The sequence below is a fragment of the Asanoa sp. NPDC049573 genome (genome assembly GCF_040676615.1).
GTDB lineage: Bacteria > Actinomycetota > Actinomycetes > Mycobacteriales > Micromonosporaceae > Asanoa.
Genome location: NZ_JBFAPI010000004.1, coordinates 453,283 through 508,845 on the forward strand (window position 1 = coordinate 453,283; position 55,563 = coordinate 508,845).

At 72.1% G+C, this 55,563-nt stretch carries 55 protein-coding genes and 1 pseudogene (1 of these 56 only partly in view); 34 read left to right on the forward strand and 22 right to left on the reverse strand.

Annotated elements, in window-relative coordinates:
* On the forward strand, positions 1-1,987 hold the end of the coding sequence (locus AB0J74_RS12225) for a glycoside hydrolase family 38 C-terminal domain-containing protein (RefSeq protein ID WP_363447490.1). 2,096 nt of this gene lie to the left of the window's left edge; 1,987 of the gene's 4,083 nt are visible here — the last part of the coding sequence; its start codon lies beyond the left edge, outside the window; the stop codon is at positions 1,985-1,987.
* A 47-nt stretch (positions 1,988-2,034) separates the two neighbouring features.
* Positions 2,035-2,727 carry a hypothetical protein gene (locus AB0J74_RS12230; protein WP_363447491.1) on the forward strand — a complete coding sequence of 231 codons (693 nt, stop codon included), beginning with the start codon at positions 2,035-2,037 and terminating at the stop codon, positions 2,725-2,727.
* A 78-nt stretch (positions 2,728-2,805) separates the two neighbouring features.
* Here the strand turns inward: AB0J74_RS12230 and AB0J74_RS12235 are convergent, their stop codons facing one another.
* The 5 genes from AB0J74_RS12235 to AB0J74_RS12255 form a co-directional block, all read right to left on the reverse strand.
* The gene (locus tag AB0J74_RS12235) at positions 2,806-3,711 is read right to left on the reverse strand and encodes a carbohydrate ABC transporter permease (RefSeq protein ID WP_363447493.1); all 906 of its coding nucleotides are present in this window, start codon (positions 3,709-3,711) and stop codon (positions 2,806-2,808) included.
* 12 nt (positions 3,712-3,723) lie between these two features.
* Positions 3,724-4,656: a sugar ABC transporter permease gene (locus AB0J74_RS12240; RefSeq protein ID WP_363447495.1), complete on the reverse strand. Its 933-nt coding sequence runs from the start codon at positions 4,654-4,656 to the stop codon at positions 3,724-3,726.
* 67 nt (positions 4,657-4,723) lie between these two features.
* Complete coding sequence (locus AB0J74_RS12245) at positions 4,724-6,166, reverse strand: extracellular solute-binding protein (RefSeq protein ID WP_363447497.1); 1,443 nt, start codon at positions 6,164-6,166, stop codon at positions 4,724-4,726.
* A gap of 22 nt (positions 6,167-6,188) precedes the next feature.
* Positions 6,189-9,737: an endo-1,4-beta-xylanase gene (locus AB0J74_RS12250; protein WP_363447500.1), complete on the reverse strand. Its 3,549-nt coding sequence runs from the start codon at positions 9,735-9,737 to the stop codon at positions 6,189-6,191.
* 91 nt (positions 9,738-9,828) lie between these two features.
* Positions 9,829-10,932, reverse strand: a complete 1,104-nt coding sequence (locus AB0J74_RS12255; RefSeq protein ID WP_363447502.1) for a LacI family DNA-binding transcriptional regulator — start codon at positions 10,930-10,932, stop codon at positions 9,829-9,831.
* Positions 10,933-11,246: 314 nt separating this feature from the next.
* Between AB0J74_RS12255 and AB0J74_RS12260 the strand changes: the two genes are divergently transcribed.
* Positions 11,247-13,211 carry a hypothetical protein gene (locus tag AB0J74_RS12260; protein ID WP_363447505.1) on the forward strand — a complete coding sequence of 655 codons (1,965 nt, stop codon included), beginning with the start codon at positions 11,247-11,249 and terminating at the stop codon, positions 13,209-13,211.
* On the forward strand, positions 13,208-15,643 hold the full coding sequence (locus AB0J74_RS12265) for a glycoside hydrolase family 2 protein (protein WP_363447507.1): 2,436 nt from the start codon (positions 13,208-13,210) through the stop codon (positions 15,641-15,643). The genes AB0J74_RS12260 and AB0J74_RS12265 overlap by 4 nt, the downstream gene beginning before the upstream one ends.
* On the opposite strand, the gene AB0J74_RS12270 is transcribed toward AB0J74_RS12265, so the two are convergent.
* Together AB0J74_RS12270 and AB0J74_RS12275 are read right to left on the reverse strand one after the other, a co-directional pair.
* Positions 15,581-16,069 carry an SRPBCC family protein gene (locus AB0J74_RS12270; protein WP_363447509.1) on the reverse strand — a complete coding sequence of 163 codons (489 nt, stop codon included), beginning with the start codon at positions 16,067-16,069 and terminating at the stop codon, positions 15,581-15,583. The genes AB0J74_RS12265 and AB0J74_RS12270 overlap by 63 nt on opposite strands.
* Complete coding sequence (locus AB0J74_RS12275; protein WP_363447511.1) at positions 16,066-16,311, reverse strand: hypothetical protein; 246 nt, start codon at positions 16,309-16,311, stop codon at positions 16,066-16,068. The genes AB0J74_RS12270 and AB0J74_RS12275 overlap by 4 nt, the downstream gene beginning before the upstream one ends.
* Before the next feature lie 50 nt (positions 16,312-16,361).
* Here AB0J74_RS12275 and AB0J74_RS12280 point away from each other — a divergent pair, with 50 nt between their 5' ends.
* The 9 genes from AB0J74_RS12280 to AB0J74_RS12320 all read left to right on the forward strand — a co-directional run bounded on the left by AB0J74_RS12280 (position 16,362) and on the right by AB0J74_RS12320 (position 23,392).
* On the forward strand, positions 16,362-16,811 hold the full coding sequence (locus tag AB0J74_RS12280; RefSeq protein ID WP_363447513.1) for a group II truncated hemoglobin: 450 nt from the start codon (positions 16,362-16,364) through the stop codon (positions 16,809-16,811).
* A 79-nt stretch (positions 16,812-16,890) separates the two neighbouring features.
* Positions 16,891-17,100, forward strand: coding sequence for a hypothetical protein (locus AB0J74_RS12285; protein ID WP_363447515.1), 210 nt, complete (start codon positions 16,891-16,893; stop codon positions 17,098-17,100).
* A gap of 78 nt (positions 17,101-17,178) precedes the next feature.
* Positions 17,179-17,766 carry a dihydrofolate reductase family protein gene (locus tag AB0J74_RS12290; RefSeq protein ID WP_363447517.1) on the forward strand — a complete coding sequence of 196 codons (588 nt, stop codon included), beginning with the start codon at positions 17,179-17,181 and terminating at the stop codon, positions 17,764-17,766.
* A 4-nt stretch (positions 17,767-17,770) separates the two neighbouring features.
* Positions 17,771-18,673: an alkaline phosphatase family protein gene (locus AB0J74_RS12295; protein WP_363447519.1), complete on the forward strand. Its 903-nt coding sequence runs from the start codon at positions 17,771-17,773 to the stop codon at positions 18,671-18,673.
* Positions 18,674-18,815: 142 nt separating this feature from the next.
* A complete protein-coding gene (locus AB0J74_RS12300) occupies positions 18,816-19,721 on the forward strand; it encodes an RNA polymerase sigma-70 factor (protein WP_363447522.1) in 906 nt (301 codons plus the stop codon).
* Between the two features lie 67 nt (positions 19,722-19,788).
* Positions 19,789-21,129: an FAD-dependent oxidoreductase gene (locus tag AB0J74_RS12305; protein WP_363447524.1), complete on the forward strand. Its 1,341-nt coding sequence runs from the start codon at positions 19,789-19,791 to the stop codon at positions 21,127-21,129.
* The gene (locus tag AB0J74_RS12310; RefSeq protein WP_363447526.1) at positions 21,113-21,478 is read left to right on the forward strand and encodes a siderophore-interacting protein; all 366 of its coding nucleotides are present in this window, start codon (positions 21,113-21,115) and stop codon (positions 21,476-21,478) included. Before AB0J74_RS12305 ends, AB0J74_RS12310 begins: the two co-directional genes overlap by 17 nt.
* An 80-nt stretch (positions 21,479-21,558) precedes the next feature.
* On the forward strand, positions 21,559-22,530 hold the full coding sequence (locus tag AB0J74_RS12315) for an SDR family oxidoreductase (protein ID WP_363447528.1): 972 nt from the start codon (positions 21,559-21,561) through the stop codon (positions 22,528-22,530).
* Entirely contained in the window at positions 22,508-23,392 is an 885-nt protein-coding gene (locus AB0J74_RS12320; RefSeq protein WP_363447530.1) for a helix-turn-helix transcriptional regulator, read from the forward strand. The genes AB0J74_RS12315 and AB0J74_RS12320 overlap by 23 nt, the downstream gene beginning before the upstream one ends.
* Here the strand turns inward: AB0J74_RS12320 and AB0J74_RS12325 are convergent.
* Positions 23,389-24,123 (reverse strand): NAD(P)H-binding protein, encoded by a 735-nt coding sequence (locus AB0J74_RS12325; RefSeq protein ID WP_363447533.1) that lies wholly within the window; start codon positions 24,121-24,123, stop codon positions 23,389-23,391. The genes AB0J74_RS12320 and AB0J74_RS12325 overlap by 4 nt on opposite strands.
* 189 nt (positions 24,124-24,312) lie before the next feature.
* On the opposite strand from AB0J74_RS12325, the gene AB0J74_RS12330 reads away from it, so the two are divergent.
* Positions 24,313-25,728 (forward strand): peroxidase family protein, encoded by a 1,416-nt coding sequence (locus AB0J74_RS12330; protein ID WP_363447535.1) that lies wholly within the window; start codon positions 24,313-24,315, stop codon positions 25,726-25,728.
* Between the two features lie 51 nt (positions 25,729-25,779).
* A complete protein-coding gene (locus AB0J74_RS12335; protein WP_363447538.1) occupies positions 25,780-25,947 on the forward strand; it encodes a hypothetical protein in 168 nt (55 codons plus the stop codon).
* A gap of 15 nt (positions 25,948-25,962) precedes the next feature.
* Here the strand turns inward: AB0J74_RS12335 and AB0J74_RS12340 are convergent, their stop codons facing one another.
* Positions 25,963-26,901: an NAD(P)-dependent alcohol dehydrogenase gene (locus AB0J74_RS12340; RefSeq protein ID WP_363447541.1), complete on the reverse strand. Its 939-nt coding sequence runs from the start codon at positions 26,899-26,901 to the stop codon at positions 25,963-25,965.
* Positions 26,902-26,991: 90 nt separating this feature from the next.
* Positions 26,992-27,498 (reverse strand): cupin domain-containing protein, encoded by a 507-nt coding sequence (locus tag AB0J74_RS12345; protein ID WP_363447544.1) that lies wholly within the window; start codon positions 27,496-27,498, stop codon positions 26,992-26,994.
* A gap of 60 nt (positions 27,499-27,558) precedes the next feature.
* On the opposite strand from AB0J74_RS12345, the gene AB0J74_RS12350 reads away from it, so the two are divergent.
* Positions 27,559-29,904, forward strand: coding sequence for a hypothetical protein (locus tag AB0J74_RS12350; RefSeq protein WP_363447546.1), 2,346 nt, complete (start codon positions 27,559-27,561; stop codon positions 29,902-29,904).
* Here AB0J74_RS12350 and AB0J74_RS12355 read toward each other — a convergent pair.
* Both AB0J74_RS12355 and AB0J74_RS12360 read right to left on the reverse strand, forming a co-directional pair.
* Positions 29,876-30,244 carry a nuclear transport factor 2 family protein gene (locus AB0J74_RS12355; protein WP_363447548.1) on the reverse strand — a complete coding sequence of 123 codons (369 nt, stop codon included), beginning with the start codon at positions 30,242-30,244 and terminating at the stop codon, positions 29,876-29,878. The genes AB0J74_RS12350 and AB0J74_RS12355 overlap by 29 nt on opposite strands.
* Entirely contained in the window at positions 30,234-31,220 is a 987-nt protein-coding gene (locus tag AB0J74_RS12360; RefSeq protein WP_363447551.1) for an NADP-dependent oxidoreductase, read from the reverse strand. Before AB0J74_RS12360 ends, AB0J74_RS12355 begins: the two co-directional genes overlap by 11 nt.
* Before the next feature lie 81 nt (positions 31,221-31,301).
* Between AB0J74_RS12360 and AB0J74_RS12365 the strand changes: the two genes are divergently transcribed.
* Together AB0J74_RS12365 and AB0J74_RS12370 are read left to right on the forward strand one after the other, a co-directional pair.
* A complete protein-coding gene (locus tag AB0J74_RS12365) occupies positions 31,302-31,898 on the forward strand; it encodes a helix-turn-helix domain-containing protein (RefSeq protein ID WP_363447554.1) in 597 nt (198 codons plus the stop codon).
* 103 nt (positions 31,899-32,001) lie between these two features.
* Entirely contained in the window at positions 32,002-33,144 is a 1,143-nt protein-coding gene (locus AB0J74_RS12370) for a sialidase family protein (RefSeq protein ID WP_363447555.1), read from the forward strand.
* Positions 33,145-33,202: 58 nt separating this feature from the next.
* Here AB0J74_RS12370 and AB0J74_RS12375 read toward each other — a convergent pair whose 3' ends face one another.
* The 3 genes from AB0J74_RS12375 to AB0J74_RS12385 all read right to left on the reverse strand — a co-directional run bounded on the left by AB0J74_RS12375 (position 33,203) and on the right by AB0J74_RS12385 (position 34,323).
* Positions 33,203-33,421 carry a hypothetical protein gene (locus AB0J74_RS12375; protein WP_363447557.1) on the reverse strand — a complete coding sequence of 73 codons (219 nt, stop codon included), beginning with the start codon at positions 33,419-33,421 and terminating at the stop codon, positions 33,203-33,205.
* Complete coding sequence (locus AB0J74_RS12380) at positions 33,418-34,023, reverse strand: 50S ribosomal protein L11 methyltransferase (protein ID WP_363447560.1); 606 nt, start codon at positions 34,021-34,023, stop codon at positions 33,418-33,420. Before AB0J74_RS12380 ends, AB0J74_RS12375 begins: the two co-directional genes overlap by 4 nt.
* Before the next feature lie 96 nt (positions 34,024-34,119).
* Positions 34,120-34,323 (reverse strand): cold-shock protein, encoded by a 204-nt coding sequence (locus AB0J74_RS12385; RefSeq protein WP_116071191.1) that lies wholly within the window; start codon positions 34,321-34,323, stop codon positions 34,120-34,122.
* A 284-nt stretch (positions 34,324-34,607) separates the two neighbouring features.
* Between AB0J74_RS12385 and AB0J74_RS12390 the strand changes: the two genes are divergently transcribed.
* The 4 genes from AB0J74_RS12390 to AB0J74_RS12405 all read left to right on the forward strand — a co-directional run bounded on the left by AB0J74_RS12390 (position 34,608) and on the right by AB0J74_RS12405 (position 37,253).
* Positions 34,608-35,078: a hypothetical protein gene (locus AB0J74_RS12390; RefSeq protein WP_363447563.1), complete on the forward strand. Its 471-nt coding sequence runs from the start codon at positions 34,608-34,610 to the stop codon at positions 35,076-35,078.
* On the forward strand, positions 35,075-36,226 hold the full coding sequence (locus tag AB0J74_RS12395) for a sensor histidine kinase (protein ID WP_363447565.1): 1,152 nt from the start codon (positions 35,075-35,077) through the stop codon (positions 36,224-36,226). Before AB0J74_RS12390 ends, AB0J74_RS12395 begins: the two co-directional genes overlap by 4 nt.
* On the forward strand, positions 36,223-36,873 hold the full coding sequence (locus AB0J74_RS12400) for a response regulator transcription factor (protein ID WP_363447567.1): 651 nt from the start codon (positions 36,223-36,225) through the stop codon (positions 36,871-36,873). The genes AB0J74_RS12395 and AB0J74_RS12400 overlap by 4 nt, the downstream gene beginning before the upstream one ends.
* A gap of 62 nt (positions 36,874-36,935) precedes the next feature.
* Positions 36,936-37,253 carry a helix-turn-helix transcriptional regulator gene (locus AB0J74_RS12405; protein WP_363447569.1) on the forward strand — a complete coding sequence of 106 codons (318 nt, stop codon included), beginning with the start codon at positions 36,936-36,938 and terminating at the stop codon, positions 37,251-37,253.
* Here the strand turns inward: AB0J74_RS12405 and AB0J74_RS12410 are convergent, their stop codons facing one another.
* Positions 37,254-37,868 carry an ATP-dependent Clp protease proteolytic subunit gene (locus AB0J74_RS12410; RefSeq protein WP_363447571.1) on the reverse strand — a complete coding sequence of 205 codons (615 nt, stop codon included), beginning with the start codon at positions 37,866-37,868 and terminating at the stop codon, positions 37,254-37,256.
* Positions 37,869-37,870: 2 nt separating this feature from the next.
* The gene (locus tag AB0J74_RS12415; protein WP_363447573.1) at positions 37,871-38,476 is read right to left on the reverse strand and encodes an ATP-dependent Clp protease proteolytic subunit; all 606 of its coding nucleotides are present in this window, start codon (positions 38,474-38,476) and stop codon (positions 37,871-37,873) included.
* A 170-nt stretch (positions 38,477-38,646) separates the two neighbouring features.
* Between AB0J74_RS12415 and AB0J74_RS12420 the strand changes: the two genes are divergently transcribed.
* Positions 38,647-41,946 carry an AAA family ATPase gene (locus AB0J74_RS12420; protein ID WP_363447575.1) on the forward strand — a complete coding sequence of 1,100 codons (3,300 nt, stop codon included), beginning with the start codon at positions 38,647-38,649 and terminating at the stop codon, positions 41,944-41,946.
* Here the strand turns inward: AB0J74_RS12420 and AB0J74_RS12425 are convergent.
* Positions 41,883-43,988, reverse strand: coding sequence for an alpha/beta fold hydrolase (locus AB0J74_RS12425; protein ID WP_363447577.1), 2,106 nt, complete (start codon positions 43,986-43,988; stop codon positions 41,883-41,885). The two genes, AB0J74_RS12420 and AB0J74_RS12425, sit on opposite strands and share 64 nt — an antisense overlap.
* 94 nt (positions 43,989-44,082) lie before the next feature.
* Here AB0J74_RS12425 and AB0J74_RS12430 point away from each other — a divergent pair, with 94 nt between their 5' ends.
* Both AB0J74_RS12430 and AB0J74_RS12435 read left to right on the forward strand, forming a co-directional pair.
* Positions 44,083-45,138 (forward strand): class I SAM-dependent methyltransferase, encoded by a 1,056-nt coding sequence (locus AB0J74_RS12430; protein ID WP_363447579.1) that lies wholly within the window; start codon positions 44,083-44,085, stop codon positions 45,136-45,138.
* A 42-nt stretch (positions 45,139-45,180) separates the two neighbouring features.
* Positions 45,181-46,038: an AraC family transcriptional regulator gene (locus AB0J74_RS12435; RefSeq protein WP_363447581.1), complete on the forward strand. Its 858-nt coding sequence runs from the start codon at positions 45,181-45,183 to the stop codon at positions 46,036-46,038.
* Here the strand turns inward: AB0J74_RS12435 and AB0J74_RS12440 are convergent.
* Positions 46,016-47,209, reverse strand: coding sequence for an MFS transporter (locus tag AB0J74_RS12440; protein WP_363447584.1), 1,194 nt, complete (start codon positions 47,207-47,209; stop codon positions 46,016-46,018). The two genes, AB0J74_RS12435 and AB0J74_RS12440, sit on opposite strands and share 23 nt — an antisense overlap.
* Before the next feature lie 72 nt (positions 47,210-47,281).
* On the reverse strand, positions 47,282-47,893 hold the full coding sequence (locus tag AB0J74_RS12445) for a TetR family transcriptional regulator (protein ID WP_363447586.1): 612 nt from the start codon (positions 47,891-47,893) through the stop codon (positions 47,282-47,284).
* An 81-nt stretch (positions 47,894-47,974) separates the two neighbouring features.
* Here AB0J74_RS12445 and AB0J74_RS12450 point away from each other — a divergent pair, with 81 nt between their 5' ends.
* Positions 47,975-48,691 carry an SDR family oxidoreductase gene (locus AB0J74_RS12450; protein ID WP_363447588.1) on the forward strand — a complete coding sequence of 239 codons (717 nt, stop codon included), beginning with the start codon at positions 47,975-47,977 and terminating at the stop codon, positions 48,689-48,691.
* A gap of 20 nt (positions 48,692-48,711) precedes the next feature.
* Positions 48,712-48,951 (forward strand): 4-oxalocrotonate tautomerase family protein, encoded by a 240-nt coding sequence (locus tag AB0J74_RS12455; protein WP_363447589.1) that lies wholly within the window; start codon positions 48,712-48,714, stop codon positions 48,949-48,951.
* 48 nt (positions 48,952-48,999) lie between these two features.
* On the opposite strand, the gene rox is transcribed toward AB0J74_RS12455, so the two are convergent.
* Positions 49,000-50,418: a rifampin monooxygenase gene (gene rox, locus AB0J74_RS12460; protein ID WP_363447591.1), complete on the reverse strand. Its 1,419-nt coding sequence runs from the start codon at positions 50,416-50,418 to the stop codon at positions 49,000-49,002.
* Between the two features lie 98 nt (positions 50,419-50,516).
* Between rox and AB0J74_RS12465 the strand changes: the two are divergent.
* From AB0J74_RS12465 to AB0J74_RS12495, 7 genes and pseudogenes are all read left to right on the forward strand, one after another.
* Positions 50,517-50,690 (forward strand): annotated as a pseudogene (locus AB0J74_RS12465) (GntR family transcriptional regulator); the annotation flags it as partial.
* A 52-nt stretch (positions 50,691-50,742) separates the two neighbouring features.
* Positions 50,743-50,982 (forward strand): hypothetical protein, encoded by a 240-nt coding sequence (locus tag AB0J74_RS12470; protein ID WP_363447792.1) that lies wholly within the window; start codon positions 50,743-50,745, stop codon positions 50,980-50,982.
* Positions 50,983-51,074: 92 nt separating this feature from the next.
* Complete coding sequence (locus AB0J74_RS12475) at positions 51,075-51,878, forward strand: SAM-dependent methyltransferase (RefSeq protein ID WP_363447785.1); 804 nt, start codon at positions 51,075-51,077, stop codon at positions 51,876-51,878.
* A gap of 72 nt (positions 51,879-51,950) precedes the next feature.
* The gene (locus AB0J74_RS12480; RefSeq protein ID WP_363447593.1) at positions 51,951-52,544 is read left to right on the forward strand and encodes a hypothetical protein; all 594 of its coding nucleotides are present in this window, start codon (positions 51,951-51,953) and stop codon (positions 52,542-52,544) included.
* Positions 52,541-53,164, forward strand: coding sequence for a TenA family protein (locus tag AB0J74_RS12485; protein ID WP_363447596.1), 624 nt, complete (start codon positions 52,541-52,543; stop codon positions 53,162-53,164). The genes AB0J74_RS12480 and AB0J74_RS12485 overlap by 4 nt, the downstream gene beginning before the upstream one ends.
* Before the next feature lie 23 nt (positions 53,165-53,187).
* On the forward strand, positions 53,188-53,664 hold the full coding sequence (locus AB0J74_RS12490; RefSeq protein ID WP_363447598.1) for a cupin domain-containing protein: 477 nt from the start codon (positions 53,188-53,190) through the stop codon (positions 53,662-53,664).
* A gap of 10 nt (positions 53,665-53,674) precedes the next feature.
* The gene (locus AB0J74_RS12495) at positions 53,675-54,412 is read left to right on the forward strand and encodes a 3-oxoacyl-ACP reductase family protein (protein ID WP_363447601.1); all 738 of its coding nucleotides are present in this window, start codon (positions 53,675-53,677) and stop codon (positions 54,410-54,412) included.
* 24 nt (positions 54,413-54,436) lie between these two features.
* Here AB0J74_RS12495 and AB0J74_RS12500 read toward each other — a convergent pair whose 3' ends face one another.
* Positions 54,437-55,471 (reverse strand): cupin domain-containing protein, encoded by a 1,035-nt coding sequence (locus AB0J74_RS12500; protein WP_363447603.1) that lies wholly within the window; start codon positions 55,469-55,471, stop codon positions 54,437-54,439.
* Positions 55,472-55,563 lie beyond the last annotated feature (92 nt).

Here is a 55,563-nt window from a genome sequence, read left to right on the forward strand (position 1 = left end):
CGAGTTCACCGGCAGCGACCACCTGGTGCGGTTGCGGTGGCCGGTCGGTGTGCCGGGTGGGCTGCCGCTGTCCGAGGTGGCCAACGCCGTGGTCGCGCGGGGGTTCGCGCATCCCGACGTCGACAGCGCCCTTCACCCGTGGACGCTGGACAACCCGGCGTACCGCTGGTTCGGCTCGGGGACCACCGCCCGGGTCACCCTGGCCGACGGTGCCGCCGTCGGTCAGCGGGCGATCGGTGTGGCCGAGGTCGTCACCGCCGATCCCGCCGGTCTGGGGCGGCCGCTCGCGGTGGCGCTGGTGCGCGCCGGGGTCACCGCGACCTGCACCGAGCCCGACGCGCCGCGCTACGGCCGCTCGCAGATCGACTCGAACCTGCCCGACGTGCGGATCGCCGTCGGGGGTCCCACTCGCAACGCTTTCACCGCCCGGGCGCTCGCGGCCGCCGGCCCGGCCTACGAGGCCTCGTTCGCCCGGCAGCTGGCCACCACCGGCTCCGTGCGCATGTGGCTACCCGCTTCGTCGCCGTTGGACGAGGTCTGGCGGCCGGGCGCCGACCTCACCGGCGTGCGCGACCTGCCCGTCCTGCTGGTCGCGTCGGACGATGACGACGCCGCGGCACTGGCCGCCCTCGTCCGCGACCTGGCCGACGCCTCGATCGACGTGCCGCAGCCCGCGGCGCTGTGGTCGGCGGAGCCCTACGCGGACCGGACCGTCGCGGTGCTCAACCGGGGCATACCCGGCTTCGCGGTGACCGCCGACGGCGGGCTGCACCTGTCGCTGGTGCGGTCGTGCACCGGCTGGCCGACCGGCGTGTGGATCGACCCGCCGCGGCGGACCGCGCCGGACGGATCAGCCTTCGCCCTGCAGCATTGGAGCCACTCGTTCGACTATGCGCTCACCTCCTCGGACGGTGACTGGCGGGCGGCCGGGATCACCGGGCAGGCGCACGACTACAACCATCCACTCGTGGCCGTGGTCGCTTCGGCACACCCGGGTACGTTGCCGCCCGACTCGGCGCTGCTGACCGTGTCGCCCGGTGCGGTGCTCACCGCGCTGAAGGCCACCGGCGACCCGCTGGCGTCGGGCCGGCCGGCCGCTGCCCGGGCGGGTGTGACCGCCCGGGTCTACGAGCCGCACGGGCGCCCGGTCGCGGTGCGGCTCGACGGGCCGGGCCTGACCGTCACCGGCCGGGCCGACGTGCTGGAGCGCCCGCGGTCCGGTGACGTCGGCGCACTGGCGCCGTTCGAGATCGGCACGTGGTTGCTCGACGCGCCGGCCGGTGATTCGTCCGTCGAGATCGGGCCGCGGACCGAGCCGGTGCAGCCGGTGTTCGCGAGCTACTGGTTGCACAACAGGGGCCCCGCGCCGATGGGCAACCAACCGGTGAGCGTGCACCTGCACCGCGCCCACGACGGTGCGGTTTCGGTGACCGTGGCGAGCGACCTCACGGACGCCTCGTTCGACGGAACCGTGTGGGTCGAGGCACCGGCCGGCTGGTCGGTCGACCCGGCCGAGCGCCCGGTGCGCCTCTCCCCCGGCGGGTGGACCTCCTTCGCCGTCGACCTCGCCGCCGGCCCCGGCGCCGAGCCAACGGGGGTCGTCACGGCCCGGTTGGACCACGCCGGCACCACGGTCGAAGACGTCCTGCCGATCGGCGATCCCGGCCCCGCGCTCGCCGCCGACCTCGACGTCGACGAACTCCGGCTGCGTCCGGGCGGGCAGGCGACAATCACGCTGGCGCTGGCCAACCCGGCCGCCTACGCCGTGCACGGCGAGGTCCAGGTGATCAGCCCGTGGGGCACGTGGGAGATGCTCGGGCCGCACACGCAGGGCTTCGCGGTCGACGCGGGCGGCAAGGCGTCGGCCGGCATCGAGGTGACCGTGCCGGCCGACGCCGCGCCGGGCACCTGGTGGGCGTTGGCCAAGGTGATGTGGTTCGGCCGGGTCGCCTACACGGCACCGGTGCGGCTGGTGGTCGACCCGTGACGCCGGCCTGGATCCGTAATGGGCCCGGTGGTGCTCGGGCAGCGGCGGTGGCCTGGGTCGACGGCGAGCCGGTCGATGCGGCAGCGGTCGACGCCGAGCTGGGCCGGCTCTACCGCGGCCCGGGCGGGCACGCGTTCCCGCCCCCGGACACGGCCGAGGGCCGGCAACTGCGGCGTTGGGTGATCCAGGTGCTGGTGGTCCAGGCGGTTATCGGCGCCACGGCGGCCCGCCTCGAACTCGCGGCGTCGGGCCCGCTGCCGGACGCCGACCGGGTGTCGTTGGGCAGCATCGCGGCCGCCGCCCTGGCCCGCTCACCGCACGCGGCGGCCGTCTTCGACGCGGTCACGGTCGATGTGACGGTCACGGCGGCGGAGATCGCCGCCTACCGGGCGGCCAACCCGGACCTGGCCGCCGAAGAGGTCCGAGTGGTTCGGCACGTCCGCGCCGGCCGGCCGGTCAACGGGGGCCGGCCGTATCGGCTGCGTCGTGCCGAAGCACTCGGGCCGCTCGTCTTCGCGGCGCCGCCGGGCGGCGTCGTCACCGCCGGCGCCGACGTGCTCGAGGTCCTCGACACCGTCGACACCGGCGGCCCGGACCCGGCGGCGTCGCTGTCGGCGGCCGCGCGGGCGGCGGCGTTCGCGCGCTGGCTCGACGTCGAGATGCGCGACCGCGTCCGGCGCGCGCCCGGTGCCGAGCACCCGGCGGACCCGGCCCAGCCGGACCATAGCCACCGGCACTAGGGTCCGGCTTCCGGACGCGGCCGTGGCCCCACCGGTGCGGCCCACCCGCTCGGGTGCGGACGGGTGGGCCGCACGCGGTCAGCCCTTGATGGCGCCGGCCAGGCCGTTGACGAAGAAGCGTTGCAGCATCACGAAAAGGGCGATGATCGGGACCAACGTGATGATGGAACCGGCGCACAGCAATGTCCACTGTGTCGAGTTCTCGCCGATGAAGGCGTACATGCCGACCGACAGGGTGCGTTGCTCCGGGCGGGCCAGCGTGAAGACCAGCGGGATGAAATAGCTGTTCCACGCGTTGATGGCGGTGAACAGGCCGACCGTCGCCAGCATCGGGCCCGACAAGGGCAACATGATCCGCCAGAAGGTCTGGTGGAAGTTCGCACCGTCGACCTTGGCCGCGTCCTCCAGCTCGGCGTCGATGGTCTGGAAGTAGCCCATGAACAGGAACGTGCCGAAGACGACGCCGCCCGCGGCCTGGACGATGATGATCGAGAAGAGGGAGTTGAGCAGGCCCAGTTTCTCCATCAGGTCGAAGATCGGAATGATCGTGTAGCCGTGCGGCAGGAACAGCGTCGCCGAGATGAGGAACAGGAACAGACCCCGACCGGGGAACGGGGCCCTGGCCAGCACATAGCCGGCCATCGCGGTCACCAGCAAGGTGCCTACGCAGGTGCCGATGGTGATGAGCAACGTGTTGACGAAGTAGGTGCCGAACGACGCCTGTTCCCACGCCTGCTGGTAGTTGCTCCACAGCAGGTGCGCGGGCAGCGGGTTGAGGCCGCGGCCGAAGAACTCGTCGGTGTCCTTCAGTGAGCTGCCCAGCGTCCACAGGAAGGGATACATCCACGCGATGCCGCTGACCAGCAGCGCCACGTGGGTCATCACCACCGCGGCGCGGGGGCGGCGACGGCGCCGGGGTCGGGGCGGAAGCGGCGTGGCCGGCGGGGACGGAGCGGGCACCCGCTCGGTGGCGACGGACGACATGGCGAAGCCTTTCTATTTCGCGGCCCGGCGCCGCGCCAGCGAGCGCAGGACCACGACCTGGACGACGGAGAGCGCGATCAGCAGGATCCCGTAGAAGAAGGACGCCGCCGAGGCCAGACCGACGTCGGGGTCGACGTCGCCCGTACCGCCGAAAGCCAGGTGGTAGATGTATGTGTTGACGACCTCGGTGGCGAAGAACGGGCCGCCGTTGGTGAGCACCTGCACCATGTCGAAGACCTGGAACGAGCCGACCAGTGCGAGCAGCAGGATCACGATGCCGACCGAGCGCAGCATCGGCACGGTGATGAACCGGAACGACGCCCAGCGGCCGGCACCGTCGAGCCGCGCGGCCTCGTACAACTCCTCGGGGATGGTCTGCAGGCCGGCCAGGAAGTAGACCAGGTTGTAGCCCAGCGTGTGCCAGATGCCGACCACGATGATGATGCCCATCGCGAACCGCGGGTCGCCGAGCCAGTCGATGTAGTCGTCGATCAGGTGCAGGTCGCGCAGGACGTTGTTGATGACGTCGCCGAAGTTGGAGAACAGCAACTGGATGACCACGCCGATCACCGCGGCCGACGTGACGACCGGCAGGAAGAAGACCGTGCGGTAGAACGACGCGAAGCGCAGCTTCTTCTGGTTGAGCACCAGGGCCAGACCGAGAGCCAGGAAAAGCTGCACGGGTACGACGATCGCGACGTAGAGGAACGTGTGCCTGACCGCACCCCAGAAGATCGAGTCGCCGATGATCCGGCGGAAGTTGTCGAGCCCCACGAACTCACTCGGATCCCCGATGCCGTTCCACCTGTAGAGGGTGTAGCCGAGCGAGGCCGCGATCGGGTAGACGATGAAGACCAGCAGGAGCGCCAGCATCGGCAGCGCGTAGGCGTAGGACCAGCGGGCCGTCCACATCCGGCCGGCCAGCGACTCGCGGCGCACGTTCATTCGGTGTTCCTTGTCGTCGGTGGCGCGGGGCCGCCGGGCCGATGGGCCCGGCGGCGCCCCGCTGTTGTCAGGCCGGCTTGACCACGTAGGGCTTCGTCGGGTCCCAGTCGGCGAAGGTGTAGTCGGCCATGCTGACCTTCGCACCCGCCTTCGCGGCCGCCGCGACCCCGTCCTCCTGCGCCTTGTTGAGCCGCCCGTCAAGGTCCGAGAGCGCACCGGCGACGTCCTTGAGCTGGCCGGTGTAGAGGCCGGCGAGCACGTCGTTGATGTCCGGCTTGACGGCGTCGACCTTGACCGTGGCCAGTTCCGGGTTGCGCAACGTGGGGTCGGGTCCCGGCAGGTTGGTGGTCGAGGTCGCCACGTACTGCGCGAACGGCGCGAAGTCGACCAGTGACGGGTCGTTGTTCTCCGCGTACGCCGACAGGCCGAGGCCGGCCTTGACCCACCGCTGCCCGGCCTCCTTGCTGTAGAGCCAGTCGAGCCAGGCGAAGGCCGCGTCCGGGTTGGCGGTCTTCGCCGAGATGCCGAACATCCGGGCGCTGCTGCCCTGGCCGTAGTAGAAGTAGCCCTGCGGCGTTCCGGTCGGCGACGGCAGCGTGACCAGGCTGTAGTCGGTGAACTTCGACTCCTTCCAGGCCGCCTGGCTCCACACGCCGTTGACGATCATGCCGAACTTGCCCTGTGCGAAGAAGGCTCGGGCCTGCTCGTCGGAGGCGCTCATCGCGGTCGGGAAGATGAACCCGCGCCGCTTCCAGTCGAGCAGCAGGCCGATGAAGTCGGCGTAGTTGCGGTCGGTGCCGTAGGTCCACTTGCCGACCCGGTAGTCGAGGTTGTTGGTGCCGCCCACCGAGCCGGCGCCCCGGGTGAAGATCTCCGTCAGCCACGCCAGCGCGCCGCCCTGTGAGTTGCCGAAGCCGAGGCCGAACGCCTTGCCGCCGGCCTTGCTGGTGATCGCCTCGGCCGCGCGGGTCACGTCGTCCCAGGTCTTCGGCAGTTGCGGTGTGCCGTCGGCGTTGACCAGACCGGCCTGCTTGAACAGGCCGTGGTGGCAGTAGAGCTGCAGGTTGGAGCCGGCGCCGTTGAACGGCGCGCTGTAGGTCTTGCCGCCGAACGTGTTGCCGCCCTCGCCGAACCAGCCCGGGCCGAACTTCGCCTTCCACGACTCGGTTGCCCACTTGTCGAGCGGGAGCAGCCAGCCGGAGCTGACCTGCTCTGAGACCGTGGGCGTACGCGCGATCTGGAACACGTCGGGCGCCGTGCCGCTGCGCGCCGCGAGCGCGAACAGGTCCGGGTACTTGTCGGTGACCTGGGTGGTCTTGCGGATCGAGGTGTCGCCGTGCGCCGCCTGGAAGAGCTTGATCTCGTTGTCCATCCAGTCGGCCTGGCTGACCAGCCAGTCCCAGCTGGCGATCTGTGAGCCGGCCGCGGCCTTGTCGTCGGAACCGCAGGCGGCGAGGGCGGGGGTGAAGGCGGCCGCGACGGCTGCCTTGATCAACGTACGTCGTTGCATGGTTGCTTCTCCTGGGACGAGGTCAGACACAAGGGGACGTGGTGGCGGTCGCGGTGGCGCTCTGCCCGCCGAGCTGCCACGTCACGGATGACGTGTCGGCGAACGGGATGGCCACCCGGCGCGGGCGTTGGAAGGGCAGGAACGCCACCGGTTGCCCGCGGTCGGCGGGGGTGGTGGCGAAGGTGTTACGGGCGCCGACCGGCACGGGCAACCCGAACGCGTTCGGGTTGTTGTAGCCGAGGTACGCCGTGTGCGTGCCGTTGTGGTTGTCGACCACGCAGACGTCCCGGGGCACGACCGGGGCGAAGGTGGTCCGATCGACGCCGGCCGGCTGCAGGGCGGCGTCGTCGACGAAGAGGTCGTCGGCCCCGCTGGTGGTGCTGATCCACCACTCGGCGCGGCTGAGCGTCTTGGTCCACGTCAGCGGGATGTCGTTGGCCGTGACCTGGGTCCATCCGGCCGCGGTGACCGGGCCGGAGGCCAGCGGCACCGAGGTGGTCGTGCCGTCGGAGAAATACAGCTTGGCCTTGATCAGGGCGGTCGTGTCCGGTGCACCGTCGGCGAGCCGGATCCACGCCGCCGTCTTGTAGCGGGCACCGTTGGTGAGCTGCACACCCTGCGCCGGCCCGGCCCACTCATAGGTGCGGTTGGTGGCCCGCAGCGCCTGCCGGCCGGTGTGCACCGGGGCGGTCACCGCGCTGGACGTGCACGGCGAGAAGCAGTACCAGCCGGGGCTCGCGTTCTCGACGTCACCGTTGCCCAGCAGGTCGACTCCCGCGGGCGGCGATGCGTGCACGTTGAACGCCATGTCGTCGACCAGCAGGTCGGGCGTGCCGGCCGTGGTGTCGATCCACCACTCGGCCCGGGAGAACGATCCGGTGAACGAGACCGGGACGTTGGTGCCCCGGATCTGCGTCCATCCGGAGTCGCTCACCGCCGCCGAGCCGAACGGGATCGTCACCTGGCCGGTCGAGGTCCACACCTTGAGCCGGATCTCCGCGGTCGCCGTGCCCGGTGTCGCCAGCCGGACCCAGGCCGACGCGTCGTAGCGGCCGTTCAGCCCGACCGTCACGCCCTGCGCCGGGCCGACCCAGTTGGCCGACCGCCCGGTCACCTTCAGCGCGGCCGAACCGCCGTGCACCGGGCTGCCGACGACGGCGAGTCCGCCGCACCCGCCCAGGCAGTACCAGCCGCTGGTGGTGCCGCCCTCGATGTCACCGTTGGCGAGCGTGTTCGTGTTGCCCGGCAGTTTCGGCGTGACGAACGGCGGTGCCACCGGTGGCGGCGGCGTGCCGACGGTCGGTGTCAGCGACACCTCGTCGAAGGTGCAGGTGCGTCCGCCGGGAACGGGGTTCTGCCAGAGGAACACCTCGGCCCAACCGGTCCCCGAAGGCGCCGTGAAGGCGGCAACCTGTTGGGTGTACGAAGACTCGTCGCGATAGTTCAGCGTGTGCTGGAAGCTGGTCGTGCCGGGTGCCGGCCCGCCGCGTACGCCGATGAAGCACTGGTTGTCGGGCCCGTCGGACCGGCCCCACCCCGCCAGCGTGTAGTTGGTGCCGCCGGTCAGGCCGAGCACCGGCTGGCGCAGGCCGCTGCCGCTGGTGGCGGTGGCCGCGGTGCGCACCGCGCCGGCGCCGCCGATCGGGTCGGTCACCGCGGTGGTCCCGGGAGCCAGCGGCGTCCAGCCGTTGGTGCCGTGTTCGAACCCGCCGGCCACGATCGTGTTGCCCAGGTCGGCCCGCACGGTCGTGCCGATCCCGTCAGCGACCACCTTCACCCTGGCGCCCGCGTTGGTCGGCATGTCCACCTCGACCTGCTTGGCCACGCCGTTGACGGTCACGGTCACCAGGTAGTGGCCCTGGAACCCGCGCACGCTGTAGCGGCCGTCGGCCGCGGTCCGGCCGGAAGCGTTCGTCCACCACTGCTTGAAGACCAGGTCGCGCAGCGCGAGCAGGTTGGGCTTCGGGGTCCAGTCCGGCCGGTAGAACGCGACCAGCGGGTTCCAGATGTTGGGTTCCCAGAAGCCGAAACTGCTCACGCCGGTGATCGACGGCTGGCTGAACGCCATCGTGAGGAAGTCGCGGGTGTAGTCGGCCTGCAACTGCTCGTCGTCGGTCGCCACGTCGAACTCGGTGATCTCCAGTGGCAGGCCGAGGCTGCTGTATCGGTCGAAGAGGGCGGGCAGGTCGGCCGGCGGGGTGAGTTGCAGCCCGCTGAAGTGGCCCTGGATGCCGAGCACGTCGACCGGGGCGCCCTGCGCGAGCAGGTCGGCCAGCAGGTCGTGGATGTATTTCTGCTTACGCAGGTTCCAGCCGTTGTCCTCGATCAGGTCGTACTCGTTGAGGTAGAGCAGCGCGTCCGGGTCGGCCTGCCGGGCCAGCTCGAACCAGCGGCCGATCTCGGCAGAGCCGAGGACGTCGGTGACGTTGTGCTCCGAGTAGGGCTCGTTGACCACGTCCCACTCGTCGGCGATGCCCCGCAGCGCGCTGACCTCGTCGGTGACGTGCCCGTCGATCCGGGCCCGCAGCGCGGCCGGGTCGCCGGCCAGGGTGCGCACGTCGGGCGGCATCAGCCCCCACGAACCCCAGACCAGGTTGTGCCCGTGCACGGTGTGGCCCTGCTCCTTGAGCCACTCCAGCGCGGGCAGCGTGTTGTTCGTCCGGGTGGCCTGGTCCTCCCAGTAGTTCCACTTCAGGTCGTTGCCGAGGGCGACGGAGTTGAAGTCCTTCGCCACCACGTCGCGATACTTCGCGCCGTCGGGCGAGTCGGAGACCAGCCACGGCGCCGACGCGGCGGTGCCGAAGTCGAAGTCGTGGTCCTGCATCGCCACCTTGACGTCGGCGCCCGGCACCGGGTGGCCGTTCGCGTCGACGACGTCGACCGTCAGGTCGCCCTTGCGATACTGGTCGATCCGGGCCGCGGCGGCGGTGCGCCACGCGGCGGTGCTCTCGCGGCCGGCGTACGTGACCGCGGGGTAACCGGCCGGGTCGCCCTGGCCGTAGTCGAGCACCGAGACGCCGGCGATCTGGAGCACCTGCGGCCCGTAGCCGAGCCAGAGCTGGAAGTGCGCGTCACCGGGCGCGTAATCCTCGGCGATCCGGAACGGGAACGTGAAGCGCTGCCACTGCGCGCCGAGCTTCAGCGGCGCGTTGGCCGATTTCGTGTAGCTGCCGCCGTCGCGCTCGAAGACGAACGTCGCCTGCCCGGAGTCGCTGCCGGCGACCGGCGTGACGCTGCGGACCCAGAAGCTGGCCAGTGCGGCGTCGTCCTTCTTGACCGCGCCGCCGATCTCGGCGCCCAGGGCGATCTCGTACTCGCCGTCGAGGCCGGAGCTGACCGGCGCCGCCGTGGTGGTGACCTGCAGCGCCTGGCTGAAGTCGGTGTGTGTCACCGGAACGATCTCGAACCGGGGCGCGGGGTCGCCCTTGACCTGGGTGAACGCGGCCAGCGGGTCGGCGGGCATGACCTCGACCGGCGCCGCGGCGCTGGCCGGGTCGGCGACCAGCACGAGGGCCGTGCTCAGCAGGATGGCGGCGATGACGGTGGTGCCGAGCTTTCTGTGCGGTCTCATGAGCGATGCCTTTCCGGTGGCGACGGTGGCAGCGCTTCACCAGGCCCTCTGTCCCTTGTCGACAGAGCAGCTGGTGAAGATGGGGGCTGTGCTAGGAGGTTCGGCTGACGTTGGGCCCGAGCCCGCTCCACGTGCGGGGCGCGGCGTCGGGACCGGCGGCCGGCGGGCGGGCCCGGCGGTAGGGCTTCTTCGCCGCGCGGGCCGTGCTCTCGCGGACGATCAGGCTGGTCGACATGCGGACGGGTCCGGCATCGCCGGTCGCGCCGTCGATGGTCTCCAGCAGCAGCCGTGCGGCGGCCTTACCCATCTCGGGAAAGGGTTGCCGCACCGTGGTCAACGGCGGATGGGTGTCCGCCGACGAGGCGATGTCGTCGAAGCCGACGACCGAGACGTCCTGCGGCACGCGCAGGCCGCAGTCGATCACCGCCTGCATGACCGCGTACGCGGTGTTGTCGTTCTGCGCGACGATCGCGGTGGGGCGGTCGCGCCGGGCGAGCAACTCGGTGACCCGCTCCCGGATCGTCGGTGGATGGAAGCTGCCGTCGACGGTCAGTTCCGGATCCGCCGCGATCCCGGCCTCGGCCAGGCCGTCGAGATAGCCGCGATAGCGCTCCTGGCAGCACTCGTAGGCCATCAGGCCCTGCACGCAGGCGATCCGGGCGTGCCCGAGGTCGACCAGGTGGCGCAGCGCGGAGCGGGTGCCCTCGTAGTTGTCGGCCTGCACGGACGGCAGCGCCGAGGGCGTCCCGAGCGTGTTGACCAGCACCACCGGCAGGCCGGCCCGGTGCAGCTTCTCCAGCGGGTCGAGCGGCTGGTCGTGTGTGACGACCAGCAGGCCGGCCGAGAGCCCGGACGCCCTGATCCGCTCCACGAGAGACGAGTAGTCCTTCTCGTTGGTGCTGGTGTAGAGGATGATCTCGTACGGCGACTGCTCTATCACCGACGCGACGCCCCAGTTGACGGCGGCGACCATGTGCCAGGTCAGGCCCGGCACGATCATCCCGATGAACGGGGTACGTCCCTTCGCCAACGCCGTCGCGGCGGTGCTCGGGGTGTAGTTGTGGTCGCGCATCACCTCGAGGACCCGGTCCCGGGTGGCCGGGTCGACCTTCGGGCTGTTGTTGAGCACGAGTGAGACCGTGCTCTTCGACAACCCGGCCAGCTGCGCGATGTCGCGAATCGTCAGCTTCGGCATGTGGGTCCTCCGTGGTGGCAGCGATGAACGGGTTCGCTCCATTGTGGTACGCGCCTCCGCGGCGGGAGACACCAAGTGATCGCATTTCGCCGGTCGCGTTGGAGCGGTCCAACGCCTGTGCCGGACGCTAGCAGTGGACCGGTCCAACCGCAATGCCTCCGCGAAACAATCCCGTAACCGGCCCGCTGCCGGACCGGCATTTGCGCGCCGAGACCTAGAGATGGCAGGCTCGAACTCCGAGTCGTTACGGGCCTCGCCGGTCCCCGTTGGTGCCTCGCTTCGGAGCTCATCCCTAGGACACCTGAGGAACCGGCATGCCCGCAGGCTATTCACTGCACGATTTCGCCTTCGACCTCCGCGCGCACATGGCGCCAACCAACGTCTGGGTCACCAGCGGCTGGAACTCGGTGCTCGCCACGGCCGGCACGGTCTGTGGGGTCGGCGGTTGGTTCGCGCCGCCGTACGCGGCACCCGACAGCACGCTCACCGTCACAGTGGACGTCGACGGCCGGCAGGTGAGCGACGGCGTCCGACCCGGTATCGCCGGCTTCGGCCTCGGCCTGCTCCCGGCCGGCGGCACCTGGCGACCTGACAGGGTGGACCGGCACGGCACCTTCCACCAATACGACGAGGGCCGGTTGGTGTCGCTCGGCGTGTCGAGCCGGCTCACTCCCCTGCACGGCACCGCCGGCTACGTCCTCAAGGTCGACGTGGAGAACCGCGCCTCGGATGCCGCGACCGTCACGCTTCGACCGACGTTGTCGAGCGAGGGCGCGGGACAGGTGCCGCTGGCCGAATGGGGCTGGATGCCGCCGTCGCCGACCGGCGACGAGCCGCTGACGCTGGCCCACGACGACCTGCGCCGGGTGGTGCCGGGCGGCGGCCGGGCCTCGTTCACCCTGACCGTGTCGGTCGGCGCGGCGCCGCCACCCGCGGCCGCCGCGCTCGCCGGCGAGCGGTGGGAACGGCGGCTGGCCACCGCGCTCGACGGGCTCCCCCGGCTGGAGACCGACATTCCCGGGCTCGCCGACTACTGGCACCGCAGCCTCGCCAGCGGCCTGGTCTGCCTGTGGGACAACCCGGCCTTCATCACCAACCCATTCGTGGCTACGTCCGGTGTGGACGGTGGAGCGCTGTGTGCCTACATGTGGGACACCGGCGGCTACGCGCCGCACGTGCTCACGCTGATGCTCGGCGACACCGCGACCGAACTGCTGGAAGCGATGCTGAAGGCCGACCTGACCCGGCACTACGCCATCGCGCCCGACGGCACCGGCCTCGGCGTGGCCTACGCCTACAGCGGCTGGTCGCTGGTCACCCTGGCGACGGCGGTGGCCGGCCAGCGGGGCCTGGCACCCGGCCTGGTCGAACGGCTGCACGACGCGGTGGCCACCCTGGACGCGCGGTTCCCGGCGGCCGGCGAGCTGCGCGACTACGGCACCCAGCACAACCTGCTGGAGATGCGCGGCGCCGGCTGGGAGCACGTGGTGGCCAGCCCGAACGCCGAGCGGGCGGCGTATCTTGACGCGCTCGCCACCCTCGCGGAGGCATCCGGGGCGGTGCTGCCGGTCGACGAGTTGCGGGCCACCGCCGCCCGGATCCGGACCGCGGTCGCCGAGCAGCTCTGGGACCCCGAGGCCAGGTGGTTCCGCAGCCGCTATCCGGACGGGCACACCGAGCTCGCGTACTCCGTGCAGGCCTTCGACGCCCTGCGCGCCGGCGCCTGCACCCCCGAAATGGCCACCGACCTGATCTCCCGGGTCCGGCCCGGCGCCTTCCTCGGCGCCTACGGCGTCAGCAGCGTCAGCGGCGAGGACGAGCGGCACTACGAGATCGGTGACACCGACTGGTCCGGGGCCGGGGCCTACACCGGCGAGGCGCCGCAACTCGCGCTGACCCTGTGGGAGCGCGGCGAGCCCGAGCTGGCCTGGACCGTGCTGTCCCGGCTGCTGTGGATGGGTGAGCACTACCCCTACTTCCCGCAGGAGCACTATTCCGACCGGCCGGCCGCACCCCCGGTCGGCCGCCGGGCCAACGTGATCGCCGGGCTGGCCGGCGCGGAGGCCATCCTGCTCGGGCTCGCCGGCGTGCGGCCGCAGCCCGACGGTAGCCTGGTCATCGCGCCACCGCCGGCGCCCGGCCGGGTCGCCCTGCGCGGGCTGCGATTCCGCGGCCGGACCGTCGACGTGGTGTGCGGGCCGGACGGTTTCAGCGTCGTCGTGGACGGTCAGCGGGTGCCGGCCGTCGACGGCGTGGTCACGGTGCGGAGCGCGGCATGAGGAACCTGCTCGACGGCGCGTGGACGCTGCAGGCCGGTGCCGGGCCCGTCCCCGCGGAACTCGCCGACGCCCTGCGCGCGGGCGTGCCCGCGACCGTGCCCGGTGTCGTGCACACCGATCTGCTGGCCGCCGGACTGATCCCGGACCCGTACGACGGCGCCAACGAGCCGGCGCTCGCCTGGATCGGCTGGACCGACTGGGAATACCGGCGGTCGTTCACGTTCGAGCCGACGGGGCAGGACCGGCACGACCTGGTGGCCGAGGGCCTCGACACGATCGCGACCATCTGGCTCAACGGAGTCGAGGTGGCGCGCACGGCCAACCACCACCGCGCCTACCGGTTCGACGTCGGCGGCGCGCTGCGGGCCGGCGAGAACGAGATCCGGATCGGGTTCGCGTCGGCCGCACGGGCGGCGCGCTCGGCATCGGCCGCCCTCGGGCCGCGGCCGCTGGTCGACCGGGCGCACCCGTTCAACGCGATCCGCAAGCCGGCCTACAGCTTCGGCTGGGACTGGGGCCCGGAGATCGTCACCGCCGGGATCTGGCGGTCGATCGCGGTCGAGAGTTGGTCGGTCGCGCGCATCGCCGGGCTGCGACCGCTGACGTCCTACGCGGAGGCCACCGGTTGTGCGCTCGACCTGCACGTGGAGGTCGAGACGGCCGGCGCCACCGGCCTGTCGGTCCGGCTCGCCGTCGGTGGCGCGGGCGGCACGGCGCCCGTGTCGGACGACCGCGCCCACGTGGCGCTGACCGTGCCCGACGCCGCGCCGTGGTGGCCACGCGGCCATGGCGACCAGCCGCTCTACGATCTCGACGTCGACCTTCTGTCGGCGGACGGGATGGTGCTGGACCGGCAGCGGACCCGGGTCGGCTTCCGCAGCGTCACGCTCGACACGATGCCGGACGAGGTCGGCAACCCGTTCCGCTTGGCGGTCAACGGGACCGACGTCTACGTACGCGGCGTGAACTGGATCCCGAACAGCTCCTTCCTACCCAGCATCACGGCCGCCGACCTCGACCGGGCGCTGGACGACGCGGCCGAGGCCAACGTCAACCTGGTGCGGGTCTGGGGCGGCGGCGTCTACGAGTCGGAGGACTTCTACGCCGCCTGCGACCGGAAGGGCCTGCTCGTCTGGCAGGACTTCCTGCTCGCGTGCGCCGCCTATGCGGAGGAGGAACCGCTCGCCGGCGAGTTCGAGGCCGAGGCCCGCGAGGCGGTGACCCGGCTGGCCGGGCACGCCAGCCTGGCCCTGTTCAACGGCGGCAACGAGAACCTCTGGGGGTACGCGTCCTGGGGCTGGCGGGCCCGGTTGCGCGGCGCGACCTGGGGCGACGGCTACTACACCGAGCTGTTCCCGCGGATCGTCGCCGAACTCGCGCCCGGCACGCCCTACTCACCGGGCAGCCCGTCGTCGATCGATCCCTACCTGCATCCCAACGACGAGTCCAACGGGACGATGCACATCTGGGATGTCTGGAACACCGAGGACTACACGGCGTACGCCAGGCACCGCCCGAGGTTCGTCGCCGAGTTCGGCTTCCAGGGCCCGCCGGCCATCTCCACCCTGCGCGCGGCGGTGCACGACTCCCCCGCCTCGCCGCACGGGCCGCACATGCTGGTCCACCAGAAGGCCGTCGACGGCAACGGCAAGCTCGAACGCGGGCTCGGCGACCACCTGCTGGTCCCGGCGGAGTTCGTCGACTGGCACTGGGCCACGCAGCTCAACCAGGCCCGCGCGATCCGCTTCGGCATCAGCCACTTCCGGTCGCTGTTCCCGCTCAACACCGGCGCCGTGCTGTGGCAGCTCAACGACTGCTGGCCGGTCGTGTCGTGGTCGGCCGTCGACTCGCGCGGCATCCGCAAACCGTTGTGGCACGCGCTGCGCGAGGTGTTCGCCGACCGCCTCGCATCCCTTCGCCCGTCGTCGCTGACCGTCCACAATGACCATGCCGAGCACTGGCGGACGACGGCGCACGCGGTCCGGATGTCGCTCGACGGCAGGACGCTCGCGTCGTGCACCGCAAAGTTGAGCGTCGCACCGCGCGCGGCGGCGACCGTGCCGCTGGCCGCGGAGGTGTTCGCGCCCGCGGACCCGGCCGGCGAGTTCGTGGTCGTCACGCTGGACACGGGCGAACGCGCCCTCTGGTATTTCGTCGAGGACCCGGCGCTCGACCTGGCGGTCGACGCGGTCGAGGCGTCGGTGCGACCGACCGGCGACGGCTACGACGTGCTGGTGCGGGCCCACTCGCTGGTGAAGGACCTGACGGTGCTGGTCGACCACCTGCATCCGGACGCCCGCGTCGACACCGGAATGCTGACCCTGCTGCCCGGCGAGGAGGCCACGCTCCATGTCAGCGCCCCGGCGCCGTTAGACACCGCGGCGCTGGTCACCCACCCGGTGCTGCGCACCGCCAACGACCTGGTGGCCTGACGCACGGCCGATGGCCTGCCGCCACGACTCCAGGAAGGCGGGAAACCCTTCGATGAAATGGTGCAGGTCGTGCGCCGCGTCGTCGGTGAGCGCGGTGAGGTCGTAGGTCACCGTCACCGCGCTGTGCCCGGCATCGTCTTGCAGCACGACCGTCACCGTGCCGGCCGTGCTGCCCGGGAGCACGCGGGCGTAACGGATCGATCGGCCCTGCTCCCGGTCGACGACCACCCAGATCGCGGTCTGCCGGTGCGCGTCGGTGACGAAGACGGTGCCGGGCGCGGAGTCGTCGGTCGTGGCGGCCGTGAACCGCGGGTCCCATCCCGGCGCCCAGTCCCGCTCGCCGATCGGCGTGAACAACCGGAACGCCTCGTGCGGCGGGAGCGCGAGGGTGAAGGTGCCGCTCGCGGTCTGGCGGTGGGCGGTCACTGTCGCTCCTCGAGTCTGTGCGCGTCGGCCGCCGTCAGGCTCAGCCCGTACACCTGCTTGAGTTGGTCGATCTTGGTCAGGGTTTCCGGGGTGAAGGGCAGCTTGCCCTCGAAGGCGTGCAGCGCCATGCCTTCGACCAGGTCCCCGAGGGACAGATCGAGGTATTCGGCCAGCGCCTTGAGCACCTTGAGCGTGTTGCGCTCGATCCGCAGCCCGGTCTGCGTCCGCTCGATGTTCGGCATGTTACCAAGGTACCACGGTACCAGAGCAGGTCCGGTAGGGTGCCAAGGCGATGACAACTCTGTTCGAGTTCGCCGGCGGCGACGAGGCGCTGCACCGCCTCGAAGAGCTGTTCTACGCCAAGGCGCTGGCCGATCCCGTCCTGCGCGACGTGTTCCCCGTCCGGCAACCCGGCCACGTCGAGCACCTGACCTGGTTCACCGCCGAGTCGTTCGGCGGCCCGGCCCGGTTCACCGCCGAGCTCGGCTTCCCCTACATCATCGACGTCCACCGGCATCTGAAGATCACCGACGAGCAGCGCGAGCGGTTCGTCGCGGTCTACCTCGAGGCCATCGACGAGGCCGGCCTCCCCGACGATCCCGACTTCCGCGCGGCGGTCCGCGAGCACGTCGAGTTCGGCGCGCAGGTCGCACAGCAGAACTCGCGGGCCGAGACCGACGCCGACCTGCACCCCATCCGCGCCGTCCCGGCCTGGACCTGGAAGCACCAGGACGAACCCTGACCGGCGGCCGACGGGTTGGGCATGTTGCACGGTGGTGTCAGGCTGGAGTGGCCGACCGTGTCCACCTGGGGAGTCCGGCATGAGCGTGTTGCGCGGTGTCTACCGCTTCTTCCACGACTTCGTCATCGGCGACGACTGGAAGATCGCCGTCGCCGCGCTGCTCTCGCTCGCGGTCGGCTTCGCGCTGATCGGCACCAACCTGTTCATCGGCCTGACCGTGCCGCTGACCGCCGCGGTGGTCGCGGTGTTCTTCACGCTCGCGCTGGCGATCGACGTCCGCCGGCAATAGCGCGGCTGTCGAATCGCGCCCCGGTCGTTCGTGTAGGTGGCAGGAACCCACCACGACACGACGACGAGGAGACGCGCCATGGGCAAGGTCATCGCGATCGAACACCTGACCCTGGACGGGGTGATGCAGGGTCCGGGCAGTGCCGACGAGGACACCCGCGACGGTTTCCGGCACGGCGGCTGGGCGGCCCCCCGCCAGGACCCGGCGATGCAACGGGCGATGGGCAGGCACATGGCCGGCCCGTGGTCACTGCTGGCCGGGCGTACGACATATGTGCAGTTCGCGGACTTCTGGCCCCGGCAGGCGCCCAACCCGTTCACCGAGGCGCTCACCCGGGCCACCAAGTACGTCGCGTCGACGACCCTGGGCGAGCCGCTCCCGTGGGAGAACTCCGTCCTGCTCAAGGGCGACACCGCGACCGCGGTCGCCCGGCTGAAGGAAGAGCGCGCCGAGAACCTGATCGTGTTCGGCAGCGGGGTGCTGGTCCGGTCGCTGCTGGCGCGGGGCCTGGTCGACGGCCTGCTCCTGCTGATCCACCCGGTGGTGCTGGGCACCGGCCGTACGCTGTTCACCGATGCGGACGCGCCGCTGCCCGAGTTCGCGCTCGCGGACTGCACGACGACCGGCACCGGCGTGATCATCGGGGACTACACCGCGAACGGCTGAGTGGATGAGCGGACGACTGACGGCGATCGTCGCGGCGATCATCGCGGTGCTCGCCATGGCCGGCTGCGCCCACCGCCCGCAGGCGCCGACCGCCGACGCCAAGGTGCTGGTGATCGCCGAGGAGAACAAGACCTACGACCGGGTGATCGGCGATCCGGACGCGCCCTACATCAGCATGCTCGCCCAGCGGTTCGGCTCGGCCGCCAGCATGGATGCCGGTTACCCGCCGGACTGCCCGTCGCTGGCCGCCTACCTGCTGATGACCAGCGGCAGCACGCACGACGTCTGCGACGACGCCGACTCCGCCGCCCACCGGATCGACTCCGACAACGTCTTCACGCAGGTCGCGCGGGCCGGGCGGGAGTGGCGCGACTATGCCGACTCCGCGCCCGGCACCTGCGCGTCCACCAACTCGGCCGACGGCCGCTACCTGGTGCGCCACACGCCCGCCGCCTACTACACCCGGGAGGCGGCCAACTGCCGGCGCTGGCACGTGCCGCTCGGCGACCTCGACCGCGGCGCGCTGCACGACGACCTCACGAGCGGCAACCTTCCGGCGTATGCCTTCGTCTCGCCCGACGCCTGTCACGACATGCACGGCGCGCCATCCTGCCCCGACCGGCTGGTCGCGTCCGGCGACGAGTGGCTGCGCCAGTGGCTGCCGCGGATCCTGGCCGGGCCCGACTACACGGCCGGGCGGCTGGTCGTCATCGTCACCTGGGACGAGGGATCCGTGACCGACAACCACATCCCCACCGTCGTCATCTCCCCGAGGACGGCGGGCGTGCACGCCACGGTCCCCTTCACGCTGTGCTCGATCCTGCGGACGACCGAGGAGATCCTCCGCCTCCCGCTACTCGGCTGCGCCGCCACCGCGACCTCGATGCGCGGCCCGTTCGCGCTCTAGCCGGGCGCGAACGCGTGGACCAGGGCGGCCACCTTCCCGGCGCCGGCGCCGGTCTGTGCCGGAGGCCGGTTGGTAATTGCCGCCGGTTCGGCCGAGGATGGTCACGGGAACGGCCGCGGGGAGATCCGGACGGGGGCGTGTGATGACCGATTCCCGGGTGAACGTCGAGCCCGGTGGGGCCGATGATCTCGACGAGGCTGCCGCCATCTTCACGAGCGTCCGGCCCCGGCTCTTCGGGATCGCCTACCGGATGCTGAGCAGCGCGACCGAGGCCGAAGACCTGGTGCAGGACGTGTGGGTGCGCTGGCAGACGACCGACCGCGGCGCCGTGGTCAACCCGGCCGCGTTCCTGGCCACCACGACGACCCGGCTGGCGATCAACTCGCTGCAGTCGGCGCGGGCGCGGCGGGAGACCTACGTCGGGCCGTGGCTGCCCGAGCCCGTCGACACGAGCGCCGACCCCTACCTGGGTGCGGAGCGCGGCGAGGCACTCGAGTTCGCGGCCCTGCTGCTGATGGAGAAGCTGACACCCAACGAGCGTGCGGCGTACGTCCTGCGCGAGGCCTTCGACTACCCGTATGCGCAGATCGCCGACATCCTCCAGTCGACCGAGCCCGCCGTGCGCCAACTCGTCAGCCGTGCCCGCAGGTCGGTGACCAGCGACAAGCGCACGCCCGCGAGCACCGCCGCGCAGCGCGAGTTGCTGACCGCGTTCATCACCGCCGCCCGCTCCGGCGACATGGCGGCCCTGGAACGGCTCTTCGCGCCCGACGTGTCCAGCGTCTCCGACGGCAACGGCGCGGCGCGGATCGCCCGCCGCCCGGTGACCGGCGCCCAGCGGGTCGCCCAATACCTCGGCGCCATCACCTGGTACTGGGACGGCCTCGAGGTCGAGTGGGCCGACACCAACGGGCAGGCCTCAGCCCTGCTCCGGCGCGACGGGAAGCTGGAAGGGGTGCTCACCATCACCACCTCGGCCGATGGCATCGATAGGGTGCTGTGGATGATGAACCCCGACAAGATCGCGATGCGGGCGGCCCCGGCCTGAGTCGCTGACGTCACAGAACAGGGTGCTATCCGGTCTTAGCTGGCGACTGCGAGAAAAGGAGGACCACGTGCGGACGATTCTGGTGGTCGGCGGCGGCTATGCCGGTTTCTACACGGCCTGGAAGCTGGAGAAGAAGCTCCGCCGCGACGAGGCGCGGGTCGTCGTGGTCGATCCGCGGCCCTACATGACCTATCAACCATTTCTGCCGGAGGTGCTGGCCGGCTCGGTGGAGGCCCGGCACGCCGCGGTGTCGCAACGGCGCCACCTGCGTAAGACCACCCTCATCTCCGGCTCCGTGGTCAACGTCGACCACGCGCACAAGACGGCGACGATCCAGCCCGCCGACGGCCCGGAGTTCGCCCTCGCCTACGACATCATCGCCGTCACCGCCGGCGCGGTGACCCGGCAGCTCGGCGTGCCCGGCATCGCCGAGACGGCCATCGGGATGAAGCACGTCGAGGAGGCGGTCGCGATCCGCGACCGGATGCTGACCAACTTCGACCGGGCCTCGACGCTGCCGCCCGGGCCGCAGCGCCGCAAGCTGCTCACCGTGACCTTCGTGGGCGGCGGGTTCTCCGGTGTCGAGGGCTTCGGCGAGCTGCTGTCGCTGGCGACGGCGCTGACCAAGCTCTATCCCGAGCTGTCCGGCGACGACGTGCACTTCCACCTGGTGGAGGCCCGCGACCGGATCCTGCCCGAGGTGACCGACAAGCCCGGGGAGTGGGTGGTGCGGTCGCTGGAGAAGCGCGGCGCGCACGTCCACCTCAACGCCCAACTCGTCTCCGCCCGCGACGGCCACGTGGTGCTCTCCGACGGCGAGGAGTTCGACTCCGACCTGATCGTGTGGACGGTCGGCAACGCCGTCAACCCGATGGTGCGCAACCACACCGACCTGCCCATCGACGCCCGGGGAATGCTCGTCGTGCGGGCCGACCTGCGGGTCGGCACCGACGAGGAGCCGGTGCCGGACGCCTGGGGCGCCGGCGACGACGCGGCGGTCCCCGACCTGGCCGCCGGCCGGCCGGGCGTCGCGACGGTGCCCAACGCCCAGCACGCCGTGCGGCAGGGCAAGTTGCTGGCCAGGAACATCGTGGCCAGCCTGCGTGGCCGGGAGCCGAAGCAGTATCTGCACCACAGCCTGGGCACGGTCGCCACGCTCGGTCTGGGCCGCGGCATCTTCCAATACAAGGGCATCGTCATCAAGGGCCTGCCGGCGTGGCTGATGCACCGGGGATACCACGTCCTGGCCGTGCCGAGCTGGGAGCGCAAGGCCCGTGTGCTGGCCGTCTGGCTGACCGCGGCGGTGTTCGGCCGCGACATCGTCTCGCTCGCGTCGGTGCAGGACCCCCGCCGGGCGTTCGTCACCGGCGGCGAGCCGGCGGCCGTCGAGCATGCCCGATCGGCATGACAGTGCCGTGCGCGGCCTCGCCGAGGCCTGCCGGATAGGCGACGTCGCGGCGCTCCGGACCGCATTGCACGCCGACGCCGTGGCCGTGTGTGACGGCGGCGGGTCGGTGCCGGCCGTCCTCGGTGCGATCCATGGCGCGGCCGACGTCGCCGACCTCGTCGCCGGCGTGCTGTGCGGGCAACCCGGCACCGAGTTGACCGTCGAGGCGGTCAACGGCCGGGCCGGTCTGGCGCTGCGCCGCGGCGGCCGGGCGATCGCCGTCATCGCCGTGCGGGCGGCCGGTGCGCGGGTCGCCACCGTCTGGATCGTGCTGAACCCGGCCAAGCTGACCGGTTGGCATCGCCGCTGACAGCCTTGTATCAGCGGACCATGGTTGCCGACCCCCGACCGCGCCAGCGTTGAAGAAACATCGCTGACCTGGGAGTAGTTGTGAAGAAAGCGACAACGTTCGCGGCACCCGACCTGACCGGGCGGGTCGCCCTGGTGACCGGGGCCAGCGCAGGGCTGGGCCTGGGCCTGGCCACCGCGCTGGCGGCGGCCGGCGCGGAGGTGCTTCTCGCCGTCCGCGACACCGGAAAGGGCGAGTCGGCCCTGCATCAGGTTCGCGCCGAGGTGCCCGGCGCCCACGTGTCCCTGCGCACCCTCGACCTCGCGTCGCTGGCGTCGGTGACCGCGCTCGCCGACGGCCTGTTCGCCGAGGGCCGGCCGGTCAACATCCTGGTCAACAACGCCGGCGTGATGGCGCCCGCCACCCGGCACACCACGGCGGACGGGCTGGAACTCCAGTTCGGCACCAACTACCTCGGGCACGTCGCGCTGACCGCCCGGCTGTTGCCGCTGCTGCGCGACGGGTCCGCCCGGGTGACGACCGTCACCAGCAGCGCCGCCCGGCAGGCGAAGCTCAACTGGGCCGACCCGCAGAGCGAACAGAGATACTCGCCGGTCCGGGCGTACGGGCAGTCGAAGCTCGCGAACCTGTTCTTCGCCCTCGAACTCGACCGGCGCAGCCGGGCCGCCGGCTGGGGCATCGTCAGCAACGCGGCGCACCCCGGCACCACCCTGACCGGGCTGTACTCCGCCGGCCCCAACCTGGGCCGGGCCAAGCGCGCGCCGCACGAGGCGATCATGACCCGGCTGGCCCGATGGGGCGTGCTCGTGCACGGCGTCGACAAGGGGCTGCTGCCCATCCTGTACGCGGCCACCAGCCCGCAGGCAACCGGCGGCCGACTCTACGGGCCCGACGGCATCGGCCAGTTCACCGGGGCGCCGACCGAACTGGCGGTCTACCGCTCCGCGCGTGACGAGGCCGAGGCCGCCCGGCTGTGGGACTACTCGCTGCGGCTGGCCGGTGTCGAGTCGCTTCCGGAAGGAACACCCGGTGGACCGCGCTCGGCTGGCTGAGTACCTGCGCACCCGGCGGGAGGCCCTGCAACCCGAAGACGTGGGTCTGCCACGCGGGCAGCGCCGGCGCACCAAGGGCCTGCGCCGCGAGGAGGTGGCGGTGCTCAGCGACATGTCGATCGACTACTACAGCCGGCTCGAACAGCCGCGCGGACCGCACCCGTCCGAACAGATGCTCGGCGCGCTCGCCCGGGGGCTGCGGCTCTCGATGGAAGAGCGCGACCACCTCTTCCAGCTCGGCGGCTACGCGACACCGCGGCGGTCCGCCGACGCCGACCACATCAACCCCGGGATGCTGCGCATCTTCGACGGGTTGCGGGACGGCGCGGCGCAGGTGGTCTCGCACCTCGGCGAGACCATGCTGCAGACCCGGCTGGCGGTGGCGCTGCTGGGCGACGCGAGCGTCCACACCGGGCTGGCGCGGAGCATGCACTACCGCTGGTTCACCGACCCGGCGACCCGGCAGATCTATCCCGCGCAGGAGCGGGCGGAGCAGAGCCGGCTGATCGTCGCCGACCTGCACGCCTCGTACACCCGTGATGGCAAGGGTTCCCGCGCTGCCTCCATTGTGGACGCGTTGCGGGCGGTGAGCCCGGAGTTCGCCGCGCTCTGGGACGGGCATCCGGTCGCCGGTCGCTACTGCGGGCCGATCCGGCTCCAGCATCCGCAGGTCGGGCTCCTCGAGCTCGACTGCCAGCGGCTGGTCGACCCGGACCAGTCACAGCAGCTGGTGGTCTACACCGCGTCGCCCGGCACAGCCAGCCACGAGCGACTCGAACTGCTGTCCGTCGTCGGCGGGCAGGGGATCTGCGAGCAGGGCCCGCACGACGCCGGTCGTGCGGGCCCCGTCGGCCGCCGTTAGCGGGCGAGCCAGTCGCGGTAGGTGGTCGTCGCGATCACCGCGCCGTCCTTGGCGATGATCGCATCGCCGTGCACGGCGGCGAACATGCCGGCGCCGTCGTCGACGACCACCGGGCGCTTGTCGCCCTTGGCTGCGAGGGTGACCCGGCCCAACTCGTCGAGGGTGAAGACCTCGGGACCGGCGACGTCGCGGGTGCCCTCCAGCGGCTTACCCACGACCACGTCGGCGACCGCCCGCGCGACGTCGGCGGCGGCCATCGGCTGGATCAGCGTGCTGGGCAGCCGGACGGTGTTCGCGTCGGACGTCCACGACAGCGTGGTCTCCATGAACTCGAAGAACTGCGTCGCGCGGACGATCGAGTAGGGCACGGGGCCGGCCTTGAGGATGTCTTCCTGCAGCACCTTGGCCCGGTAGTAGACCAGGTCCGGCACCAGTTCGGCGCCCACGATGGACAGGATCACCGCGTGCCCGACGCCGGCGTCCTCGGCCGCCGCCAGCAGGTTGTCCATCGTGGTCCGGAAGAACCCCGGCGAGGCGTCGTCGAAGGTCGGCGAGTTACTCAGGTTGACCACGACGTCGGCGCCCTTTAGGCCCTCGGCCAGGCCCGTGCCGGTGAGCAGGTCGACGCCGTTCGACGGCGACAGCGGCACGGCCTCGTGACCGCCGAGGTTGACGAGCTTCACGACCTGCGAGCCGATGAGGCCCGTACCACCGATGACAGCGATCTTCATCTTCACAACCTTCCAGGATCTGCTATGTCCGTACGCCGCTTAGACCGGACAGCCCCGCGGGTTGTGACGGGTCTGGAGAGATTCCCCGGAGCTGTCACAGTCGGGGCCAGGCTTCGCTCCCTTCACACCCGCACGCACGATGACCAACCCCCTGGCTGGGCGCGGTCGAGGCACTGGAAGGCGACCACGATGCAACCTGATGCGACCTATCCTGGACGGATCGACCGATCGCACGGGCATCCGCACGGCAGTCACGTCGCCGCCCGCGACCACTGCCTGGCTCCCGCGCGTGCCGTCGACCGGCCCACCGGTCCGGCCCGCTACGGGCGGATGTTCCCGGACCTGTCGCCGCTGGGCACCGACCCGCATCTGCTGATGCGGGCCGGCGGCGACGGCGGGGTCTGCGACGCGGCGGTCGCGCTCGACGAGCTGAGCCCCGGCGGCGACGACGCCACCGAGGCCGCCGGCTGGCCGTTCTTCGGCCAGATCATCGCCCACGACATCACCGCCGACCGGTCACCGATCGGGGCCGGTGTGAGCCCGGAGACGTTGCGCAACGCCCGGGCGCCGATGCTCAACCTGGAAATGATCTACTCGGACGGCCCGATCGGCTGCCCCTACCTGTTCGACCTGAGCGACCCGGCCAAGTTCCTGCTCGGCCCCGACGGCGGCGACGTGCCGCGCAACCAGCAGGGCGTCGCGCTCATCGGCGACCCGCGCAACGACGTGCACCTGTTCTCGCTGAGCCTGCACGTCGCGTTACTGAAGGCACACAACAAGATCGTCGACCTGCTGCGGGCCGACGGCGTCGCCGAGGCCGACGTGTTCGACGAAGCGCGGACGGTGCTCACCTGGCACTACCAGTGGACCGTGGTCCGCGATTTCCTGCCCCGGCTGGTCGGCGCGCCCCTGGTCGAGCAGGTGCTCAGCGAGGGCGGACGCTGGTTCGCGCCGAAGCTCGGCGAGGCCTACATCCCGCTCGAGTTCGCCGACGCGGCCTACCGTTACGGCCACGGGCAGATCCGGCACACCTACCGCCTGGTCGAGGGCGGTCCGGCGGTGCCGCTCTTCCCCGACCTGGTCGGCTTCGGCCCGCTGCCGTCCAACCGGCGGCTCGACCTGGCGCAGATCTTCGACGTGCCCGGCCGCCCGCCCGCGCAGCGCGCCAAGCGCCTCGACGGCCGGCTGGCGGCCAGCCTGATCGGCCTACCCGAGCAGGTGACCGGGGCGGTCGACGAGGCCGCCTACCGCTCGCTGGCGGTCCGCGACCTGCTGCGCGGCGGCACGACCGGCCTGCCGAGCGGCGAAGACGTCGCCGCGCTGCTGGGCGTGCCGTCGCTGACGCCCGACGAACTCGACCAGCCGTGGCCCAACGGCACGCCGCTGTGGTTCTACATCCTCAAGGAAGCCGAGTATCGCTGTGCCGGCGACCGCCTCGGCCCGGTCGGCGGCCAGATCGTGGCGGAGGTGCTGATCGGCCTGTTGCGCGCCGACACGGCGAGCTATCTGAGCCGCGAGCCCGACTGGGAGCCCGCCCTGCCGTCCGCCGGCACCGGGTTCGATCTGGCCGACCTGTTCGTGTTGGAGGGCGCGGGCGCGGGGTAACGGCAGAACAGGCGTACGCTCCAAGCCAGGCCAACAGCAGGGAGCCACCCGGTGGAGATCAAGAGGGCCGACATCAGCGCGTTGCTGCGCTCGCGGGGCCAGCACGACCGGGCCGACTGGGTCGACCGCACACTCCCGGAGAAGGTCGACACCGACGTCAACAGCGCGCTGCTCAAGATGTTGGAGATCGACCCGGCGAAGCTGACCCAGGCCGGCTGAGGCGTCCTTTCGTCCTTATCGGACGACGACCTTGCCGAGCGCCCGCCCCTCACCGAGGTGCCGCAAGGCGGCGGCGGTCTCGTCCAGCGGGAACCGGCGCTCGATGTGGGTGACCACGGTGCCGGCAGTGCAGAGTGCTGCCATGGCCAGCAGGTCGGCGGTGTTGGGCTTGACGACCAGCAGCCGCTGACCGCCCACCAGCGGGCCGGCGATCAACACCTGGAGGAGCGTGCCGACCGAGCCGCCGACCCAGCGGTAGCGCCCGCCCGGGGCCAACACGCGGCGGTGCGCCAGCACCGAGTGGTGGCCGGCGAGGTCGAGCACCAGGTCGTAGCGCTGGCCGGCGCGGGTGACGTCGGTGCGGGTGTGGTCGACGACGTGGTCGGCGCCGACCGCCCGCATGAAATCCAGCTTCCCCGTGTTGTCGACACCGGTCACCTCGGCGCCGTCGAGCTTGGCCAACTGGATCGCGTAGGCGCCCGCGCCGCCACCGGCACCGTTGACCAGCACGCGCTGGCCGGCCCGGACGTTGCCGCGGATGCCCTGCAGCGCGATGACGGCCGCCTGCGGCATGGCGGCCGCCTCCTCGAACGACAGTCGCGGTGGCTTGAGCGCCAGGACCTTCTCGCGGGCGATCGCGTACTCGGCGAAGCCGCCCTTGCGCTGGAGGTTGTCGCCGAAGACCGCGTCGCCGGCCCTGAACCGGGTCACGTCGGGCCCGACGGCCTCGACCACGCCGGCGATGTCGGAGCCGAGGGTGCGGATCCTCGGCCGGCGCAGGCCGCCGATGCGGGCGTAGGCCGGCCTGCCGACCAGGGACTCCCAGTCGGAGGCGTTGACCGAGGCCGCGTGCACCTTGACGAGCACCTCGTCGGCCCGCGGCACGGGCCGCTCGACCTCCTCGATGCGCAGCACCTCGGGAGGCCCGTAAGCGTCGTAGACCACGGCCTTCATGTTCGCCCGCCCGTTCTGGTCAAAGTGGACCACTGTGGACCGCCAGCCCGATATTAAGGCGGACGGTCAACGTGAGGTGACCATGGCCACCTAGGCCGGCGTCAGGCCGTAGCGGGCGACGACGTCGGCGAGCCAGTCGGGTTCGGCGAAGCTCAGGCCGTAGCGGGCGGCCAGGTCGGCGCCGGCGTCGTCGGCCACCGGGCCGGCGGTCACCATCTCGGCGACCTCGCGGAAGAAGTGCTCGAAGCCGGCCGGGCTGATGATCTCGATCATCCGGGCCGGAGCGGCGCCCGCGTTCCACATGGCGTGCAGCTCGCCGCGGGGCTTGGTGATGTAGCCGCCGGCGCCGAGGACCACCTCGCGGTCGCCGGAGCGGAAGCCGATCTCGCCCTCCGTGACGATCGAGTATTCGTCTTCGCGGGTGTGCAGGTGGGGTGGGACGAGGGCGCCGACCGGGAACGGGTGCTCGACCACCGACAGGGCGCCGCCCGTGTCGTGGCCCCACAGCTTGAAGTGCACACCGATGGAGCCGAGCTGGCCGACCTGGCCACCGCCGGGCTGGACCACCGTCAGCGGTGGCGGTTCCGTTGCTGCCATGACCATCTTTTACCACGCCGGCGGTCGGCCGCGGCGGACATTCGTCGATACCGTGTGACGATGGCTGACGCGCCGGCGCGAGTGGTGTCCCTGCGGGTCCCCGGTGTCGACTTTCCCGAGGCCGACGCGGTGCTCGGCGCCCAGCCGGTCGAGCAGGTCGACGACGTCGCGGCGCGCGGCGAGTTCTGGCGGTGGCGGGTCAACCGGCCGGAGACCAACACCCCGGAGGCCTACCTCTGGGGCCTGCGCAGCACCGCCACGGCGCGGGCGCTCTGGCTGCTGCTGTTGCCGTTCACGCTGACCAACCTGGCCTACTGGGCCCGCCCGGCCCGGCCGCGCGGCGTGATGTCGTGGATCGCCGACGGGTTGATCAGCACCGTCAGCCGGCTGATCGCGCTGACACTGACCGCCACGCTGATGCTCGGGGTGTGCGGCGTGGCGATGGACCTGGTCGCCTGGCAGTGCCTGAGTGTCGACAGCGGCTGCGCGGGGTCGTGGCCGGAACCGTTCAACCTGGTGGGCGAACTGAGGTTCAACGCTTACAACCGGTTGGCGCTGGGCGCGCTGGTGCCGCTGCTCGTGCTGATCGTGCTGTGGGCCGCGAGCTACCGCACCTGGCGGCGCTACGAGCGACGGGCCGAGATCGAACTGGCGCCCGACGAGCTGACGGCGGCCCGGTTCTGGCGCGGCCGCGACTGGGTGCGCCGGCTGCGGGCCGTGCACATCATCGTCGGCATGGTCGTCGTCGACGCGCTGCTGGTCTATCCGATCGTCCAACTCGACAAGGCCGCCAGCCGTCCACTATGGATCGTCGGGGCGCTGCTGCTCGGCGCCCTCGCCGTCGCGCTGCTGGCCGGGGTTCTCGGCACCATCGCGCCGCTGCCGGTCGCCGTCGCCGAGGTGCGCGCGGTGCGCAACGGGCCGGCGGTGCTGCGGATGATGCGGTCCCGGCGCCTGAAGGCGGGCGCGCGGGTGCACAGCCGACTCGCCGACCGGATCGAGGCCGGCGTCGCGACGTTCCGCCGGCGGGCGCACGCCGCCGCCCCGGCGATCAGCGTCGCCGTGCGGGTCAGCGCGTGGGCCACCGTGGGAGTGACCATCGCCAGCCTGGCGTACGCCGTAGGCCCACGCCGCGTGCCGGTCGCGTCCGGCGGCGCACTGCCCGGGTTCGCCACCTTCGTCGCCACGCTCTCGGTGATCCAGGTGGCGCTGCTGGTCGCCCTCGGCCTGGCCTCCGCGCCGCTGTGCTGGATCGCCCGGCACAGCTCACACCGGCTCGCCTGGCGCGGCTTCGTCGCGCCGGTCGTGGCCACCGTCGCCACCATGCTCGCGGTCGCCGAGGCGGCCAGCCTGCTCTACTTCGCGGCGCTGTCGATCGGCGAGCTGGAGACCTCGGGCGCCGGGCGGGCCTGGTTGCCGGCACCGCCGTACCCCTATGAATGGGCCGGTCTGGTCTTCGCCGTGGCCATGGGTGCGACGCTGCTCGCGGTCGCGTTCGGCGCGGTGCGCTGGCAGGTGGCGCTCGGTGCCGGCCGGCGGATGACCGACGGCCGCGATCCCCGGCTGCGCCGCGAGCATCCCGACCGGGCCGGCTATCTCGACCACGCGCACGCCCGCGGGCAGCTGTTCGAGTCGATGCCCGGGCTGGCCCTCGTGGTCTTCGTGCCGATCACCGTGCTGTCGGTGGTCGGCGTCGTCTACAGCGCGCTCGGTCGCGGGCCGGCCGCGCTGCTGCCCAACCAGAGCACCCTGACCAACCTGGGCGCCTGGTCGATCGGCCTGATCGCGCTGGTCCTGGTGCTCACCGTGGCCCGGGCCGGCAACACCACCCCGGGTCGCCGGCTGGTCAGCGCGGTCTACGCGATGGCGACGTTCTGGCCGCGCGCCGCACACCCGTTCGCCGCGCCGTCGCACGGGCCACGGGCGGTCGCCGACATCGTCCGCCGGGTCACCACGCTGACCGGCCAGGGCGTGCCCGTGCTGCTCGCGGCGCACAGCCACGGCAGCGTGCTGGCGGCCATGGCGGTGCGCAACCTGCCGCCGGCGTCGAGGCACGACATCGCGCTGCTGACCTCGGCCTGCCCGCTGACCCGGCTGATAGCGCCGTTCTTCTCGGCGTTCTTCGACCCCGACGCGTCGATCAAGCTGGCCGATTCGCTGACCGACGCCGACGGCACCCGCTGGACCAACCTCTACCGGGTCACCGATCCGATCGGCGGCGCGGTCTGCCCGCGGCTGACCGGCACGGCCCTCGACGCGGTCGACGTGCTCGCCCCCGACCCGCCCGACGCCGCCCTGCACGACGTCGAGCCGCAGGTGAGCGGCCATGGCAGCTATCTGCGCGACCCGGCCTTCATCGAGGCGCACGAGCGGCTGGTCAAGACACTGACCCATCGTGCGAGCTGAACTGGATGCCGGCCAGCCGCCAACCGTCGGCCGACTCGATCCAGACCTGGCTCACCCGGACCGCGAGCGAGAGCGCCTCGCCCCGCCAGGTCGCCCGACTGCGCTGCACGCACCGCACGATCGCGGCGTGGTCGTAGCGCCGGACGTCCTGCTCGGTCGTCTCGAGCGAGAGGTAGGCGAACTCGGCGTGCCGGTCGATCCACTGCCGCTTGTCGAGCAGATGGCCCCGCTCGCCGATGGACATGAAGTCGTCGGCCAGCAGCGAGCCCAGCAGGTCGAGGTCGGCGCGGGACTCGGCGTCGTCGAACACCCGAGCGAGCGCCTCGATGTCAGTTGTCACGGACGTCGCCCATCGTGACGACCAGCTTGCCGGTCGTGTGCCGGCGGACGAAGTCGATGCAGGCCTGGGCGCCCTGGTCGAGGGTGTAGCGGCGGCCGATCGTGGCCACCAGTTCGCCACGGCCCGCCATCTCGGCGACCTCGCGCATGCCGCCGAACGCACCCGCCATGTCCAGCACGAAACGCAGCGCGACGTCGTCGCGGCCGATCCACTCCTGCCGGGGCACCGGGTAGGTGATGGTGAGCAGGCGCCCGCCCGGGCGGACCGCTGAGGCGACCCGGGTGAGCCGGTCGCTCGGCAGGACCAGGTTGAACACCACGTCGACATCGGACGGGTACGCCGACTCGGCGTAGCCGATGACCTCGTCGGCGCCGAGTGCCCGCACGGTCTCGGCGTCGGCGGCGGTCGCCGTGGCGATCACCCGCGCCTTCGCCGCGGCGAGCACCGGGAGCAGGGCGGTGCCGACGCCGCCGGTCGCGCCGACGACCAGCGCGGTCTCGCCGGCCCGCACGGCGGCGGTCGCCATCAGGGCGCGCACGGCGAGGCCGACCGTCGGCAGGGCCGCGGCGGTCTCCACGTCGAGGCCGGCCGGGCGGTGGGCCAGAAACGGGGTGTCGGCCTCGAAGACCGCGTACTCGGCCAATGAGCCGGTGCTCAGCGACGGTCGGGGCACCCCGGTCATCGCCCGCAGCGCCCGCGGCACGGCCTGACCGAAGATCTCGTCGCCCACCCGGAAGGCGGTCACGCCGGCGCCGACCGCGCTGACTGTCCCGGCGAAGTCGTTGCCCGGCACGTGCGGGAACTCGAGCGGGGCGACGTCGTGGAAATCGCCACTGGGCAACCGGACGTCGCCCGGGTTGACCGACGCCGCGGCGATCCGGACCTGGATCTGCCCGGGCCCCGGTCGCGGTGCGGGCACCTCGGCCACGGCGTAGTCCTCGGGCGGGCCGTACCTGGTCGCGACAACTGCCTTCACGCGTGCCTCCCTGCTAACCGGACCGGGTGGTCACCTTAACCATAACCGGACCGGGCGGTCAACTTTGCTACGGTGGGCGCCATGACCTCGACCCGGCCGCTGCGTGCCGACGCTTCGCGCAACCGGCGACTGCTGCTGACCGCCGCCGCCGACGAGTTCGCGGAGCGCGGCCTGGATGCCTCGGTGGCCGACATCGCCCGCCGCGCCGGCCTCGGCAAGGGCACCGTGTTCCGCCATTTCGCCTCCAAGGACGACCTGCTGGCGGCGGTCGTCCTCGACCGGATCGACGAGCTCACCGCGGCCGGCGAGCGGTTGCTCGGGGCAGCCGACCCCGGCTCGGCACTGCTCGAGTTCCTCACCGTCGCCGCGCACCAGCGGCAGCAACGCGACCTGTCGTTCCTGCAGGAAGCCGGTGACCTGAACGCCGACGTCACCGGTGCCCGCACGCGGATGTTCGACACCGTCCACCGGCTCGTCGACCGCGCCCGCGAGGCCGGCGCCGTCCGGGCCGACGTCACCGGCGCCGACGTCATCCTGCTGATGTGCGCGCCAAACTACGTCACCAGCTACGTGCCGGACGCCCCGCCCGACCTGTGGCGCCGCTACCTCGCCATCATCTTCGACGGCCTGCGCCCGGAAGGCGCGCACGCACTGCCCTTCCCCGCGCCGTCGGTCTGATGTGGACGGTTATCGCGAATCAGTTCATTGACATGGAATGGCGTTCCAAGTAGCTTCGGGCCGACCGCCGAACCCCGCCGATTCCCTGATGGGAGTGGTTCTTGTGCGTCGTGCACTCCGTCGCGCCCTGGTGGCGCTCACCGTTCCGATCGCGGCCCTGGCCGCACTGCCGGCCGCCGCGGGTGCGGCAACCGGCCCCGGAACGCCCACCGACCCCGTCATCGTCGCACCGGCCGAGAGCGGCAAACGTGCGTTCTTCGGTGACATGATCAAGCTCAGAGACGGGCGGCTCCTGGTCGCCTACCGCGAATCCGTCGCGCACATCGACCAGGACGGCCGCATCATGGTGGTACAGAGCCTCGACCAGGGCCACACCTGGAGCACGCCGCGGGTCGCCATCGACACTGCGATCGACGACCGCGACCCCAAGCTCATGCAGATGCATGACGGCACCGTGCTGATGAACTTCTTCCGCACCGACTGGACCGGCTATCCGAGCAAGCCGGTGACGCTGGTCGGCACGTTCGTCACGCGGTCCGGCGACAACGGTGCCACGTGGACCGAACCGATCGAGGTCGGCACCGCGATGGAGGGACCGTCCGATGTGGTCGTCGGCGCCTACTACGCCGGCCATGCCGCGACCCACGGGCCGATCCTCGAGCTGCCCGACCACGACCTGCTCGTGCCGCTCTACGGCAAGCTGCCCGAGGGCGGCACCGGGCCGGCGACCGTGGTCCGGTCGACCGACGGTGGGCGGACCTGGCCCAAGGAGAACGAGTCGGTGATCGGGAAGGCCGACGGGTTCGACTTCCAGGAACCGAACCTGAGCCTGCTCAAGGACGGCTCGCTGCTGTCGATCATCCGTACCTCGATCAACATCGCGTATGTCTCCCGCTCCTACGACCGGGGCCACACCTGGACGACACCGGTGTCGACCGGGCTGCCGGCCTCGTCGCACCACCAACTGGTGCTGAAGAACGGCGACGTGCTGCTGACCTACGGCGATCTCTCGGGCACCTTCGGGGCCGGGCGGCCGACCGTCGGGCGGATCCTGGAACACCCCGAGCGCGATGTCGACGCCAAGCGCGACATCCTCATCTACGACGCCGCGATCCATGGACCGGCGACGACCGACCAGGCCAACCCGTCGAGCGTCGAGCTGCGTCCGGGCCGGTTCCTCACCATCACCTCCGACCCGCACCTGGCCGCGATCGTCGGTGTCTACACCGAGAAGCGCGACTATTGACCGACGACAACACGACGCCCCGCCCCGCGCGTGCGGGACGGGGCGCCGTGGTTGTCGTTCAGGCGCGTGCCGGGCCCTGGTAGTCGGCCGAAACGTAGACCGGGAACCGGTCGCCGGCGGAACGCACGTAGCGCCGCGTGTAGCTCACGTGGCGAGGTCGAACGCCGTCGAAGGTGGGAACGGCGAAGTGCAGTGGAAGCCGACCCGCGGACTGCCGGGTCGGAGTCACGTCGTGTCGCTGGTCGTGCCAGGGGCCACCGAGGAAGAGCACCATCATGGCCGCCGTCCTGGCTCACGGGGCGTGAGGACACTGGCGTCATTGAGGAGTGCGTCTTCCCCCGCCATGGTCGACACCGGGTACGTCATGACGACCTGCCAATCTCCGGAGGGGATCCGACCACGTCCCGGATCACCGACGAGCACCACGGCGTCGCGGCGCGCGGCGTCGAGCAGGAACCGGAGGACACGATCGGCGAGTTGGTCGCTGTAGAAGGCATCGCCGGCCAGCACCACGTCGGCCTGGATGCCCCGGGCTTCGTCAGGTGCCAGATCAAGCAGATCCGTCAACACCGGAACGACGTGTACGCCATTCGCCCGGGCGTTGGCGCGAATGGCAGCGGACGCGTACGGGTCGATGTCGTTGGCAACGACCGCGGACGCTCCCGCCATGGCCGCCGCGATCGCGACCAGCCCCGATCCCGAACCGAGATCGAGAACTCGCCGGCCGGCGACCGTTTCGGGTGCGTCGAGGACGTAGCGGGCGACGGCTTGGCCGCCGCCCCACGCCGTCGCCCAGAACGGGGCAGGTAAGTTGTGCCCCGCCTGGGCTTCGAGTCGGGCCCAGAAGATCGTCGGATCCTCGGCCAGGAACAGTTTCACCTCAGGGACGAGTCGCGCCGAGGTGAGTCGGAGACCATCCATATCAATCCCCGCTGTATCCGGGCAACGCCCGGGCCCGGTAGCTCAGCTGATGGCTCAGATGACGCGGATGTTGGCCGCCTGCGGGCCCTTCTGGCCCTGCTCGACGTCGAACTCCACGCGCTGGTTCTCCTCCAGCGACCGGAAGCCGCTGGCTGCGATGGCCGAGAAGTGGGCGAACACGTCGGGGCCACCACCATCCTGAGCGATGAAGCCAAACCCCTTGTCAGCGTTGAACCACTTAACGGTGCCTACAGTCATTTCTCGTACCTTTCGAATTGGGTCCCGCACCGTGCGGGGCCCGGAATTGCCGCATTCATATAACCCGACCGGCGGACCGGCGCAACGCAAAAACGCCCGTGGCGATATACCCGGGCGTCTGCAAGGTATGAACATGAAACCGCAATACCGGCACTTTAGCACGTCGGACCCGTTGCGCAACGGGCAGCCACGCCGCGGACGGAGGACCGATTTCCACCCTGGGTGGACCGGGTTCCACCCGTGGGTGGCGGCGTTCCGGTCGCCGAATTCCTAGCGTCACGGGCATGAACCCCACCTCCGTGCTCATCGCGCTCGCCGTCATCGCTTTCGTGCTCGTGCGGCGCCTCGCCGGGATGCCGCTCGACGGCCGGCGGCTCGCTCTGCTGCCCGTGGTGCTCTCGGTCTGGGGAGTCACCTCGCTCGCGCAGGGCTTCGACGGGACACTGCACGCGTACGGGACAGACGTCGGCCTGCTGGCCCTCGGAGCGCTTCTCGCGTTCGGCGGCGGGCTGGTCCGCGGCGTGACGGTGAAGCTCTACCCGCGCGACGGCCGTCTCTGGTACCGCTACACCTGGATCACCGTGGCGGTCTGGGTCGGGCTGATCCTGCTGCGGGTGGTGCAGCTCACCGTCGGCTGGGCGGTCGGGGCGGACACCTCCGTACTCGCGGCCGGCCTGCCGTTGATGTTGGGGTTGAGCATGATCGGCGAGGTCGCGGTGCTGGGTGCGCGGCGGTCCGTGGTGCGCGCGTCGTGACGCAGACTGGACCGGTGCTGATCGCCGGCGACATCGCCTTCCCCCGGTGGCAACGCACCCGCAGCCTGATCTTCCTGCTGGTGCTGACCGTGGGCATGGCGCAGAGCTTTCCCGCGCCGGTGGGCTCCGGGCGTGGGCTGGTCGTGCTCGTGTCCATGATCGTCGGTGGTGCCGCCTGGGCCGGGACGGCGCTGCTGCGGCGAAGCCCGCGTGTGGTCCTCGTGTGCGTCACGCTGTGCGCCGCCGCCGGTCTGGCGGCCAGCGGCGCCGGTCAGGGCCTCGGCCCGAGTTACCTGCTGGTCGCGGCCGTGGTCGCGGTCAACACGATGCCGTTCCCGGCCGCGGCCGCGGTGGCGGCCGCACAGGCGGCGGGGCTCGCGATCGTGCTCGGCGCGACGCACGCCGGCGCCGAGGCGATCCTGCTCTGGACGGCCGGCCAGCTCCTGCTGATGCTGGTGGCGCTGGTGCGGCGGCAGCGCGACGAACGGACCGAACAGACCCGGCTGCTGGCCGCCGAGACGCAGCTCGCGAAGCAGGAACAGGCCCGGTCCGAGGCGCTCGCCGAGCGGGCCCGGGTGGCCCGCGAGATCCACGACGTGCTCGCGCACTCGCTCTCCGCGCTCTCGGTGCAACTGGAGACCGCGGCCGCGCTGCTCGAACGGGAACGCCCGGCCGATGCGGCGGTGATCGTCGACCGGGCCGGGCGGCTGGCCCGGGACGGCCTCACCGAGACGCGGCGGGCGGTCAGCGCGCTGCGCGGCGACCCGCTGCCGCTGCCCGAACTGGTCGCGGAGCTGGCCGAGGGCTACCGCACCGACCTGAGCGCGGAGGCCACGGTGACGGTGCGCGGCGAGCCCCGCGCCGTCAGCCCGGAGACCGGACTGGCGCTCTACCGGTCGGCCCAGGAGGCGTTGACCAACGTGCGCAAGCACGCGCCGGGCAGTGCGGTCTCCGTCGTGCTCGATTATGCCGACGGGGAGATCCGGCTGACCGTCGCCAACAACGGCTCGCACGGGCCGGCGCTCACCGGCCTGTCCAGCGGCTACGGCCTGACCGGGCTGCGCGAGCGCGCCGAACTCGCCGGCGGGTCGATGGCCGCCGCCCCCGACGGCGACGGCTGGCGGGTGGATGTGAGGATGCCGGGGTGACCATCACCGTCGTCGTCGCCGACGACCAGACGGCGGTCCGCGAAGGACTCGCGACGCTGCTCGGGCTGGCCGACGGGATCGACGTGGTCGGCGAGGCGGCCGACGGCGACGAGGCGGTCGCGCTGGTCGCGGCCCACGCGCCCGACGTGGTGCTGATGGACCTGCACATGCCGCGCCGCGACGGTGTCGAGGCGACCGCCCGGATCACCGCGGCCCACCCGGCGACCCGGGTGGTGGTGCTGACCACGTACGCCGACGACGAGCACATCCTGGGCGCCCTGCGGGCCGGTGCCCTCGGCTATCTGACCAAGGACGCCGGCCGGGTGCAGATCGCCCAGGCGGTGCGCGCGGCAGCGGCCGGTCAGTCCGTGCTGGACGCCACCGTGCAACAGCGCCTGGTCGCGGCCGCGAGCGGGCCGCCCCGGCCGGCGACCGACGGACCGTTGCCGGACGGGCTGACCGCCCGCGAGGCGGAGGTGCTCGGCCTGATCGCCGCCGGCCTGTCCAACCGCGAGATCGCCGAACGGCTCTTCGTCACCGAGGTGACCGTCAAGTCCCACGTCAACCGGCTGTTCGCGAAGATCGGCGCGCGCGACCGGGCCCAGGCCGTCCGCTACGCCTACGAACACGGCCTGCGTTCGGCCTGACCGCTCTACGCTGGCTGCGAAACGACTCCCCCACCCGTCCCGGCACACCCTAGGGTCGGACCATGCTTCTCCGCGACGTCTTCGGCCTGCTGTTGCGGCGGGCCCGGCTCCGGCAGGGCCGCACGCTCGCCGAGGTGGCGCAGCGCGCCCGGGTGTCCACCCAATACCTCTCCGAGGTCGAGCGCGGCCGCAAGGAAGCGTCCTCGGAGGTCCTCGCGGCCATCTGCGGCGCGCTCGACGTCGAGCTGCCGGCCCTGCTGATCGCGGCCGGGCGTGAGCTGTCGCCGGCCGGCCAGGTGATCCGGCTGGCCGACGCGCGGCGCGGCCGTCCCCCGACCACGAGCGGAAGCGGCGAGGTGCGGCTGCTGATCGCCGCATGATCAGCTCACCCGGGCCAGCGGAGCCGACTTGCGGCTGCGCACCACGTGGTCGGCGAGCCCGTAGGCCACCGCCTCGTCCGCCGAGAAGGTCAGGTTGCGGTCGATGTCGGCGCGGATCTTCCCGGTCGGGTGGCCGCTGAGCTCCGACAGGATCTCCTCCATCTCCAGCCGGATCTTGCTCACCTCCTTGGCCTGCACGGCGAGGTCGGGCAGTGTGCCGCGGGCCTGGCTCGACGGCTGGTGCAGGGTCACCTTCGCGTGCCGCAGCACGGCGCGCTTGCCGGGCGTGCCGGCCGCGAGCAGCACGGCCGCCGCCGACGAGGCCTGGCCGAGACAGAAGGTGGCCACGTTGGGCCGGATGAACCGCATCGTGTCGTAGATGGCGGTCAGCGCGCTGAACGAGCCGCCCGGCGAGTTGATGTAGAGCCCGATCTCCATCTCGCTGTTGGCCGACTCCAGATGCAGCAACTGGGCCATCACCACGTTGGCCACGCCGTCGTCGATCTCGGTGCCGAGGAAGATGATCCGCTCGGCCAGCAGTCGCGAGTAGATGTCGAACGCGCGTTCCCCGGTCGAGGTCCGCTCGATCACGGTCGGGATCGTGTACTGGGACATGGTCACAACCCCACCGGCTGGCGGGATACCGCCGGACGCACGTCGTCGACCTGCGTCACGACGTGGTCGACCATGCCGTAGTCGAGGGCTTCGGCGGCGGTGAACCAGCGGTCCCGCCCGCTGTCGCGGTCGACCGTCTCCACCGGCTGGCCGGTGTGCCGGGCGATCAGTTCGACGAGGGTACGACCGACCCGCTCGAGCTGGCCGGCATAGATCTCGATGTCGGCGGCCGTCCCACCGAACCCGGCGGAACCCTGGTGCATCAACACCTGGGCGTGCGGGAGGCTGAACCGCTTGCCCGCGGTGCCCGCGCAGAGCAGGAACTGGGCCATGCTGCCGGCCAGCCCCATGGCGACCGTACGCACGTCGTTGGGAATCATGTTCATCGTGTCGTAGATCGCCAGGCCCGCGCTGACCGAGCCGCCGGGCGAGTTGATGTAGAGCGCGATGTCGGCGCGCGGGTCCTCGGCCGAGAGCAACAGCAGTTGCGCGCACAGGCGGTTGGCGATCGGGTCGTCGACCTCGGCGCCCAGCACGATGATGCGCTGGTGCAGCAGCCGGGTGGCCAACTGGTCGTCGAGCGGCGGCCCGCTCGTCAGGGTCTGCATGGGTTGTCTCCTTCGCTCGGTGGCGGTGCGTCGGACCCCACGATGCGGACGCCGGCGCACCGTCCACCAGGTGAATCTGCTGGCAGCAGAGAAGTTCAGCGCTGCGCGGAAACCGTCGGATTGCCGCGCGAAGGATTGACCGGCGCGACCTCGGCGCGTAGCAAGGCGGCGTGGGGCAGACGGGCATCCGGCTCGTGGGACCGTTCGCCGTGGTGCGCGGCGACCGGCCTCTCACCGACGCCGAGGTCGGCAGCCGCAAGGCCCGCACCCTGCTCGCCCTCCTCGCGGCCGAACGCCGGGTGGTCACGGTCGACCGGATTGTCGAGGTGCTGTGGCCGGGCGACCCACCGCGCCGCCCCGCCGACAACGTGGCCACGCTGGTCAGCCGGATCCGGGCCGCGCTCGGCGCCGACCTGGTCGAGGGCGGCCGGGGTGGCTACCGCCTGCACGAAGCGGTCACCGTCGACCTGCACGAGGCGACGCGACTCGTGGCGTCGGCGGAGGCCCGCCTGGCCGCCCGACGCCCGGTCGCGGCCCCGGACGGGGCGGTGGCGTCGGGGGACGCCGCCCGGGCCGGGGCGGCGGTCGCGCTGAACGATGCCGCCCGGGCCGGGGCGGCGGTCGCGCTGAACGATGCCGCCCGGGCCGGGGCGGCGGTCGCGCTGGACGATGCCGCCCGGGCCGAGGCCGTGCTTTCCGCCGCGCCCGCCCTCACCGACGAGCCGGCGGCCGACTGGGCCGCCGCGGTCCGCGCCGACCAGGACGGCTGCCTGCGCCGGGCCCGCCAGGTGATCGCCGCGGCGGCGCTGGCCGTGGGGCAGCCGGCCCGCGCCCGGGACGCGGCCGCGGCGGCGCTGCGCGCCGACCCGTTCGACGAGGACGCCGCGCGGGCCCTGATGCGGGCGCACGACGCGCTCGGCGAGCCGGCCCGGGCGCTGGCCGTCTACGAGCGGCTCCGCGCGCTGTTCGCCGAGGAACTCGGCGTCGACCCCTCCCCCGCGACCCGCGACCTGCACGTGGCGGTGCTGCGCGGCGGCGCCGTCCCGGCCGAACCGTCCGGGTCCCCGCCACGGCCCGAGAGCGGCCTCGTCGGGCGCGAGACGCAGACCGCGGAACTGGCCGCCGCCTGGCGCGACGCGACCGCGGGCCGGTCCCGGGTCGTGCTGCTGGCCGGCGAGCCCGGCATCGGCAAGACGCGGCTCGCCGACGAGGTGGTCCGGCTCGCCCGCGCCACCCCCGGCACCGCGGTCACGGTGCGCTGCTACGACGCCGAGCGGTCGCTCTTCCTGCAGCCCGTGGTCGAGGCGGTCGGCGCACTGGTCACCGCGACACCCGCCGACCTGATTAGGGCCGCCGCCGCCGACCGGGCCGCCGCCCTCGCCGCGCTGGTGCCGGAGGCCGCGGCCGTCCTCGGCGCACCGGCGGCCGGCCGGGGCAGCCCCGAGGCCGAGCGCCGGCGGGCCTACGAGGCGGTGACCTTCTTCCTGCGCCGGTTGTCGCGGTCGCGACCGCTGCTGCTGGTCGTGGACGACCTTCAGCACGCCGGCACGGCCACCGTCGAACTGCTGCACTACCTGGCGCGGCACGCGACCGGGGCACGGCTGCTGGTCGTCGCCACGGTGCGGTCGGTGGAGGGCCGGTGGGCGCTGTCGACGCTCGACGGCGTCGCCGTGACGATGCCGCTCGGGCCGCTCGACGAGCCGGCCATCGCCCGGCTGGCCCGGGCCGCCGGGCAGGACGCGCACGTCGCCGAGATCACCCGGCGCACCCGCGGGCACACGCTCTTCGTGGTGGAGACGCTGCGGGCCCTCGCGGCCGGCGACACCGGCGTGCCCGAGTCGTTGCGCGCGAGCGTGCTGGCCCGGGTGGCCGCCGCCGATCGCGACCTGCTGCGGGCCGCCGCCGTGCTGGGCCCCTCCTTCGCCCCGGCCACCGTCGCCGGGCTGCTCGGCGTCGGCGTCGAGGAGGCGACGCTGCGCTGCGACCGGGTTCTCGACACCCGGCTGACCATTGTGGCCGGTCGGGCCTACGAGTTCGCCAACGACCTCGTGCAGGAGGTGCTCTACGCCGCGACGCCGCAGCCGACCCGGCTGGCGCACCACCTGCGGGCCGCCGACCTGCTGGCCGACAACCCGGAGGCGGTGGCCCGGCACGCCCACGCGGCCGGCGACGACCGCCGGGCCGCGCGGGCCTGGCTGGCGGCGGGGCGGCGGGCCGCCGGTCGCTACGCGGCCGCCGACGCCGAGGCCCTGCTGGATAACGCGATCGAGGCGGCCGACCGGTGCGGCGACGTCGAACTGAAGACCAGCGCGCTGCTGTCCCGGGCCCGGGTGCGCGACACGATGTTCCGGTTCGGCCCGGCACTCGGCGACGCGGCCGACGCGCTGCGGCTCAGCCGCACGACCGGCGACCGCCGCGCCGAGATGGCGGCCCTGCGCGAGTTGGGCGGACCGGCGTGGTCGGGGGTCGGCAATCCGTTCGAGGCCGGCATCGGCCACATGCGGGCGGCACTGGCGCTCGCCGAGCAGTTGGGCGACCGGGGCGCCGAGGCCGAACTGCTCGGCTGGCTGGCCGTGCTCAGCAGCAACCAACTCCGGTTCGGTGACGCGCTCGCCTACGGGCGGCGGGCGCGGGACGCCGCCCGGGGTGCCGGCGACGCGGCGCACGCGGCCGCCCTCGACGGGCTGAAGACGGCGTACGCATACCTCGGCGAGGTGGCCGACCTGTCGGCCGTGCTGGTCGAACTCGAGCCGCTCGTGCGCCGCGTCGGCGACCTGCTGCTGCTGCAGTGGTGCCGGTTCGAGTCGGCCTTCCCGCTGCTGGCCGCCGGCCGGTGGGCCGAGGCGGCGGCCCGGGTGGACGAGGCGATGGCGATCAACGCGCACAGCGGCTACCAGAGCTACACCGCCTGGTACGTCGCCCATCTCGGCTGGATCGCCCGCCTGGACGGGCGGCGCGACGACGCGCTCGCGCTCGGCCGGCAGGCGTCCACGATGGACTCACACGCCTGGTTCGCGACCGCGGTCGACGCGCTTTTCGGCACCACGCTGATCGAATACGGCGACTCGGCGGCCGCCGTCCCGGTGCTGGAGCGCGGCCTGGCCCGCTGCGAATCGCACCGCACCATCTCCTACCGGTTGCGTTGCCTGGCCCCACTGGCCGAGGCGACCGGCGACCGGGCGTTGCTCCACGAGGCCGACGCGCTCCTCGGCGCGGTCGTCGCGCCGCCCGGGTCGGCCTGGCTATACGGCGCCGACGCCTACACCTCGGTGGCCCGCGCGTGGCTGGCACGGGGCGAACCGGGGCACGCGCTGCGGGTGCTCGGCCCGCTGCTCGCCGCGGGCGACCGCACCGGCTGGGTGGCGCCGCTGGCCACCGCCCGCGCCGTCGCCACCGCGGCGGCGGCTCAGAACAGCTCGGCGAGCAGCGCGGCCGCCCGCTCGGCGCCGTCGGTCTCCACCGGCCGGTAGTCGACCGGCCTCGCGATCTCGGCCGCGATCAGCGCGGCCAGGCTGTCCGGATCGGTCTGTCCATAATCGACGCACCGGCCGGCCCGGTAGGCGTCGAGCCGGTGCCGCACGTGCCGGTTCTGCTCGAAGTGGTTTCGCAGCGGCACGTACAGGAACGGCCGGCGGTGCGCCGTCAGGGTCATCGTGGTGGTCAGGCCCCCGTGCGTGACGGCCAGGTCGCAAGCGGCGAGGACCCGGTGCAGCCGGTGCACGTAGCCGTGCACCTCCAACCCGTCGCGCGCGGGGATGGCCGCCGGGTCGAGCCGCGGCCCGGCCACCACGACCAGCCTGAGCCCCGGCACCGCCCGGCGCGCGGCCGGGAACGCGTCGACCACCCGGTGCAGCAGGTCGCCGCCCACGCCCGAGCCGCCGACGGTCACCACGCACACCTGCTCGTCGGCACCCCAACCCAGCTCGGCCCGCAGCCGGGCCCGCTCGTCGTCGTCGACCGGCGCGAAGTCGCAGACATAGCCGCTGAAGTCGAAGTTCGCCGTCGTCCACTCGCGCACGGTCGGCAGGCCGGGGCCGAGCGGGTCGTCGACCAGGTCGCCGGGGTTGCCGACGAACACGGCCCGGTCGCGCAGCCGCGGGAAGCGGGCGATCTGCTCGACCATCTCGGCGTTGTAGTCCGCGGTGAGGGGTTCGTCGGTGGAACCCATCGGCAGCCAACCGACGAAGTCGGTCAGCCAGGCGTACGCCGACCGCTTCAGTTCCGGGTTCTCGTGCAGGAAGTAGTCGAGCTCCCAGGCCTCGTCACCGACCCACAGGTCGTAGTTCTCCCGCTCGACCAGGTCGGCGAACACCATGAAGTTGGCGACCAGGATCTCGTCCATCCGCCGGATCGCCTGGAACGCGTGCAGGTCGTGCTCGCCGGCCTCGCTCTCGATGTGCGCGGATTCGGTGGCCAGGTGCGCGGAAGCCGGATGCACCCGCTCCCCGCGCCGCTCGAGCACCTCGGTCACCGGGTGCTGGGCCAGCCAGTCGACCTGGACGCCGGGCCGCCGCCGGCGCAGCGCGTCGACGATCGCGGCGTCCCGCTCGACGTGGCCGAGCCCGAGCGGCGACGACAGGTAGAGCACCCGGCGCGGGCGGTCGAGCGGCCGGGTCCAGCGGACCGGCTTCGCCGGCGTGCCCGCGACCCGCTCGACGAACTCACGCAGAAGCCGGTTGACCACCACCGGCTCGCGGTTGTGCGGCAGGTGGCCGGCGCCGTCCAGCACGACATCCCGGGCGCCGCTGAGCTCCGCGGCCCGGGCCATCTCGCGTTGCGACCGGCAGCGGTCGCCGGTGCCCCGGATCACCAGCATCGGGCGGTCGATCGTGCGCAGGAGGGCCTCGGTCTCGCCCTCGTCGCGCACGCACAGGTCGGCCAGTTCGGCCGCGATCAGCGACTCGGGCGTCGTGCCTCGAGCCCAGCCGATCGCGTCCTCGATCTGCTTCGAGGAATGCGGCTCGCTGATCACCTCGGTGAAGAAGAACTCCGCGAAACCGGGGAGGTCGGCCAGCCAGGAATGGCGGTTGAAACGCTGCCAGCCGGCGTACGAGTCGCGTACCGCGTCGAAGTCCTGCCCTTGCCGGTGCGGCGGCAGCGAGCCGAGGAACGGTCCGACCGGCGCGATGGCCACGGCGCCCAGCACCCGCTCGGGCAGGCGGGCGGCGGCGACCAGCGAGCGCCAGCCGCCACGACTGACGCCGGCGACCACGGCCCGGTCGGCGCCGGTCGCGTCGAGCACCGCGGCCAGGTAGTCCAACTGGGCCTCGTCGCCGTAGGCGGTGGGGTCGGTTGGCCGGTCGGAACGACCGTTGCCCGCGGGGTCGAAGGTCACCACCCGGAAGTGCCGGGCCAGGTAGGGCACCTGCAGCTTCCAATGCCGGGAGTCGACGATCGACCACGCCGGCAGCAGGACGACCGCCGGTGCCGCCCGGTCACCGAAGACCTCGTACCCGATCCGCACGCCGTCCCGTTTGACGTACCCCTCGATGTCTGGCTGTCGTGCCCGCATCCCTTCAGCCTGCCGGGTGCCGTTGCAATGTGGTTGCAAGCAGCCTGCAACGTCGCCGACCAGGGTCGGAAGAAAGCGAATCAAGGAGGAAGAGATGGCTGTGGACAACGACCGGCTGATGGAGTTCCTGGGCCGGTTCGTCGGCGACCTGGGCGCCACGATGGCCGCCGGCAACGTGGTCGTGGGTGAACGGCTGGGCCTCTACCGCGCCCTGGCGACAGAGCCGCGCACGCCGGCCGACCTCGCGACGGCGACGGGCACCGACGCGCGCTACGTCGACGAGTGGCTGCGCGGCCAGGCGGCGGGCGGCTACGTCCAGTACGACGCGGCGGCCGGCACCTACTCGCTCACCGAGGAGCAGGCGTTCGCGCTCACCGACCCCGACGGCCCGGTGTTCATGCCCGGCGCGTTCCAACTGGCGCTGGGCGCGCTACGCGCCGAGCCGCGGATCACGGCCGCCGTCCGCAGCGGCGACGGGGTGGGCTGGCACGAGCACGACAACGACGTGTTCGAGGGCTGCGAGCGGTTCTTCCGCCCCGGCTACCTGGCCAACCTGACCACGTCGTGGCTGCCGGCCCTCGGCGACGTCGAGGCCAAGCTGCGGACGGGCGCGTCGGTCGCCGACATCGGCTGCGGCCACGGCGCCTCGACGCTGCTGATGGCACGCGCCTTCCCGGCGTCGCGGTTCAGCGGGTCCGACTATCACGAGGGCTCGATCGCCGAGGCGCGCAAGAAGGCCGCCGACGCGGGAGTCGGCGACCGGGTGTCGTTCGAGGCGGCCACCGCGCAGAGCTTCGGCGGTGGCCCGTACGACCTGGTCACCACGTTCGACGCGATCCACGACATGGGCGACCCGGTGGGCGCGGCCCGGCACGTGCGCGAGTCGCTGACCACCGACGGCACCTGGATGATCGTCGAACCCTTCGCCGGCGACACGGTCAACGACAACCTCAACCCGGTCGGCCGGGTCTACTACTCGTTCTCGACGTTCCTGTGCGTGCCCAACGCCCTGTCCCAGGACGGCGGCTACGCCCTGGGCGCGCAGGCCGGCGAGGCGGCCATCCGCCGCGTCGTCACCGAGGCGGGCTTCACCCGCTTCCAGCGGGTGGCCGAAACCCCGTTCAACCTGGTGTACGAGGCCCGCCCCTGACGGGCCGGGAATGCGCGGCCGGGCGGCGATGCTTGACCTGCTGTGACGCTGGCTGTCGACGATCTCAGTGACGTGCTCGAACGGCTTCGGTGGACGGTGGGTGACTACCACAAGGAGACCTTGCCGGGGGGTGAGCGGCGGGCCGCGCACGGTGCCGGAACGCGCTTCTACTTCGTGGCGCGGGGCGGTCTCGACGTGCGCGGCCCGACCGCCGCGACGCTCAACACCGGCGACTTCCTGTTGCTGCCCCGCGGCGGCGAGCACGGGCTGGAGGCGCGCGGCGAGACCGTGCTGCACACCGGGCAGCTGGAGCCCGGCTCGCCGACCGCGACGCGGGTGGTCGGCGTGTTGCCGGACACCCTGATCGCCTGCAGCTTCACGTCCCGCGAGCCGGTGATCGCGGCGCTGATCGACGGGATGGCCGGTGAGGCGTGCGGCGTACGCCCGGGTTCGCGGTCGGTGGTCTCGCAGCTCGCCAACGTGGTCACCGCCGCCGCGATCCGGCACTGGGTGGAGTCGGGATGTGGCAGCGTGCCGCTGCTGTCGGTGCCGCTGCGGGACTCCGACATCGCCCGGGCGCTGGACGCGATCCACGACGCGCCGGGCTCGCCGTGGACGGTCGAGGAGCTGGCCCGGATCGCGCTGGTCTCGCGGTCGGCGTTCGCTAAGCGGTTCCGGGTCGCGGTCGGTGACACGCCGGTGCGCTATCTCGCCCGGATCCGGATGGAGCACGCCAAGCGGCTGCTCGCCGACCGGGTCACCGCCGCCGAGGTGGCGGTCCGGCTCGGCTACGGGTCGGAGGCCGCGTTCAGCCGCGCCTTCCGCCGGCATGCCGGTGTGCCGCCGACCCGCTGGCGGCACACCGGATCGGAGGGGATCAGAATCGGCGGGCGCCGGTGAACAGCAGGCCGCCGGCGATCGCGGCGATGCCGGCCGCGACCAGGGTGACCCGCACGTCGAAGGCGTCGACCAGCACACCACCGGCGGCGGCGCCGGTCGCGATCGCCACCTGGAACATCGCCGTGCTGAGGCTGCCGGCCGGCTCGAGGCGGTCCGGCTCGACCCGGGCCACCCAGGTCAGCACCAGGGTCGGCAGGCCGCCGAACGCGATGCCCCAGACGGCGACGGCGCCGACGACAGTCGCGTAGGAGCCGGACAGCAGCGCGAACCCGATGACCGCGGCGCCGACCAGCAACGGCGCGACCAGGATGCCGAGCCGCAGGCGGCGGTCGGCGAGCGGGCCGGCGACCATGGTGCCGGCGAAGGCGGCGATGCCGAAGATGGTCAGCAGCAGCGCCAGCGACCCCGGCGTGATGCCGGGCACCCGCGCGGCCGCCGGCCGCACATAGGTGAAGGCCGCGAAGTGGCCGCCGGCGACGAGCAGCACGGCGAGCATGCCGAGGATCATTGTGCGGCCGCGGGCGGTGTCGACGAGGGCGCGCAGCGGCGGCGCACCTGACGGCGCGACCGGCGGCAGCCAGGCCAGCAGCAGGCCGAGTGCGACCAGCGCCACCCCACCGGCCAGCCAGAACACCGGGCGCCAGCCCCATGCCTCGCCGAGGTAGGTGCCGACCGGGACGGCGGTCACCGTCGCGAGGGAGACGCCGAGGTTGACCACGGTCATCGCCCGGCCCAGCTTGTCGGCGCTGACCAGCCGGCCGACGACGGCGAGGGCCATCGCCCAGTAGCCGGCGATCGCGATGCCGAGCAGCAGGCGGGCCAGCAGCAGCAGTGGGTACCAGGGTGCGACCGCGACCAGCGCGTTGGAGACGAAGGCCAGCGCGGTCAGCAGGGCCAGCAGCAGCCGGCGATCCAGGCGCGGCACGACCACCGCGATCGTCGGCGCGGTGATCGCTCCCATGATCGCGGTCGCGGTCACCGCCTGGCCGGCGACGCCCTCGGTGACGCCCATGTCGGCGGCGATCCGCGGCAGCAGGCTCGCCGGCAGGAACTCGGTGGTGACGAGGGCGAAGATGCCGAAGCCGACGGCGGCCACGGCGAGCCAGGGCGAGCGGGCCGGGCGCGGCACGGCGGCGGTCGGTGGCGTGCGCGGATCAGAGGTGACAGTCACCTGGCAAGCGTCGCCGCGGATGCTCGGCGGTGCTTGATCGTGCGTCGCCGCTGCTTGACGGATCGTCCAGGATCAGGGAGCGACCGGTGCACGCGCCTGGAGCAGGTCGAGGGCGTTGCGCCACAGGGTGTCGAGTTGCGCGGGGTCGTTGAGCAGCTTGGCCAGCAGCACCCGGCCCTCGATCTGGGCCACGATGGACCGTGCGGCGTCGCGGGCGTCGACGCCGGCGCCGGCCTCGCCGCGCTCCTTGGCCTCGACGACCACCTGCTCGATCAGGTCGATCTGGGCGTCGAAGATCTCCTGCAACCGGGTGCGGATCTCCTCCGCCTGGTTGCTGACCTCGAGCGCCAGATTGCCGAACAGGCAGCCGACCACCCGACCGGAGTCGCGCTGCGCGGTCTGCTGCACGTGCTCGGTCGCCTCGAACAGGTCGCGCAGCCGATCGAGCGGATCGCGGTCGGCGCTCAGCAGGGCCACCCACTGCGCCCGCTGTGCCGCCCAGTGGTCGTCGATCACGGTCAGCGCGAGTGCCTGCTTCGACTCGAAGAAGTAGTAGAAGCTGCCCTTGGGCACACCGGCGGCCGCGCAGATCTCGGCCACGCCCAGCGCCGCGTAGCCGCGCTGCTCGAACAGGGTCCGCGCGGCGTCGAGGATCTTGTTTCGCGCGTCACTCGTACGTCCCATGCCTTGAAGAATACACGACCGGTCGTCTAGCTTCATAGTCGACCAGTCGTCTAGTGCCTATCCGACAAGGGAGAACTCCTCATGACCGCCAATAACGGACAGAAGGTCGTCGTCATCACCGGTGCTTCGCAGGGCATCGGGGCCGGCCTGGTCGAGGCTTACCGCAAGCTCGGCTACGGCGTCGTGGCCACCTCGCGCTCGATCACGGACGCGGGCGACCCGCAGATCGTCACCGTGCGCGGCGACATCGCCGACGCCGGCACCGCCGACCGGGTGGTCGCCGCCGCGCTGGACCGGTTCGGCCGGATCGACACGCTGGTCAACAACGCCGGCGTGTTCGTGGCCAAGCCGTTCACCGACTACACCGACGACGACTACGCCCTGGTGACCGGCATCAACCTGGCCGGGTTCTTCCACCTCACCCGGCGGGCGCTGCCGCACCTGCTCGCCAGCGGCGCCGGCCACGTCGTCAACGTCACCACGAGCTTCGTCGACCAGCCCAACTCCAACGTGCCGTCGGTGCTGGCGTCGCTGACCAAGGGCGGCCTGAGCTCGGCCACCAAGTCACTGGCCATCGAGTACGCGACCCGGGGCGTGCGGGTCAACGCCGTCGCTCCTGGCATCATCAAGACCCCGATGCACCCGGTCGAGTACCACCCGACGTTCGACGCCCTGCACCCGGTCGGCCGGATGGGCGAGACCAGCGACATCGTCGACGCCGTGCTCTACCTCGAGTCGGCGCCGTTCGTCACCGGCGAGATCCTGCACGTCGACGGCGGCCAGAACGCCGGCCACTGACCGAGGAAGAGGGCCGAGCGATGCCAGTGGTCACGATCCGGATCACCCGCGAGGGCACCACGCCCGGCGCGGACGCGGCAACCCCAGAGGAGAAGGCCGCGCTCATCGAAGGCGTCAGCAAACTGCTGCTCGACGTCTTGCACAAACCGATGGACGCCACCTTCGTCATCATCGACGAGGTCGAGACCGAGAACTGGGGGTTGGGCGGGTTGCCGGTCGACGAGTACCGCGCGCGACGACGCGCGCGAGCCGAGCAATAGCCGAGCCTGCCGGGGGTGGAGGGCTTGGCCCCCACCCCCGGCAGCCGCTTACGGCGTGCCGAACCAGCGGGCGAGGTGATCGTCCAGGTCCCGCTGGTCCTCGCCGATCCAGGCGACGTGGCCGTCGGGGCGCAACAGGAGGGCGGCGACGTCCAGCGCCGCGGTGGGATCCGCGAGGTGGTCGACCCGGTCCGACCAGTCGCCGACGGTCAGCCGGTCGGTGCGGTCCACCAGCAGGCCGCGGCCGCGATGCAGCAGCCCGTAGAGGCGGCCCTGCCGCACGTCGATGTCGGGCAGGCGGCGACCGAGCAGGTCGGGGCCCGGGCCGAAGTCGTAGCGGACGCCGATCGCGGTGATCTTCTCGATCAGATAGCGGTTCACTTCGTCGAAGTCCATCAGTGCGGTGAGCAGCCTGCGCACGGCCCGCGGGCCCGGTTCGGTCGACAGCAGTTCCGTCTGGGCCCGGGTGTTGTCCAGCACGTCCTCGGCGACCGGACGACGTTCGGCCTCGTAGCTGTCCAGCAGTGCGTCCGGCGCCCAGCCACGCACCTGTGCGGCCAGTTTCCAGCCGAGGTTGAACGCGTCCTGCACGCCCAGGTTGAGGCCCTGCCCGCCGATGGGTGGATGGATGTGCGCGGCGTCGCCGGCCAGCAGCACCCGCCCGACCCGATAACGGTCGGCCAGCCGCGTCGCGTCACCGAAGCGCGACAACCAGCGCGGGGAATGCACGCCGAAATCGGTTCCGGCGATGGCGCGCAACTGTTGTCTGAAATCCTCGAGAGTCGGCGGTGTCCGACGGTCGCTGACCCCGGCGACGGGGACTATCACCCGACAGACCCCCACGCCGGCGGGCCGGAGGCTGAATCGCCGATCGGTCTCGCCGATGCCGGCCACCTTGGCGGCGATCTCCTCGGGCGGCACGCCCACTTCCATCTCACCCATCAGCGTCTCGTTCCGCGCGGGCTCGCCCGGGAAGCCGACGCCGAGCAGTTTGCGCACCGTGCTGCGGGCGCCGTCACAGCCGACGAGATAGCGCGCACGCAGCGCTTCCCCGTCGGCCAACTCGACGGTCACACCGTCGTCGTCCTGCGCGAACGCGGCCACCGCACAACCGCGCCGGACCTGCGCACCCAGCTTGATCGCATGTTCTGCGAGCAGGTCGACGACGACCGGCTGCGGGATGCCGAGCAGGTAGGCGTGCGCGGGGTCGAGATCTTCGGGCGCGGGTTTGTCGATGGCGGCGAAGTAGGCGCCGGCCGGGCGCTTTCTTCCGCGTTCGAGCAGGCGGTCCAGCAGCCCGCGCATCGCCATCAGCTCGATGCTGCGAATGTGCAGGCCGACGATGCGAGCGAACGACTCGGGCTCGGTTTCCTTCTCCAGGACGAGCACCCGCACATCGTGCAGCCGCAGTTCGGCGGCCAGGGTCGCACCGGTCGGGCCGCACCCGGCAATGATCACGTCGAACATCAGTGTTGCCTTTCGGGGAGTGCCGTGTTGGCAAGGCGCTCCCGGCGACACCTACGTCAATCGCCCGACCGTGACGGGAAGGGGGAGCACCCAGATCGATGCAGCGTTCATGGGTCTCACCTCCTCGGACGGCGTCACGTCGAACGACAAGCTATCAGTTCTTGACACAGCACGCCCCTGGGGCCCGCGGGCTGGGCGTGAGCCGCACCCCGGTGCGCGAGGCGCTCGCCCGCCTCGACGAGGCCGGCCTGGTCCGCACCAGACCCGGCCGCTACACGATGGTCAGCCCGCTCGACGTGCGCGCGGTCCGCACGCATTCGGGCGTTGCCCCCTGCTGTTCGGGCCCAGCCCGGTCCACCCGGGAGTGGCGTACGGCGCAACAAGACCCGAAAGCTCGATTACCTGCTGCCCGACGTGCGGGCCGTGGGCGGGGTGCCCTACGCGACGGCCCTGATCGAGCTGGCCCGGAACGGCGAAATCCCCAAGGACTCGCACGTGCTCTACGCCCACCTCGGCGGGCAGCCGGCCCTCGACGCCCCGTGCCGTCCGAGTGTCGAACAGTGACAGGGCGTGCTCCCGTCGTCCACTGTCGGGTTTCGAACTCCGCGCCGTCTATGCTCCTGATCCAAAGTGAACGAACCACGGAAGGGGCTCCGGTGGCGGACCAGATCGACGACCAGTTGGCCAAGCTGGACACCAGCGTGGCCCATTCGGCGCGGCTGTGGAACTTCCTGCTGGGCGGCAAGGACAACTTCGCCGCCGACCGGGCGGCGGCCGAGCAGGTGCTCGCGTTCATGCCCGAACTCGTGCAGTCGGCGCGGTTCAACCGCGAGTTCCTGGGCCGGGCCGTGCGGCACCTGGCCGGCGAGGCCGGCGTTCGCCAGTTCCTCGACATCGGCACCGGGCTGCCCACCGCCGACAACACGCACCAGGTCGCGCAGGCCACCGCGCCCGACTCGCGGATCGTCTACGTCGACAACGACCCCATGGTGCTGGTGCACGCCCGGGCCCTGCTGACCAGCAGTCCGGAGGGCGCCACCGACTACATCGACGCCGACGTCAGCGACCCGGCGCGGATCCTGGCCGAGGCCGCGCGGACCCTCGACTTCGACCGGCCCGTCGCCGTGATGCTGCTGGGCATCCTCAACTTCGTGACCGACGACGACCAGGCCCGGGAGATCGTGGCGGCGTTGACCGCCGCCGTGCCGGCGGGGAGCTACCTGGTCATCTCGCACCCCACCCGGGAGGTCAACCCGGAGGCCGTCGACCGTGCCGTGGCGATGTGGAACGACGGTGGGGCCGCCCCCATGGCGGTCCGCGACCCCGACGTCATCGCGCGGTTCTTCGACGGCTGGGACCTGATCGAGCCCGGCCTGGTGACCTGCTCGCTCTGGCGGCCGGACGGCAACGACACGACGCCGGCCTCCGAGTTCGCGGGCGTCGCCCGAAAGGCCGGCTAGCCCGCTCTCGCCGGTCGCGGCGGATCCGCCCTGCCACGGGTTGACCGTCGCCGTCGCCGGTATGGTCCCGTCGTGCAGCTAGACGATCTTCTGACACGGCACGCCGCCGCTTGGGCCGGGGCCACCCGGCATCCGTTCCTGGCCGGGGTCCGCGACGGCACGCTCCCGGCCCCGGCTTTCGCCGCGTGGCTCGTGCAGGACCGCCACTTCGTCGCGGACCTGTTGGCGTTCCAGGCCCGGCTGCTGGCCCGCGCGCCCCGGCACGCCCAGCCGGTGCTGGCGGCCGGCGCGGTGGCCCTGGTCGACGAGTTGGGCTGGTTCGACGAGCAGGCCGCCGCGCGTGGGCTCGACCTGACCGCCGCGCCGGCACGGGCCACCCTGGCCTACCGCGACCTGCTCGGCCGGCTCGATGCGGCGCCGGTGCCGGAGGCGCTGCTCGCGCTGTGGGCGATCGAGCGGACCTACCTCGACGCGTGGGCGTTCGCGGCGCCCGCCGCGCCCGGCTACCGGGAGTTCGTGACGCACTGGACCAACCCGGATTTCGCGGGGTACGTGGCGGGGCTGGCCGACGCCGCCCAGCGCGAGGCGTCCGGCGCCGACGAGGTGTTCCTGGCCGTCGTCGCCGCGGAGGTCGCGTTCTGGGCGTCGACCGGGGCCGCAGCATGAGCCTGGCCGCCGCGCTCTGGCGCGCCAACGCCGACCTGGCCTCGGCCGCGCGCAACCACCCCTTCGTCACCGGGCTCGGCGACGGCAGCCTGCCGCGCGAGGTGTTCGCCGGCTACGTGGCGCAGGACGCGTTCTTCCTGGAGTCGTTCGCCCGCGGCTACGCGCTGGCCATCGCGCACAGCCCGGACCGGCGAGGCCTGGACGCGTTCGCCGGCCTGCTCGCCGGGGTCCGCGACGAGTTGCGGCTGCACGACGGCTACGCCGGGCGCTGGGGCATCGACCTGGGTTCGGTGGAACCGCTGCCGGCCACGCTCGCCTACACCGACTTCCTGCTCGCCACCGCGGCGCTGGGCGACCTCGGGCACACCTGCGCGGCGTTGACGCCGTGCATGCGGCTGTACGCGTACCTCGGCCAGTCGCTGGCCGGTGGCGACGAGCGCTACGCCGACTGGATCCGCACCTACGCCGATCCGGGGTTCGAGGAACTCGCCGTGACGCTGGAAGGCCTGCTCGACGCCTATGCCGCGGTGGACGACGCCCGCACCGGCGTGGTCTACCGGCGCGCGATGGGGCTGGAGGTGGCGTTCTTCGAGGCGGCCTACCAGCATGGGAGGAGCTGACACCGGCGTTGGGAGCCCGCGCGATGACCGACCGCACCGTCCGCACGCCCAGCGGCGTGCTCGTACCCGCCGACATCGACCCGTTCCACCGCCGGCTGCACCGGGTGGCGCCGGCCGGCCTGGTCGACCAGACGTCGCAGACGACCGGCATGCGCCGCCGCGAGGCGATCAGCGGGAAGACGGTCGGGGCCGAGCGGCTGTGGATGGGGCAGACCCACGTGCCGGCGGCGACCGACTCCGGCAACCACCACCATGGCGCCTCCGAGACGGCGATCTTCGTGCTCTCCGGCACGCCGGTCTTCGTGTTCCTCGACCTGGAAGGGGACGAGCCGGTCGAGACCCGCGTCGAGACCGGCCCCGGCGACTACGTGTTCGTCCCGCCGTGGGTGCCACATCGCGAGGAGAACCCGGACCCCGAGACCGAGGCCGTGGTCGTGATCGCCCGCACCACCCAGGAGGCGATCGTCGTCAACCTCGACGGGCTCGACTGGACTTCCTAGTCTGTGGCCCATGAGCCTCGTCGGGAAGATGGCGGTCGTCACGGGCGGGTCGCGTGGCATCGGCCGTGCCGTGGTCGAGCGGTTGGCGCGCGACGGCGCGACGGTGGTGTTCGGCTACCGCTCCAACGCCGAGGCCGCCGCGGTGGTGGAGAAGGTGGTCGCCGAGACGGGTGGCACCGCGCACGGTGTGCGGGCGGACCTGGCCGACCCCGGCGGCGTGGCCCAGTTGTTCGCGGGCGCCGGCGAGCACCTCGACGGGCTCGACATCCTGGTCAACAACGCCGGTTCGGCGGTGACGCCGATCCTGCTGGCCGACATGACCGACGACGACTACGACTCGCTGATGGCGGTCAACGCGCGCTCGGTGTTCCAGGCGCTGCGGCACGCGGCGCGACACATGCGCGACGGCGGCCGGATCGTCAACGTCTCGACGCTCAACACGGTGCTGCCCGAGGCCGGGCTGGCCAGCTACTGCGGCAGCAAGGGTGCGGTCGAACAGTTCACCGCGGTGGCGGCGCGTGAACTCGGCCCTCGCGGCATCACCGTCAACACGGTCTCGCCCGGCGCCACCGACACCGACCTCTTGCGCGCGGTCAACCCGCCCGAGGCGCTCGAGGCCGAGGCGGCGCTGACACCGCTGGGGCGGCTCGGGCGGCCGGCCGACATCGCCGACGTCATCGCGTTCCTGTGCGGACCCGACGGCCGCTGGATGACCGGGCAGAACCTGCGGGCGACCGGCGGGCTCTAGCCCGGTGCGCCGGGCGCTGGTCGATCAGGTGTCCCGGGGGTTGGTGCGGCTGACGATGAGCGGGTCCGTCGGGGTGTGAGGGAACGTCGGGAGCTCCCGTTCGGGCACGCCGAACGCGGCCGAGAGCACCTCGCGGGTGAAGGCCGACGCGGTCGCGCGGTAGCCGATGTCGGCGGGCATCGGCTGGTCGAAGAAGATCAGAAACTGGAACCCGTCTTCGCCGAGGGTCTCGATGTGGTGCGGGTAGGCGCGCGGGATGAAGTAGGCCTGACCCGGTTCGAGCACATATTCGTCGAGCGAGCCGTCGGGCGACAGCACCCGCATCTTGGCATGTCCCTTGTGGACGTAGCCGAGCTCGGCCGTGACCGGATGCCAGTGCGGCTCGCGCATGCCGTCGTCGTGCACGGCGAGCCTGTACATCGACAGGTCTTCCAGTGCCGCCCAGTACTGCTTGCGGGCCAGCTTCGCCCAACCGTACTCGTAGGACAGTGGTGCCGCCTGTGCCTCCGCGTCGAACAGGCGGGCGTTGGGCAGGCCGGCGGTGTCCGGGATCCGGGCCGGGCCGTCGCGCCGCACGATCTGCGACGAGTGGTGCCGGTCGAAGGCGGCGAACGCGTCCGACGGCAGGTCGTAGGTGTTGCCCAGCACGGCGTTGGTCATCGCACTGAAGCTGTCCTGGAGCGAGAAGTGCTCCGGCCGGTCGGTGCGCAGGGCCGCGATGATCTCGGCGTTGCCGTCGCCGACATTTTCGATGTGGTAGATCGCGCCGGATTCGACGTGATACATCTGGCCGGTCCGCACCACGAAGCTGGCGAAGCTGTCACCGTTGCCCAGCAACGAGACCAGCACGGTGCCGGCGGCCACGTAGGCGATCTGGTTGGCGTTGACGTTCCACTGTGGCTCCCGGATCGCGCCGGGCGCGAGCGTGATCCGCTTGAGCGACATCCCGGAGAGGATCGGCAGCGAGCTTGCCGCGAGTTGGCTGATCGTGCCGAACTCGTTCTCGAAGACGCGCTCGCCGTCGATGAGTGACCCGACGTGCGCCACCTTGCCGGCCATGGCGACCCTTTCCCCCCGTTTGATGCGTTCAGAGCGTATCCGGTACGCCGGGGGCGCCGTGCGCTATTCGGTGGCTCCGAGGCGGCGCTTCC

Bases quoted from the DNA above. Each gene is read 5' to 3' on its own strand.
- AB0J74_RS12485 (WP_363447596.1), top strand. From the start codon at position 52,541: ATGAGCCTGGCCGCCGCGCTCTGGCGCGCCAACGCCGACCTGGCCTCG.
- AB0J74_RS12445 (WP_363447586.1), bottom strand. From the start codon at position 47,893: ATGGGACGTACGAGTGACGCGCGAAACAAGATCCTCGACGCCGCGCGG.
- AB0J74_RS12500 (WP_363447603.1), bottom strand. From the start codon at position 55,471: ATGGCCGGCAAGGTGGCGCACGTCGGGTCACTCATCGACGGCGAGCGC.
- AB0J74_RS12345 (WP_363447544.1), bottom strand. From the start codon at position 27,498: ATGGCAGCAACGGAACCGCCACCGCTGACGGTGGTCCAGCCCGGCGGT.
- AB0J74_RS12260 (WP_363447505.1), top strand. From the start codon at position 11,247: ATGCCCGCAGGCTATTCACTGCACGATTTCGCCTTCGACCTCCGCGCG.
- AB0J74_RS12295 (WP_363447519.1), top strand. From the start codon at position 17,771: ATGAGCGGACGACTGACGGCGATCGTCGCGGCGATCATCGCGGTGCTC.
- AB0J74_RS12375 (WP_363447557.1), bottom strand. From the start codon at position 33,421: ATGATGGTGCTCTTCCTCGGTGGCCCCTGGCACGACCAGCGACACGAC.
- AB0J74_RS12255 (WP_363447502.1), bottom strand. From the start codon at position 10,932: ATGCCGAAGCTGACGATTCGCGACATCGCGCAGCTGGCCGGGTTGTCG.
- AB0J74_RS12405 (WP_363447569.1), top strand. From the start codon at position 36,936: ATGCTTCTCCGCGACGTCTTCGGCCTGCTGTTGCGGCGGGCCCGGCTC.
- AB0J74_RS12365 (WP_363447554.1), top strand. From the start codon at position 31,302: ATGACCTCGACCCGGCCGCTGCGTGCCGACGCTTCGCGCAACCGGCGA.
- AB0J74_RS12340 (WP_363447541.1), bottom strand. From the start codon at position 26,901: ATGAAGGCCGTGGTCTACGACGCTTACGGGCCTCCCGAGGTGCTGCGC.
- AB0J74_RS12430 (WP_363447579.1), top strand. From the start codon at position 44,083: ATGGCTGTGGACAACGACCGGCTGATGGAGTTCCTGGGCCGGTTCGTC.
- AB0J74_RS12310 (WP_363447526.1), top strand. From the start codon at position 21,113: ATGCCCGATCGGCATGACAGTGCCGTGCGCGGCCTCGCCGAGGCCTGC.
- AB0J74_RS12240 (WP_363447495.1), bottom strand. From the start codon at position 4,656: ATGAACGTGCGCCGCGAGTCGCTGGCCGGCCGGATGTGGACGGCCCGC.
- AB0J74_RS12495 (WP_363447601.1), top strand. From the start codon at position 53,675: ATGAGCCTCGTCGGGAAGATGGCGGTCGTCACGGGCGGGTCGCGTGGC.
- AB0J74_RS12325 (WP_363447533.1), bottom strand. From the start codon at position 24,123: ATGAAGATCGCTGTCATCGGTGGTACGGGCCTCATCGGCTCGCAGGTC.
- AB0J74_RS12455 (WP_363447589.1), top strand. From the start codon at position 48,712: ATGCCAGTGGTCACGATCCGGATCACCCGCGAGGGCACCACGCCCGGC.
- AB0J74_RS12285 (WP_363447515.1), top strand. From the start codon at position 16,891: ATGAGCGTGTTGCGCGGTGTCTACCGCTTCTTCCACGACTTCGTCATC.
- AB0J74_RS12450 (WP_363447588.1), top strand. From the start codon at position 47,975: ATGACCGCCAATAACGGACAGAAGGTCGTCGTCATCACCGGTGCTTCG.
- AB0J74_RS12490 (WP_363447598.1), top strand. From the start codon at position 53,188: ATGACCGACCGCACCGTCCGCACGCCCAGCGGCGTGCTCGTACCCGCC.
- AB0J74_RS12425 (WP_363447577.1), bottom strand. From the start codon at position 43,988: ATGCGGGCACGACAGCCAGACATCGAGGGGTACGTCAAACGGGACGGC.
- AB0J74_RS12245 (WP_363447497.1), bottom strand. From the start codon at position 6,166: ATGCAACGACGTACGTTGATCAAGGCAGCCGTCGCGGCCGCCTTCACC.
- AB0J74_RS12385 (WP_116071191.1), bottom strand. From the start codon at position 34,323: ATGACTGTAGGCACCGTTAAGTGGTTCAACGCTGACAAGGGGTTTGGC.
- AB0J74_RS12275 (WP_363447511.1), bottom strand. From the start codon at position 16,311: ATGCCGAACATCGAGCGGACGCAGACCGGGCTGCGGATCGAGCGCAAC.
- AB0J74_RS12330 (WP_363447535.1), top strand. From the start codon at position 24,313: ATGCAACCTGATGCGACCTATCCTGGACGGATCGACCGATCGCACGGG.
- AB0J74_RS12350 (WP_363447546.1), top strand. From the start codon at position 27,559: ATGGCTGACGCGCCGGCGCGAGTGGTGTCCCTGCGGGTCCCCGGTGTC.
- AB0J74_RS12300 (WP_363447522.1), top strand. From the start codon at position 18,816: ATGACCGATTCCCGGGTGAACGTCGAGCCCGGTGGGGCCGATGATCTC.
- AB0J74_RS12410 (WP_363447571.1), bottom strand. From the start codon at position 37,868: ATGTCCCAGTACACGATCCCGACCGTGATCGAGCGGACCTCGACCGGG.
- AB0J74_RS12235 (WP_363447493.1), bottom strand. From the start codon at position 3,711: ATGTCGTCCGTCGCCACCGAGCGGGTGCCCGCTCCGTCCCCGCCGGCC.
- AB0J74_RS12390 (WP_363447563.1), top strand. From the start codon at position 34,608: ATGAACCCCACCTCCGTGCTCATCGCGCTCGCCGTCATCGCTTTCGTG.
- AB0J74_RS12250 (WP_363447500.1), bottom strand. From the start codon at position 9,737: ATGAGACCGCACAGAAAGCTCGGCACCACCGTCATCGCCGCCATCCTG.
- AB0J74_RS12265 (WP_363447507.1), top strand. From the start codon at position 13,208: ATGAGGAACCTGCTCGACGGCGCGTGGACGCTGCAGGCCGGTGCCGGG.
- rox (WP_363447591.1), bottom strand. From the start codon at position 50,418: ATGTTCGACGTGATCATTGCCGGGTGCGGCCCGACCGGTGCGACCCTG.
- AB0J74_RS12415 (WP_363447573.1), bottom strand. From the start codon at position 38,476: ATGCAGACCCTGACGAGCGGGCCGCCGCTCGACGACCAGTTGGCCACC.
- AB0J74_RS12290 (WP_363447517.1), top strand. From the start codon at position 17,179: ATGGGCAAGGTCATCGCGATCGAACACCTGACCCTGGACGGGGTGATG.
- AB0J74_RS12280 (WP_363447513.1), top strand. From the start codon at position 16,362: ATGACAACTCTGTTCGAGTTCGCCGGCGGCGACGAGGCGCTGCACCGC.